51 protein-coding genes and 1 pseudogene (1 of these 52 running past the window's edge) are annotated in these 56618 nt (G+C 73.1%); 18 read left to right on the forward strand and 34 right to left on the reverse strand.

All coding sequences use genetic code 11. From position 1 onward, the window contains the following. The 16 genes from ACIRPP_RS25085 to ACIRPP_RS25160 all read right to left on the reverse strand — a co-directional run. A partial coding sequence (locus ACIRPP_RS25085) for a flavodoxin-dependent (E)-4-hydroxy-3-methylbut-2-enyl-diphosphate synthase (protein WP_403646860.1) occupies positions 1-515 on the reverse strand: 515 nt, incomplete at its 3' end. 4 nt (positions 516-519) lie between these two features. After that, positions 520-1542: an adenosyl-hopene transferase HpnH gene (gene hpnH, locus ACIRPP_RS25090; protein WP_403646863.1), complete on the reverse strand. Its 1023-nt coding sequence runs from the start codon at positions 1540-1542 to the stop codon at positions 520-522. A gap of 5 nt (positions 1543-1547) precedes the next feature. Beyond that, on the reverse strand, positions 1548-2189 hold the full coding sequence (locus ACIRPP_RS25095; RefSeq protein ID WP_403646866.1) for a 1-hydroxy-2-methyl-2-butenyl 4-diphosphate reductase: 642 nt from the start codon (positions 2187-2189) through the stop codon (positions 1548-1550). Beyond that, the gene (gene shc / locus ACIRPP_RS25100; protein ID WP_403646869.1) at positions 2189-4291 is read right to left on the reverse strand and encodes a squalene--hopene cyclase; all 2103 of its coding nucleotides are present in this window, start codon (positions 4289-4291) and stop codon (positions 2189-2191) included. Before shc ends, ACIRPP_RS25095 begins: the two co-directional genes overlap by 1 nt. Positions 4292-4410: 119 nt before the next feature. Then, on the reverse strand, positions 4411-5475 hold the full coding sequence (locus ACIRPP_RS25105; RefSeq protein WP_403647251.1) for a polyprenyl synthetase family protein: 1065 nt from the start codon (positions 5473-5475) through the stop codon (positions 4411-4413). Positions 5476-5546: 71 nt separating this feature from the next. Continuing rightward, positions 5547-6971, reverse strand: a complete 1425-nt coding sequence (gene hpnE, locus ACIRPP_RS25110) for a hydroxysqualene dehydroxylase HpnE (RefSeq protein WP_403646872.1) — start codon at positions 6969-6971, stop codon at positions 5547-5549. Further along, complete coding sequence (locus ACIRPP_RS25115) at positions 6968-7111, reverse strand: DUF6380 family protein (protein ID WP_403646875.1); 144 nt, start codon at positions 7109-7111, stop codon at positions 6968-6970. The genes hpnE and ACIRPP_RS25115 overlap by 4 nt, the downstream gene beginning before the upstream one ends. Then, positions 7108-8058, reverse strand: a complete 951-nt coding sequence (gene hpnD / locus ACIRPP_RS25120; RefSeq protein ID WP_403646878.1) for a presqualene diphosphate synthase HpnD — start codon at positions 8056-8058, stop codon at positions 7108-7110. Before hpnD ends, ACIRPP_RS25115 begins: the two co-directional genes overlap by 4 nt. Next, positions 8055-8957, reverse strand: coding sequence for a squalene synthase HpnC (gene hpnC, locus ACIRPP_RS25125; protein WP_403646881.1), 903 nt, complete (start codon positions 8955-8957; stop codon positions 8055-8057). The genes hpnD and hpnC overlap by 4 nt, the downstream gene beginning before the upstream one ends. Positions 8958-9320: 363 nt before the next feature. Next, positions 9321-10109 (reverse strand): ABC transporter ATP-binding protein, encoded by a 789-nt coding sequence (locus ACIRPP_RS25130; protein ID WP_403646884.1) that lies wholly within the window; start codon positions 10107-10109, stop codon positions 9321-9323. Next, positions 10102-11004 (reverse strand): ABC transporter permease, encoded by a 903-nt coding sequence (locus ACIRPP_RS25135; protein ID WP_403647254.1) that lies wholly within the window; start codon positions 11002-11004, stop codon positions 10102-10104. The genes ACIRPP_RS25130 and ACIRPP_RS25135 overlap by 8 nt, the downstream gene beginning before the upstream one ends. A 129-nt stretch (positions 11005-11133) precedes the next feature. Further along, entirely contained in the window at positions 11134-11988 is an 855-nt protein-coding gene (locus ACIRPP_RS25140) for a glycosyltransferase family 2 protein (RefSeq protein WP_403647257.1), read from the reverse strand. Between the two features lie 32 nt (positions 11989-12020). Then, positions 12021-12800 carry a CDP-alcohol phosphatidyltransferase family protein gene (locus ACIRPP_RS25145; protein ID WP_192229423.1) on the reverse strand — a complete coding sequence of 260 codons (780 nt, stop codon included), beginning with the start codon at positions 12798-12800 and terminating at the stop codon, positions 12021-12023. After that, on the reverse strand, positions 12778-13839 hold the full coding sequence (locus ACIRPP_RS25150; protein ID WP_403646888.1) for an iron-containing alcohol dehydrogenase family protein: 1062 nt from the start codon (positions 13837-13839) through the stop codon (positions 12778-12780). Before ACIRPP_RS25150 ends, ACIRPP_RS25145 begins: the two co-directional genes overlap by 23 nt. Further along, on the reverse strand, positions 13827-14579 hold the full coding sequence (locus tag ACIRPP_RS25155) for a sugar phosphate nucleotidyltransferase (protein WP_403646891.1): 753 nt from the start codon (positions 14577-14579) through the stop codon (positions 13827-13829). Before ACIRPP_RS25155 ends, ACIRPP_RS25150 begins: the two co-directional genes overlap by 13 nt. Further along, positions 14576-16429 (reverse strand): DUF5941 domain-containing protein, encoded by a 1854-nt coding sequence (locus tag ACIRPP_RS25160; protein ID WP_403646894.1) that lies wholly within the window; start codon positions 16427-16429, stop codon positions 14576-14578. Before ACIRPP_RS25160 ends, ACIRPP_RS25155 begins: the two co-directional genes overlap by 4 nt. 295 nt (positions 16430-16724) lie before the next feature. On the opposite strand from ACIRPP_RS25160, the gene galE reads away from it, so the two are divergent. The 3 genes from galE to idi all read left to right on the forward strand — a co-directional run bounded on the left by galE (position 16725) and on the right by idi (position 19679). Continuing rightward, positions 16725-17696: a UDP-glucose 4-epimerase GalE gene (gene galE, locus ACIRPP_RS25165; protein ID WP_403646897.1), complete on the forward strand. Its 972-nt coding sequence runs from the start codon at positions 16725-16727 to the stop codon at positions 17694-17696. 183 nt (positions 17697-17879) lie between these two features. After that, on the forward strand, positions 17880-18818 hold the full coding sequence (locus tag ACIRPP_RS25170) for a cation diffusion facilitator family transporter (RefSeq protein ID WP_403646900.1): 939 nt from the start codon (positions 17880-17882) through the stop codon (positions 18816-18818). Between the two features lie 267 nt (positions 18819-19085). Beyond that, positions 19086-19679, forward strand: a complete 594-nt coding sequence (idi, locus tag ACIRPP_RS25175; protein ID WP_164344572.1) for an isopentenyl-diphosphate Delta-isomerase — start codon at positions 19086-19088, stop codon at positions 19677-19679. A 96-nt stretch (positions 19680-19775) separates the two neighbouring features. On the opposite strand, the gene ACIRPP_RS25180 is transcribed toward idi, so the two are convergent. Beyond that, positions 19776-20279, reverse strand: a complete 504-nt coding sequence (locus ACIRPP_RS25180; RefSeq protein WP_164333785.1) for an ATP-binding protein — start codon at positions 20277-20279, stop codon at positions 19776-19778. A gap of 174 nt (positions 20280-20453) precedes the next feature. Beyond that, positions 20454-21128, reverse strand: coding sequence for an HdeD family acid-resistance protein (locus ACIRPP_RS25185; RefSeq protein WP_403646903.1), 675 nt, complete (start codon positions 21126-21128; stop codon positions 20454-20456). Between the two features lie 136 nt (positions 21129-21264). Here ACIRPP_RS25185 and ACIRPP_RS25190 point away from each other — a divergent pair, with 136 nt between their 5' ends. Next, complete coding sequence (locus ACIRPP_RS25190) at positions 21265-22020, forward strand: enoyl-CoA hydratase/isomerase family protein (RefSeq protein ID WP_403646906.1); 756 nt, start codon at positions 21265-21267, stop codon at positions 22018-22020. On the opposite strand, the gene ACIRPP_RS25195 is transcribed toward ACIRPP_RS25190, so the two are convergent. Beyond that, positions 22017-22652: a DJ-1/PfpI family protein gene (locus ACIRPP_RS25195; protein ID WP_403646909.1), complete on the reverse strand. Its 636-nt coding sequence runs from the start codon at positions 22650-22652 to the stop codon at positions 22017-22019. The genes ACIRPP_RS25190 and ACIRPP_RS25195 overlap by 4 nt on opposite strands. A gap of 177 nt (positions 22653-22829) precedes the next feature. Beyond that, complete coding sequence (locus ACIRPP_RS25200; RefSeq protein WP_403646911.1) at positions 22830-23786, reverse strand: GlxA family transcriptional regulator; 957 nt, start codon at positions 23784-23786, stop codon at positions 22830-22832. Between the two features lie 113 nt (positions 23787-23899). On the opposite strand from ACIRPP_RS25200, the gene ACIRPP_RS25205 reads away from it, so the two are divergent. The 3 genes from ACIRPP_RS25205 (at position 23900) to ACIRPP_RS25215 (ending at position 27456) form a co-directional block, all read left to right on the forward strand. Then, complete coding sequence (locus ACIRPP_RS25205; RefSeq protein WP_403646914.1) at positions 23900-24769, forward strand: hypothetical protein; 870 nt, start codon at positions 23900-23902, stop codon at positions 24767-24769. 53 nt (positions 24770-24822) lie between these two features. Then, positions 24823-24948: an LPFR motif small protein gene (locus ACIRPP_RS25210; protein WP_267889763.1), complete on the forward strand. Its 126-nt coding sequence runs from the start codon at positions 24823-24825 to the stop codon at positions 24946-24948. Between the two features lie 135 nt (positions 24949-25083). After that, complete coding sequence (locus ACIRPP_RS25215; RefSeq protein ID WP_403646917.1) at positions 25084-27456, forward strand: Tex family protein; 2373 nt, start codon at positions 25084-25086, stop codon at positions 27454-27456. A 67-nt stretch (positions 27457-27523) separates the two neighbouring features. On the opposite strand, the gene ACIRPP_RS25220 is transcribed toward ACIRPP_RS25215, so the two are convergent. Continuing rightward, positions 27524-29242 (reverse strand): BCCT family transporter, encoded by a 1719-nt coding sequence (locus ACIRPP_RS25220; RefSeq protein WP_403646920.1) that lies wholly within the window; start codon positions 29240-29242, stop codon positions 27524-27526. A 182-nt stretch (positions 29243-29424) separates the two neighbouring features. Here ACIRPP_RS25220 and ACIRPP_RS25225 point away from each other — a divergent pair, with 182 nt between their 5' ends. Further along, positions 29425-30165, forward strand: coding sequence for a MerR family transcriptional regulator (locus ACIRPP_RS25225; RefSeq protein WP_403646922.1), 741 nt, complete (start codon positions 29425-29427; stop codon positions 30163-30165). Between the two features lie 82 nt (positions 30166-30247). Here ACIRPP_RS25225 and ACIRPP_RS25230 read toward each other — a convergent pair whose 3' ends face one another. The 4 genes from ACIRPP_RS25230 to ACIRPP_RS25245 all read right to left on the reverse strand — a co-directional run bounded on the left by ACIRPP_RS25230 (position 30248) and on the right by ACIRPP_RS25245 (position 35353). Then, entirely contained in the window at positions 30248-32425 is a 2178-nt protein-coding gene (locus tag ACIRPP_RS25230; RefSeq protein ID WP_403646924.1) for a 3-hydroxyacyl-CoA dehydrogenase NAD-binding domain-containing protein, read from the reverse strand. Between the two features lie 47 nt (positions 32426-32472). Beyond that, entirely contained in the window at positions 32473-33687 is a 1215-nt protein-coding gene (locus ACIRPP_RS25235) for an acetyl-CoA C-acetyltransferase (protein ID WP_403646927.1), read from the reverse strand. Between the two features lie 11 nt (positions 33688-33698). After that, the gene (locus tag ACIRPP_RS25240; protein WP_403646929.1) at positions 33699-34844 is read right to left on the reverse strand and encodes a CaiB/BaiF CoA transferase family protein; all 1146 of its coding nucleotides are present in this window, start codon (positions 34842-34844) and stop codon (positions 33699-33701) included. A 128-nt stretch (positions 34845-34972) separates the two neighbouring features. Then, positions 34973-35353, reverse strand: a complete 381-nt coding sequence (locus ACIRPP_RS25245; RefSeq protein WP_403646931.1) for an MmcQ/YjbR family DNA-binding protein — start codon at positions 35351-35353, stop codon at positions 34973-34975. A 90-nt stretch (positions 35354-35443) separates the two neighbouring features. On the opposite strand from ACIRPP_RS25245, the gene ACIRPP_RS25250 reads away from it, so the two are divergent. Beyond that, positions 35444-36622, forward strand: a complete 1179-nt coding sequence (locus ACIRPP_RS25250) for a saccharopine dehydrogenase family protein (protein ID WP_403646934.1) — start codon at positions 35444-35446, stop codon at positions 36620-36622. A gap of 49 nt (positions 36623-36671) precedes the next feature. On the opposite strand, the gene ACIRPP_RS25255 is transcribed toward ACIRPP_RS25250, so the two are convergent. The 3 genes from ACIRPP_RS25255 to ACIRPP_RS25265 form a co-directional block, all read right to left on the reverse strand. Further along, positions 36672-37394 (reverse strand): DsbA family protein, encoded by a 723-nt coding sequence (locus ACIRPP_RS25255; protein ID WP_403646936.1) that lies wholly within the window; start codon positions 37392-37394, stop codon positions 36672-36674. A 110-nt stretch (positions 37395-37504) separates the two neighbouring features. Further along, the gene (locus ACIRPP_RS25260) at positions 37505-38206 is read right to left on the reverse strand and encodes an endonuclease V (RefSeq protein WP_403646939.1); all 702 of its coding nucleotides are present in this window, start codon (positions 38204-38206) and stop codon (positions 37505-37507) included. A 94-nt stretch (positions 38207-38300) separates the two neighbouring features. Beyond that, the gene (locus ACIRPP_RS25265; protein WP_403646942.1) at positions 38301-38624 is read right to left on the reverse strand and encodes a plasmid stabilization protein; all 324 of its coding nucleotides are present in this window, start codon (positions 38622-38624) and stop codon (positions 38301-38303) included. 264 nt (positions 38625-38888) lie between these two features. Between ACIRPP_RS25265 and ACIRPP_RS25270 the strand changes: the two genes are divergently transcribed. Next, positions 38889-39305, forward strand: coding sequence for an SsgA family sporulation/cell division regulator (locus tag ACIRPP_RS25270; protein ID WP_403646945.1), 417 nt, complete (start codon positions 38889-38891; stop codon positions 39303-39305). Positions 39306-39405: 100 nt separating this feature from the next. On the opposite strand, the gene ACIRPP_RS25275 is transcribed toward ACIRPP_RS25270, so the two are convergent. Continuing rightward, positions 39406-40080, reverse strand: coding sequence for a GPP34 family phosphoprotein (locus ACIRPP_RS25275; protein ID WP_403646948.1), 675 nt, complete (start codon positions 40078-40080; stop codon positions 39406-39408). 324 nt (positions 40081-40404) lie between these two features. Between ACIRPP_RS25275 and ACIRPP_RS25280 the strand changes: the two genes are divergently transcribed. The 5 genes from ACIRPP_RS25280 (at position 40405) to ACIRPP_RS25300 (ending at position 46928) form a co-directional block, all read left to right on the forward strand. Beyond that, complete coding sequence (locus ACIRPP_RS25280) at positions 40405-42030, forward strand: ABC-F family ATP-binding cassette domain-containing protein (protein WP_403646950.1); 1626 nt, start codon at positions 40405-40407, stop codon at positions 42028-42030. Positions 42031-42040: 10 nt separating this feature from the next. Next, a complete protein-coding gene (locus ACIRPP_RS25285) occupies positions 42041-44347 on the forward strand; it encodes an ATP-binding cassette domain-containing protein (protein ID WP_403646953.1) in 2307 nt (768 codons plus the stop codon). A 202-nt stretch (positions 44348-44549) separates the two neighbouring features. After that, entirely contained in the window at positions 44550-45326 is a 777-nt protein-coding gene (ddaH, locus tag ACIRPP_RS25290) for a dimethylargininase (RefSeq protein WP_403646956.1), read from the forward strand. A gap of 236 nt (positions 45327-45562) precedes the next feature. Then, a complete protein-coding gene (locus ACIRPP_RS25295) occupies positions 45563-46537 on the forward strand; it encodes an acyl-ACP desaturase (RefSeq protein ID WP_164337560.1) in 975 nt (324 codons plus the stop codon). Between the two features lie 139 nt (positions 46538-46676). Continuing rightward, positions 46677-46928, forward strand: coding sequence for a hypothetical protein (locus ACIRPP_RS25300; protein ID WP_403646958.1), 252 nt, complete (start codon positions 46677-46679; stop codon positions 46926-46928). Between the two features lie 55 nt (positions 46929-46983). Here ACIRPP_RS25300 and ACIRPP_RS25305 read toward each other — a convergent pair whose 3' ends face one another. Further along, positions 46984-47229, reverse strand: coding sequence for a WhiB family transcriptional regulator (locus ACIRPP_RS25305; protein ID WP_403646961.1), 246 nt, complete (start codon positions 47227-47229; stop codon positions 46984-46986). Positions 47230-47563: 334 nt separating this feature from the next. On the opposite strand from ACIRPP_RS25305, the pseudogene ACIRPP_RS25310 reads away from it, so the two are divergent. Continuing rightward, positions 47564-47773: pseudogene (locus ACIRPP_RS25310) on the forward strand (SDR family oxidoreductase); the annotation flags it as partial. Between the two features lie 38 nt (positions 47774-47811). Here the strand turns inward: ACIRPP_RS25310 and ACIRPP_RS25315 are convergent. The 3 genes from ACIRPP_RS25315 to ACIRPP_RS25325 all read right to left on the reverse strand — a co-directional run bounded on the left by ACIRPP_RS25315 (position 47812) and on the right by ACIRPP_RS25325 (position 50926). Then, the gene (locus ACIRPP_RS25315) at positions 47812-48609 is read right to left on the reverse strand and encodes a VOC family protein (RefSeq protein WP_403646964.1); all 798 of its coding nucleotides are present in this window, start codon (positions 48607-48609) and stop codon (positions 47812-47814) included. Positions 48610-48731: 122 nt separating this feature from the next. Then, positions 48732-49775, reverse strand: a complete 1044-nt coding sequence (locus ACIRPP_RS25320) for a LacI family DNA-binding transcriptional regulator (RefSeq protein ID WP_403646967.1) — start codon at positions 49773-49775, stop codon at positions 48732-48734. Positions 49776-49882: 107 nt separating this feature from the next. Further along, complete coding sequence (locus ACIRPP_RS25325) at positions 49883-50926, reverse strand: multicopper oxidase domain-containing protein (RefSeq protein ID WP_403646970.1); 1044 nt, start codon at positions 50924-50926, stop codon at positions 49883-49885. Between the two features lie 333 nt (positions 50927-51259). Here ACIRPP_RS25325 and ACIRPP_RS25330 point away from each other — a divergent pair, with 333 nt between their 5' ends. Both ACIRPP_RS25330 and ACIRPP_RS25335 read left to right on the forward strand, forming a co-directional pair. After that, positions 51260-53656, forward strand: a complete 2397-nt coding sequence (locus tag ACIRPP_RS25330; protein ID WP_403647260.1) for a ThuA domain-containing protein — start codon at positions 51260-51262, stop codon at positions 53654-53656. Continuing rightward, a complete protein-coding gene (locus tag ACIRPP_RS25335) occupies positions 53653-55866 on the forward strand; it encodes an OmpL47-type beta-barrel domain-containing protein (RefSeq protein WP_403646973.1) in 2214 nt (737 codons plus the stop codon). Before ACIRPP_RS25330 ends, ACIRPP_RS25335 begins: the two co-directional genes overlap by 4 nt. A 25-nt stretch (positions 55867-55891) precedes the next feature. On the opposite strand, the gene ligD is transcribed toward ACIRPP_RS25335, so the two are convergent. Then, positions 55892-56618, reverse strand: partial view of a non-homologous end-joining DNA ligase gene (gene ligD, locus ACIRPP_RS25340; RefSeq protein ID WP_403646976.1) — the 3' portion only. 296 nt of this gene lie beyond the right edge of the window; the window shows 727 of its 1023 coding nt (coding positions 297-1023); the start codon falls outside the window, past its right edge; its stop codon occupies positions 55892-55894.

The raw sequence follows: 56618 nt of genomic DNA on the forward strand, positions 1-56618 counted from the left end.
GCCGACTCCACCAGCGCCTCCGGCGTCGCCTTGCCGTACTTCTGCAGCAGCCGCCGGTCCAGCGACCCCGCGTTCACGCCGATACGGATCGGCGTGCCCCGCTCCCCCGCCGCCTTCGCGATCTCCTTGACCTGATCGTCGAACTTCTTGATGTTGCCCGGATTCACCCGCACCGCCGCGCACCCGGCCTCGATCGCCGCGAACACGTACTTCGGCTGGAAGTGGATGTCCGCGATCACCGGGATCTGCGACTTGCCCGCGATCACCGCCAGCGCGTCCGCGTCGTCCTGCGTCGGACACGCCACCCGCACGATCTGGCACCCCGACGCCGTCAGCTCCGCGATCTGCTGCAGCGTCGCCCCGATGTCCGACGTCCGCGTCGTCGTCATCGACTGCACCGACACCGGCGCGTCACCACCGACCGCCACCGACCCGACCTGGATCCTGCGGCTCCTGCGGCGCTCGGCCAGGGGACGCACCGGTGACCCCGGCATTCCCAGGGAAACTGCGGTCACGGCGTCACTCCCGGTTCGACGAGACGGTTTCGCGCAGGGCGCGCAGCGACTCCTTCAGGGAGCCCATGGTGGCGAGGACGGCGGTGGGCTCGTAGCCGCAGTGCGCCATGCAGTTGGCGCAGCGCGGGTCCTTGCCGCGGCCGTACTTGTCCCAGTCGGTGTCCTCGATCAGCTCCCGGTACGTCGGCACATAGCCGTCGCTCATGAGGTAGCAGGGGCGCTGCCAGCCGAACAGGGAGTAGTTGGGGATGGCCCAGGCGGTGCACGGGAAGTCGACCCTGCCCTCGAGGAAGTCGAGGAACAGCGGGGAGTGGTTCAGCCGCCAGCGCCTGCGGTTGCCGCCCGCGAACGCCTTCTTGAACAGCTCCCGGGTCTGCTCCACACCGAGGAAGTGCTCCTGGTCGGGCGCCTTCTCGTAGGCGTAGGCGGGCGAGATCATCATCTCGTCGACCTTGAGGTCGTCGTTGAGGTAGTTGAGCACCTCGACGACCGTCTGGGGGGTGTCGGTGTTGAAGAAGGTCGAGTTGGTGGTGACCCGGAAGCCGCGCCGCTTGGCCTCCTTGATGGCCGCCACGGCCTCGTCGAACACGCCCTCCTTCGCCACGGACTCGTCGTGCCGCTCCCGCAGCCCGTCGATGTGCACCGCGAACGCGAAGTAGGGGGACGGGGTGAACTTGTCCATCTTCTTGCGCAGCAGCATGGCGTTGGTGCACAGGAACACGTACTTCCGGCGGGACACCAACTGGCGCACGATCTCGTCGATCTGAGGGTGCATCAGCGGCTCGCCGCCGGCGATGGACACCATGGGGGCGCCGGACTCCAGCACCGCCCCCACCGCCTGGGCGACCGGCATGCGCTGCTTGAGCACCCCCGCCGGGTGCTGGATCTTGCCGCAGCCCTCACAGGCGAGGTTGCAGGCGTAGAGGGGCTCCAGCTCGACGATCAGCGGGAACTTGTCCCGCCGGCGGAGCTTCTGTTCGGCCAGGTATGTAGCGACCTTGATGGACTGGCGCAGCGGCATGGCCATCTGGCTCACCTCCGGGGGAGCAGCAGGGAACGGTGCCATTCGAGGTATGCGGGAAGCACGGAGCGAAGGACGCGGAAAGCCGATATTCCACCGCGCACCGTGCCGATCCGGACCAGTTCATGTTCAGGAGCGTCCACGACCACCCGGACGGCCGCAACCGGGCGCGCGCCCGCGCGGACGGCGCTCAGAAGCGTGGCCGCCGACTCCATGTCCGCCGCGATCGCCCCGGTCGCGAGCAGGTCGGCCCGCTCGGGGCCGCGGACGACGTGGTCGGAGCCGGTGAGCGGGCCGGTGTGGACGGTGCGACCGGGGACGGTCCGCAGCAGCTCTTTGACCAGCAGCTCCGTCCCCACGCAGGGGACGGAGCCGCGGGGGTCGCGGGTCTCCTCGGCGACGACGAGGTCGCCGGGGTGCATGCCGGGCGCGAGTCCGGCGCAGAACCCGGTGGCCAGCACGGCGGCGTCGCGCAGGGCCGGCCCGTCGAGCACCCGGGACACCGAGCGCTCGGCGGCGAGCGGCCCCATGCCGGTGCGCAGCACGGTGACCGGCCAGCCCGCCCCGCCGCTGCCGCGGCGGCGCAGGGCGAACTGCTCGATGCCGAGCGCACAGGCGATCAGCAGCGGGGCCGGAGCCGGCTGGGCGGTCATCAGCTCCCCTTCGCCTCGGCGAGCGGCGCCCGGGTGCCGGCCGGGGCGGTGCCGTCTCCGGACGCCCCGCCGGCGCTGCCGGCGGATGCCGTCGCGGCGGCGTGCCGGACCGGCTTCTTGGCGAAGGGGTCCCCGTTCACGTAACGGCCGAGCGCGGTGAGCGGGAAGACCTGGCGGTAGAGGTGGTAGTTGATGGAGAAGTCCCAGGGGAAGCCGGTGCCGGTGAAGTACGGCTCGTCCCAGGAGCCGTCCTCGCGCTGGGTGGCGGCCAGCCAGGCGACACCGCGTTCCACCGCGGCGGACTCCCGCTCCCCCGCCGCGAGCAGCGCCATCAGCGCCCACCCGGTCTGCGAGGCGGTGGAGGCTCCCCGGCCGCTCCAGCCGCGGGCGTCCCGGTAGGAGCGCAGATCCTCGCCCCAGCCGCCGTCGTCGTTCTGCACCGACTCCAGCCAGGCGACGGCGCGCCGGATCGCCGGGTGCGAGGCCGGGAGGCCCGCGGCGGTGAGGGCGGGCACGACAGAGCCCGTGCCGTAGAGGTAGTTGACTCCCCAGCGGCCGAACCAGGAGCCGTCGGGCTCCTGTTCGTCGAGCAGCCACCGGATGCCGCGCCGGGTGCGCGGGTCCTGGGCGAGGCCCTCCACGGCGAGCATCTCCACCACGTGGGCGGTGACGTCGGCGGACGGCGGGTCGATGACCTCGCCGAAGTCGCAGAACGGCAGCCGGTTGGGGAAGGGGCTGGTGTTGTCGACGTCGAAGGCGCCCCAGGCGCCGTTCTTCGACTGCATGCCGAGGTTCCAGCGCACGCCGCGGCCGATGGCGTTGTCCAGGCGCTCCGGGTCGTGGTGTCTGACCCGGCGCAGCGCCAGGACCACCTCGGCGGTGTCGTCGATGTCGGGATAGTTGTCGTTGTGGAACTCGAACGCCCAGCCGCCCGGCGGGAGATGGGGCCTGCGCACGGACCAGTCGCCGGGGCGCACGATCTGCTCGCCGAGCATCCAGTCGGCCGCCCGGACCAGTTGGGGGTGGTCGGCGGGCAGTCCGGCGTCGGCCAGCGCGATGGTGGCGAGGCAGGTGTCCCACACCGGGGACTGGCAGGCCTCGATCATCCGGGCGCCGTCCTCGCGCCACACCGCGAACCGGTCCAGGGACTCCAGGCCGGCCCGCATCACGGGGTGCCTGAGGTCGTAGCCGAGCAGGTGCAGGGCGATGACCGAGTAGACGGCCGGCGGCTGGATGCCGCCCCAGCAGCCGTCGTTCTCCTGCCGTTCGACGATCCAGCGGGCGGCGGTGTTCATGGCGGCCGCGCGCAGCCGGCGCGGAACGATCCTGCGCGCCGAGTGCAGGGCCCGGTCGAGCCGCTCGAAGGCACCGTCCCAGCTGGCCACCGGGGCGAGCGGCCGGGGAGGGTTGGGGCAGCCGGGGTCGGTGTGCAGTTCGTCGAGGGGGAAGGGGGCGGGCCGCACGGGGCGTTTGGCGGAGACGATCGTCAGCGGAACGATGGTCTGGCGGGCCCAGCAGCCGAAGTCGTAGATGTTGAGCGGGACCCAGGACGGGAACCAGATGAGCTCGGGCGGGAGTTCGGGCAGGTCCTCCCACTTCCACCAGCCGAACAGGGCCAGCCAGATCCGGGTGAAGACCCGGGAGGCGGCGATGCCGCCCTGGCGGCGGACCCAGTCGGACGCCTTCGCCATGTGCGGGGCGTCGGGAGCGTCGCCCGCCAGGCGCAGGGCGACGTAGGCCTCGATGGTGGTGGACAGGTCGCCGGGGCCGCCGTGGAAGGTGGCCCAGGTGCCGTCCTCGCGCTGCTCGCCGCGGATGAACAGGGCGGCGGCGCGGGTGGTGTCCTCCTCGAGGATGCCCAGGAACTGACGGAGCAGCAGGTCTTCGGCGTCCATCGTGACGTTGGTCTCGAGGTCGCCCTTCCACCATCCCTCGTCGTCCTGACGGGACAGCAGGAAGTCGGTGGCGCGCCGCATGGCGCGAGCGGCGACGTCGGGTACCCCGGCCGCCACGGGGGTGTGGATGTCGGTGTCGTGTTCGCTGGCCGCGGGGGCCCGGGGCGGCAGGGCCGCCCCGGCGCTTCCGTCGGTCGTCGCTGTCATGGCTTCCCCTTCGTGCAGTGCTGCATGTCGTGCGTCTGCTGTGGGTCCGCCGTCGGCCGGTGTCGTGCTCCCCGCACTTCCGGCCGCCGACTACGCGAGAGCTATTCGACCGATAGTGATCATCTCTTTCGTACGACGACGAAGTCCGCGAGCGCCGTGAACCGTTCCCGCACCTGCTCGGGCATGTCCACGTCGTCGAGGGCCTCGATGGCGATGGTGTGCTGACGGCGTGCCTCTTCGGCGGTCCACTCGCGTCCGCCCGCCTGTTCGATCAGGGCGGCGCGAGCCGCGAACTCCTCCTCGGAGAAGTTCGCGAAGTCACTGCTGACGGCGTCGGCGGCGAGGATCTCCCCGAGCCGCTCGGAGGCGGCGCCGCCGGCCGCGAGGGCGGCCACGACCGGGAGGGACTTCTTGCGCTGGCGCAGGTCGCTCCAGGTCTGCTTGCCGGTGGAGCCGGGGTCGCCCCAGATGCCCAGGAGGTCGTCCACGGCCTGGAAGGCGAGCCCCAGGTGGTGGCCGTACTTCTCCAGGGTGTCGGCGGTGCGGTCGTCCGCGCCGCCGAGCACCGCGCCGATGGAGCTGGCGCAGGCGAGCAGGGCGCCGGTCTTGTTGCCCTCCATCTCCAGGCACTCCTCGACGCTGACCCGGTCGCGGTGCTCGTAGGAGATGTCCTGCGCCTGGCCGTCGATGAGGGCGCGGGTGGCGGTGGTCAGGCGGCGCGCGGCGCGGCCCGCCTCGGCGGTGCCCAGCTCCAGCAGCATCTCGTTGGCCAGGGCGAACAGGGCGTCACCGACCAGGATGGCCTGGGCGGGGCCGTGCACCTTCCAGACGGTGTCGCGGTGCCGGCGCTGCTCGTCGCCGTCCATCAGGTCGTCGTGCAGCAGGGAGAAGTTGTGGACCAGTTCGACGGCGACCGCGCCGGGCACGCCGGTGCGCGGTGCCGCGCCGGTGACCTCGGCGGACAGCACCGCGAGCGCGGGGCGCACCGCCTTGCCGCCGTCGCCGTCCGCGGGCCTGCCCTGCGCGTCGGTCCAGCCGAAGTGGTAGGCGGCCACCGCGTCCATGGGAGGGGCCAGACGGTCGACGGCCGCGCGCAGCACCGGCATGGCCAGGGTCCGGCCGCGCTCCAGGAGCGCGGACACGTCCACCGCGGTCCTACGAGCGGCCTTCGGGGCCGGGGGCACAGTGGGCACAGTCTCTCCTCTTGTTGCGGTACCGGGGGTGCGGCGTCCTGCCGCGCCGCTCTGCCGGAACATCAGGCCGCCTCCTCGAGCACGAAGAGGTGACCGGGGCGGGGCCGGCCGAGAGTGCCCAGCACGGCGTCCGCCGCGCCGACTCCGCTGCGGACCGCGCCCTCCATGGTCGCGGGCCACCCGGTGGCGGTCCAGGCGCCCGCCAGGTACAGCCCGGGCGCCTCGGTGCGGGCGCCGGGCCTGAGCCGTGCGACGCCGGGGGCGGGCACGAACGTGGCGTGGCGTTCCCGGGTGACGAAGAAGTCCCGCACGACGGCGTCTCGGGTGCGCGGCAGGAGCTTCTCCAGCTCGGGCAGGTACCGTTCGCGCAGCACGGCCACCGGCTCGTCGATCTCGTCCTGCGCCACCGACTGGGACACCGCGAGGTACTGGCCCTCGCTCAGGCCGGAGGCCGCGGTGCGGTCGAAGACCCACTGCACGGGCGTGCCGAGGGCGGCGAGGAAGGGCCGGGCGAGGACCTTGCGGTCGTAGACGACGTGCACGTTGAGGATCGGCGCGGTGTCGATGCCGAGCAGCCGCTCGGGGGCGTCGAGCGCGCCGGCGGGCAGCAGGGCGTGGGCCTCGCGCTGGGGGACGGCGAGGACGACGGCGTCCGCCTCGACGGTCCCGCCGGAGGTGTGGACGCTCCACCGGCCGTCGCCGCGGGCGTCGAGGGAGGTGACGCGGGTGCGGACCTCGGTGCGCACGCCGGCGGCGTCGAGGGCGCGGCGGGCGAGCCCGTCGTGCAGGTCGCCGAGGGGGACGTGGGCCCAGCCGATGTCGGCGGCGCCCGGGTCGGAGAGCAGGCCGGTCTTGAAGACCATCGCGGCCAGGGCCAGGGAGGAGTCGCCCGCGACGGCGTTGAGGGTGGCGATCCCGACCAGGTCCCAGAGGGCCTCGACGGCGCGCGGCGACTGGCCGTGGGCGGCCAGCCAGCTGCCGAAGTCCTGGGTGTCGAGGGCGGGGTCGGTGAGGTCGAGCGCTTGGAGCGCGAGCGCGGCGCGGCCGACCTTCGCACGGTCGGCGAGCGAGAGATGCGGGTAGGTGGCGAGGCTGCGCCCGAGGTGCAGGGGCACGGGCAGCGGGTCGCGGCGGAGCCGGCCCAGGCGGCGTCCCTCGGGGCGGTCCAGGTCGACGACGGGGACGTCGAGGCGGTCCTGCAGCGGGGCCAGCGCCGCGCCGCCGATCCGGTCGAGGAGCCAGCGGTAGGCGGTGCAGCAGCGCAGGTAGACGTGCTGGCCGTTGTCGACGGTCAGCTCGCCGCGCCGGAAGGAGAAGGCGAGTCCGCCGAGGCGGGGACGGCCCTCCAGCAGGGTGACGCGGACGCCCGCGTCGGCGAGTGCGAGGGCGGCGGTGGTGCCGGCGAGCCCGCCGCCGACCACCACGGCGTGCCGCGCGGCGCCCGGGTCCGGTGCGTGCGCCCCGTCGGGCCTGGTGACGCGGTTCATCGTCCGCCCTCCCCCGCACGGCCGGGGTCCCGGTTCAGCGGTGCGCGGCCGGCCGTCTCAGGGAGGGACGCGGCGTCGCGGCGGAGGGTTGCCCGCCGCTTGTGGCGGCGGCGGTCGTCGGGGAGCGGGGTGTCCGTCACGCGCGCCTCCTGACGGCCCGACGGGTGAGGGGGCGGGTGTCCAGGCCGGACAGTCCGCGCACCGCGACGTACGCCTTCTCGCGGCCCGGCAGGGAGACGCGGCCCCGCAGGACGGCGTCCGGGTCGCGTTCGATGCGGTCCAGGAGGCGGCGGTAGATGCCGGCCATGGCGGCCACGCAGGCCCCGCTGCGCCGGTCGAGCAGGGGCAGCAGGCGGTAGCCCTCGGCGAACAGGGCGCGGGCCCGGCGCACCTCGAAGTGCACCAGACCGGTGAAGTCGGAGCCCTCGGGCGGAGTCGGCGCGGCGAACCCGGCCGAGCAGCCGAACTTGGCGAGGTCGTCGGCGGGCAGGTAGGTGCGGCCGCCGACGGCGTCCTCGCGGACGTCGCGCAGGATGTTGGTGAGCTGGAGGGCGAGGCCGAGCGTATCGGCGTACTCGGGGGCGCGTTCGGCGCCGCGCGCGCCCGGTTCGGTACCGAACACGCCGAGGGAGAGCCGGCCGATGGCACCGGCGACGCAGCGGCAGTAGACCTTCAGGTCGTCCCAGGTCTCGTAGGTCGCCCCGCGGACGTCCATCTGGACGCCGTCGATGAGCTCGTCGAGCCCGCCGAGGGGGATGGGGAACCGGTCGGCGGCGTGGGCGAGCGCGACGGCGACCGGGTCGGTGTCGTCCTCGTCGACCGCGCCCTCGCGGATCCGGGTGAGCAGCTCCCGGGTGTCCTCCAGCCGGGCGGCCTTCACCTCGCGGTCCAGCGCGCCGTCGCCGATGTCGTCGACCCGCCGGGAGAACGCGTACAGCGCCGACATCGCGCGCCGCTTCGGCGTCGGCAGCAGCCGGATGCCGTAGGCGAAGTTGCGTGCCTGATGTCCGGTGACGGCCTCGCAGTAGCGGTAGGCGGCGAGTACCGGTGGGGACGCGTACGCTTCCGACTCCACGGTCCGGATCACCCCTTTCCTCGCAGAGTGACGCCCACCTCGCGCAGCAGTCGCATCCTGCCGGGCTTGGGCGGGCCGGGAAGTACGTCGTATTCGGCGGCGGCGATCGCGTCGACGGCCGCCCGTCCGCCCGCCACGAATCCGGCGAGCAGCAGCTTGAGCCGTCCGTGGACGCTGCCCACCAGGGGGTCGCCCTCGTCCAGCAGGTCGCGGGCGCGCTGCGCCTGGTGGGCGACCAGGGCGCGCACCGACGCGCCGGCGGTGGCCGCGGCGAGGTCCGCCTCCTGGACGTGGAAACGTTTCATGTCGGTGGCGGGGAGGTAGACGCGGTCGCGGCCGAGGTCCTCGGCGACGTCCTGGAGGTGTTCGACGATCTGCAGGGCCGTGCACACGGCGTCGGAGCGGCGGACGCGTTCGGGGGTCGCGGTGCCGGTGACGGCGAGCACCAGCCGGCCGACCGGGTTGGCCGAGAGCGCGCAGTAGGCGAGCAGGTCGTCATAGGTCTCGTACCGCCGGACGACCTGGTCCTGGCGGTTGGCGGCGATCAGGGCGAGGAAGGGGTCGGGCGTCAGCGCGCGGCGGCGGACGGTGGGGCGCAGGCGGCGCAGCAGCGGGTGGCGCGGCTCGCCGTCGAAGACCCGGCGCAGGTCGGCCTCGAAGGCGTCCAGCAGGGCGGTGCGGTCCTCGGCGCGTCCGGCGGGGACGCCGAGCAGCCGGGCGTCGGCGCCGCCGGGGGCCAGGTCGCCGTCGCCGATGTCGTCGACGAGGCGGGCGTAGCCGTAGACGGCCATCAGGTCCTCGCGCCAGTCCCGGGGCAGGAAGAAGGGCGCCACGGGGAAGTTCTCCGCGGCGGCCTTGTCGAGGGTGGCGCGTTCCGGCTCGGTGGTACGCGCCCTGCCGGTCCGGTTCATCGTGGGCTGCCCTGGGCGGGGACGGCACATGCGGCGTTCACTCGGGGAGTTTCCGTAGCCATTGCCGTCACATCTCCCGTTCTACACTGTTGACCCAATACACACTATTTCGGACACGCCGCCCGGACTTCCTCCGGACGGCTCCGCCGGATGGGTGTCGCGCATTATGGCCCTGATTGCCGCCTTTGGGGACCGGTACAGCTTACGTTGTACAACGCGGTAGGGAATGCCGGGGTGTCCCGACCATCTCCACAGCACACCCAATGGCGTCAAGATTCCCCTATGGGGCAGGAGTTGACGTTTCCTTTGCAGACGCCGACTGCGCCGGGACAGTTGCGCCGCGGGCCCCGGGACGCCCCGGGCTCACTTCCCGGTGAACTTCTCGTACTCCTTGAGCACCTCGTCGGTCGGACCGTCCATGCGCAGCTCACCCCGCTCCAGCCACAGGACGCGGCCGCAGGTGTCCCGGATGGACTTGTTGTTGTGGCTGACCAGGAAGACCGTGCCGGCCTGCTCGCGCAGCTCGCGGATGCGCGCCTCGGAGCGCTTCTGGAACTTCCGGTCGCCGGTGGCCAGCGCCTCGTCGATCATGAGGACGTCGTGGTCCTTGGCGGCGGCGATGGAGAACCGCAGGCGGGCGGCCATGCCGGAGGAGTAGGTGCGCATCGGCAGGGTGATGAAGTCGCCCTTCTCGTTGATCCCGGAGAAGTCGACGATGTCCTGGTAGCGCTCCCGGATCTGTTCGCGGGTCATGCCCATCGCGAGCCCGCCCAGTATGACGTTGCGTTCGCCCGTGAGGTCGTTCATCAGGGCCGCGTTGACGCCCAGCAGGGAGGGCTGGCCGTCGGTGTAGACCTTGCCCTCCTCGGCGGGGAGCAGGCCGGCGATGGCCCGCAGCAGGGTCGACTTGCCGGAGCCGTTGGAGCCGATCAGGCCGATGGCCTCGCCCCGGTAGGCGACGAAGGAGACCCCCCGCACGGCGTGCACCTTGCGCACCCCGCGGGCCGAGTCGTCCTTGCCGCGCCGCAGGATGCGGCTCAGCGCGGCCGTGGCGCTGCCGCGGCCGCCGCGGGCGGCGTTGACGCGGTAGACGACGTGCAGGCCGTCCGCGATGACGGTGGGCACGCGTCCCTGCGTCGGGTCGTCAGCCACGGCCGTACCTCTCCTCCGCCTTCCAGAAGTAGACGAAGCCGATCCCGCCGGCCAGCAGCGCCCAGCCGAGCCCGAAGGCCCACACGTGCGGGGGCAGGTAGGAGGAACCGTAGTCGTCGATCATGGCGAAGCGGACCAGGTCCATGTAGACGGCCGCCGGGTTCCACTGCAGCACGTCGCTCACCCAGCCGGGCACGTTCTTGTCGGCGAGCATCGCGGGGATGCTGAACATCACGCCCGAGGCGTACATCCAGGTGCGCAGCACGAACGGCATCAGCTGGGCGAGGTCCGGGGTGCGGCTGCCCAGCCGGGCGAAGATCAGCGCCAGGCCGGTGTTGAAGACGAACTGCAGCAGCAGCGCAGGCGCCACCAGCAGCCACGACCAGGACGGCATGGAGCCGAACGCCATGACCACCACGACGAGCACGATCATCGAGAACAGCAGTTGCTGGAGCTGCTGCAGCGCGAACGACACCGGCAGGGAGGCCCGCGGGAAGTGCAGCGCCCGCACCAGCCCCAGGTTCCCGGAGATGGCCCGCACCCCTGCCAGCACCGACGTCTGGGTGAACGTGAACACGAACACCCCCGTCACCAGGAACGGCACGTACACCTCGCTCGGGATGCCCCGGCGGGCACCGAGCAGCAGGCCGAAGATGAAGAAGTACACCGCCGCGTTCAGCAGCGGCGTCGCCACCTGCCACAGCTGGCCCAGCTTGGCCTGGCTGTACTGCGCGGTGACCTTCGCCTGGGAGAACGCCAGGATGAAGTGCCGCCGCCCCCACAGCTGACGCACGTACTCCGGAAGGGACGGCCGGGCGCCGCTGACCGACAGCCCGTACTTGGCGGCCAGCTCCGCCGCCGTGAGGCCTTCGTCGGGCGACACGGACGCGCCCACCGCGACCGTGTCGTCGTGCGTTGTCTCACTCACCAGTGGAAAGCTTTCGTCTTCGAGATGCGCGGCCCGTGGGCCTGGCATGCGCCGGGGAGCCGGGACACGGCTCCGATGTTCCCGCACACGAGCTTGTCAGATGACCGGGGGCCGGCCCAGCCGGGTCAGCCGCCACACCGTACGCCACTTGATGGGTCTGCGGGGCCCGCACGGGGTGGCCCAGCCCTCCCGGAAACCGCCGAACCACGCCCGCAGCGCCGCGCGCGAGGGGCGGCGCACCAGGGTGAGCAGCACCCACGCTCCCAGGTACACCGGGACCAGGGGCACGGGCAGGTTCCTGCGGGCCAGCCAGACCCGGTTGCGGGCGACCATGCGGTGGTAGACCGCGTGCCGGGACGGCGCGGTGGTCGGGTGGTACAGGACCATGTCGGACCGGTAGTCGATCATCCAGCCGGCGTCGAGGGCCCGCCAGGCCAGGTCCGTCTCCTCGTGCGCGTAGAAGAAGGCGTCGGGCAGGCCGCCGACCTCGGCGAAGACCTGGGTGCGCACGGCGTTGGCGCCGCCCAGGAACGTGGTCACGCGGGAGGAGCGCATCGGGTCGGAGGCGCGCAGCCGCGGCACGTGGCGGCGCTGGGTGACGCCGGTCTCCGGGTCCGCGATGCGGAAGCTGATGATGCCGAGCGCGGGGTCGGCGGCGAACGCCTCGCGGCACAGTTCGGCGGTGTCCTCGCCGGCCAGGAGGCCGTCGTCGTCGAGGAACAGCAGGATGTCGACGTCCCGGCCGCCCGGCCCGAACGCCTCGATGCCGATGTTGCGGCCGCCGGGGATGCCGAGGTTCTCCGGCAGTTCCACGGTACGCACGGTGTCGGAGAACTCCGCGACGTCGGGCACCGGAGAGCCGTTGCCGACCACGACGACCTGGACCGGGTCGCCCTGCTGGCGGGCGACGGAGTCGAGCAGGGCGCGCAGCTCGTCGGGGCGGTTGCCCATCGTGATGATGACCGCCCCGACCTTCAAGGCACTCACCGCAGCCTGCTGGAGGCCAGCACGGACACCAGGTGCAAAAGGGTCTGCAGCAGGGCGATCCCGGCCAGGACGGCGGTGCCGAGGCGGGTGAAGAACAGGTCGCCGTGGACCGCGTCCGCGATCGCCAGGACCAGGATCAGCAGGGACGCCTCGATGCCGAGGATCAGCCGGTGGAACTTCAGGGCGGCGGCGGCCCGGCGGGCCAGGGCCATGCCGGAGGAGCGGGGCTCGGCGGCGGACTCCTTGACCGGCGGCAGCCCGGCCTGGTGGCGGGCGACGCCGACCAGGTCGGTCTCGGCCTTGACCAGGATCGCGCCGAGGGCGGCCAGGGTGCCGAGGAAGGCCCACAGCCAGTCGATGCGCCCGGGACCCCACAGGTCGGCGGCGCGCAGGCCGAGCCCGACCAGGACGGCCGCGTCGCACAGGTAGGCGCCGACCCGGTCCAGGTAGACGCCGCCGAGCGAGTACTGCTTCTTCCAGCGGGCGACCTCGCCGTCGACGCAGTCCAGCAGCAGGTACAGCTGGACCATGACGACGCCGAGGACGGCCCCCGCGATCCCCGGCACCAGCAGGGCCGGGGCCGCGAGGACACCGAAGACGGTCATCAGGTACGTGAGCTGGTTGGGCGTGACCCTGGTGTTCACCAGGTAGCGGTCCACCCGCAGGGACACCTCGCGCATGTAGAGGCGTCCCATCCAGTGCTCACCGCTGCGCCGGTCCTTGACCCCGGGGGGGTGCACGACCGGACGGAGTTCAGCTACCGATGGCCTTGACATAGTCGGTGTAGATGTCCTTGATCTGGTCGGTCTTCAGGTCGAGATGCTCGAGGATCGTGTAGCGGCCGGGCCGGGTCTCCGGGGCGAACTCGACGGCCCGGACGAACTCCTCCGCCGTGAAGCCGATCTCCTCGGGCAGCACCGGCAGCCCGTGCCGGCGCAGCACCCCGGCCATGTGCACCGACTGCTCGTGCGCCCCGCGCAGCCACATCGCGAAGGCGGCGCCCAGGCCGCACTGCTCGCCGTGGGCGGCGGCGCGCTTGGGGAAGAGCAGGTCGAAGGCGTGGTTGATCTCGTGGCACGCCCCGGAGGACGGCCGTGAGTCGCCCGACACCGACATGGCGATGCCGCTGAGGACCAGCGCCTCGGCGAGCACCTGGAGGAAGTCGTTGTCCCCTATGCCGCCCGGGTGGCGCAGCACGGACTCGCCGGCCTGGCGGGCCATGGCCGCGGCGAGTCCGTCGATCCGCTCGCCCTTGACCCGGCACGCCAGTTCCCAGTCGGCGATGGCGGAGACGTTGGAGACGGCGTCCCCGATGCCCGCGCGCACGAAGCGCACCGGGGCCTGGCGGATGACGTCGAGGTCGATGACGACGGCGATCGGGTTGGGCACCCCGTAGGAGCCGCGGCCCGCGTCGTTGTCGAGGGTGGCGACGGGTGAGCACAGGCCGTCGTGCGCGAGGTTCGTCGGCACGGCGACCAGCGGCAGGCCGACGCGGGCCGCCGCGAACTTGGCGCAGTCGATGATCTTGCCGCCGCCGAGCCCGACGACGGCGTCGTAGTGGCCGGCCTTTATGGCGCCGGCCAGCCGGACCGCGTCGTCGAGGGTGCCGCCCCCGACCTCGTACCAGGAGGCGCCGGGCAGCGAGGGGGCGATCCGGTCGCGCAGCCGGGCGCCGGAGCCGTTGCTGACGGCGACGGCGAGGCGGCCGGACTGCGAGATGCGTTCGTCGGCGAGCACGCAGCCCAGGTCGTCGAGGGCGCCGGGGCGGATGTCGACGACTAGGGGCGAGGGGATGAGCCGGGTCAGTACAGGCACGCGATCTCCCGTCCACGGGCGAGATCGTCGTGGTTGTCGATCTCCACCCACTTGACGTCGCCGATCGGGGCCACGTCGATGCGGAAGCCGCGGTTGACGAGTTCCTGGTAGCCGTGCTCGTAGAACTGCTGCGGGTCGGCCTCCCAGACCGTCCGCAGGGCGTCCACGAGCTGCGGGGCGGCGTCGCCCTCGATAAGGGTGACGCCGATGTACTCGCCGGTGGCCTCGGCGGGGTCCATCAGCTTGGTGATCTTCGTCATGCCCTTGACGGGGTCGACGACGACCTTCATCTCCTCGTCGGCCAGCGGCTTGACGTCATCCAGCGCGAGGATGATCCGCCTGCCCTCGCCGCGGGCGGCGAGCAGGGTCTTTTCGACGGAGACGGGGTGCACGGTGTCGCCGTTGGCGAGGATCACGCCGTCCCTGAGGGCGTCACGGCCGCACCACAGGGAGTAGGCGTTGTTCCACTCCTCGGCCTTGTCGTTGTCGATGAGGGTGATCTTCAGGCCGTACTTGGCCTCCAGGGCCGCGCGGCGCTCGTAGACGGCCTCCTTGCGGTAGCCGACGATCACGGCCGCTTCGGTGAGGCCGACCTCGGCGAAGTTGGCGAGGGTGAGGTCGAGCACCGTTGGTTCGCCCTCTATACCCGCGGGCCCCACCGGCACCAGCGCCTTGGGAAGGCTGTCGGTGTAGGGGCGCAGACGCCGTCCGGCGCCGGCCGCCAGCACGAGGCCGATCATGCGGGTTCTCCTTCATCGTGTACGGCGGGTGCGCCGCCCTGGTGGGCGGTCACCCAGAAGCGGATGCTCTCGGCGAGCACCAGCAGGGCCACGGCCACGGCGAGCACCGTGAGCGCGACCGTGAACTGAGAGGCGGTGAGCAGCGCCGCGAGGACGGCGACCGCCAGTACACGGCCTTCCTGCCCCCCGATCGCCCGCACCAGCCAGTGCGGGGGCGCGCCCGCGTTGCCGCGGATGCGGTAGACCGTGTCGTAGTGATGGTAGGCGACCGCGGCCACCAGTCCGTAGGCCGCGGGAAGGGCCCCCTTCGCGTCCGCGTGGGCCGCGAGGGCGAGGACGGTGCCGTATTCGGCGGCCCGGAAGAAGGGCGGGACGAGCCAGTCGAGGGCGCCCTTGAGGGGCAGGGCGACGGCCGCGGCGGAGGTGAGGACGTACGCCACGGCCGCGGCGGCCGGCAGCACGCTGCCGTACGGGGCGAGGGCGGCGGCGGCCACCACCAGCGCGGCGCCGGGGAGCGCGACGAGGGCGCGCGAGCCCAGCGGGCCCCGGGCGGGCAGCTTGCGGAGCCGGCCGGCGAGGGCGTCCGCGAGCGGTCCGGAGTCGGCGAGGTCGGCGAGGGCGCGGGCGGCCCGGTCGGTCCTGCGGGCCTTGCGGGTGAGGGAGCGCAGGACGCGGCCGGCCGTGGTGTAGAGCGCGGCGAAGGAGCAGCCGACGAGCAGGGCGTAGAAGGTGATGCGGGGGGTGGTGACGGCCGTCAGGAGGGCGATCATCGCCCAGCGCTCGCCGATCGGGAGGACGATCATGCGGCGCAGCCAGACCGTCCAGCCGACGCTGTCGAGCCGGCCGGAGAGGGCGGCGGTGGGGCTGGTGTTGGCGGTGGCGTCGTGGTTGGCCTCGTTGAAGGAGAAGTCCACGACGTGCCGGCAGGTCTGCAGGACCATCGCGCCGAGGGCGAGCGCCCAGACGTCGTCGCCGCCGCGGGCGGCGCCGAGGGCGAGGCCCGCGTAGTAGGCGTACTCCTTGGCCCGGTCGAAGGTCGCGTCGAGCCAGGCACCGAGGGTGGAGTACTGCAGGGAGTAGCGGGCGAGCTGGCCGTCGGTGCAGTCCAGCACGAAGGAGGCGAGGAGCAGGACGCCGGCGGCGACGAAGCCGGCGCGGGTTCCGGTGGCGGCGCAGCCGGCCGCTATGAGCGCGGTGAGCAGGGAGGCGGTGGTGACCTGGTTGGGGGTCAGGCCGCGCCGGGCGCACCAGCGGGCGATGTAGCGGGAGTACGGGCTGATGCAGAAGGTGGTGAAGAAGCCGTCGCGCGCCTTGACGGCGGACTTCAGGCGGATCGCCTCGTCGTCGACGGCTGCCACCGCCTGCCGGGCCTCGTTGCGGGCCTGCGGGCCGTCGGGGACGGTGGCGACCAGGCTGCCGAGGTCGGGCCTGTGGAGGTCGGCGCCGTCGGCGGCGAGGGCGGTGGCGAGGCGGTCGGCGAGACCGACGGCGACGGCGGTGGCCCCGGCGGCCGGGGCTTCGCCGTCGGCCCCGGCGGGGGCGTCACAGGCGGAGTTCTCGCGGGCCAGGGCCCGGGTGAGGGCCTGCCGTCCGGCGGGCCGGGCGGTGACGGCCCCGGGGATCGCGGCGAGCGGGAAGCGGGGGTCGGTCAGGCCCAGGCGCAGGGCGTGCTCGTGTCCGACGAACCGGGCGTCGACCACGGCGACCCGCCGGTCGGCGGGCACCTCCGCCAGCAGGGTCTCCGCCTCGGCGGGGCCGGACGCGATCCGCACGTCGAACCCGAGGGAGCGCAGCTCGCCCTCGAGTGACGAACCGGGGACCGGCTGACCGGTGAGGATGGCGGTCGACAACCGAACTCACTCCCTGAGGGGGCCGACGCGTCCACGCCGGTCATGTGCATGGTGGGCGCCCGTCACGGGGCCTCCGGGCGGCATGTCGGCAGAGGCTATCCGATCCCCGGAAGCCCGCGTTCACCGACCGTTCGGCGGTCGGATCCACCTGGTTGGGGCGGCGTCCCTGCCGCGATCATCATCGGGGATGCGGCCCCCGGCCCACAAACCGCGCCCGCAGAACGGGCATTGAGGTCGATAGGGGACACCCCGGCCGCACCGTCCGGTCCCCCGGGTCGTCATAGGGTGGTCGACCATGACATGGCTGATCACCGGCGGAGCCGGCTACATCGGGGCACACGTGGCGCGGGCCATGGCCGACGCCGGGGAGGACGTCGTCGCGCTGGACGACCTCTCGGCCGGGGTGCCGGCCCGGCTGCCGGCCGGGATCCCGCTGGTCGAGGGGTCCGCCCTGGACGGCGCCCTGGTCCGGAAGGTACTGGCGGAGCACGCGGTGACCGGGGTGGTGCACCTCGCCGCGCGCAAGCAGGTCGCCGAGTCGGTGGCGCGGCCCACCCGGTACTACCGGGAGAACGTGGGCGGTCTGGCCACGCTGCTGGAGGCGGTCGCGGACGCGGGTGTGGGCCGCTTCGTGTTCTCCTCGTCGGCCGCGGTCTACGGCGACCCGGGTGTGGACCTCATCACGGAGGACGCGCCCTGTGCCCCGGTGAACCCCTACGGGGAGACGAAGCTGGCCGGCGAGTGGCTGGTGCGCGCGGCGGGCCGGGCGCACGGCATGGCGACGGCGTGCCTGCGCTACTTCAACGTGGCCGGGGCGGCGGCGCCGGAACTGGCCGACACCGGTGTCTTCAACATCGTGCCGATGGTCTTCGACCGGCTCACCCGGGGCGAGGCCCCCCGCATCTTCGGTGACGACTATCCGACGCCGGACGGCACCTGCGTGCGTGACTACATTCACGTGGCCGACCTGGCCGAGGCGCATCTGGCGGCGGCCCGGCAGCTGTCCGAGGGCGGGGCGGTGGGCGACCTGACGGTGAACGTGGGCCGGGGCGAAGGCGTCTCAGTGCGTGAGCTGATCACGGTCATCGGCGAGGTCACCGGTGACCGGAGGGCTCCGCTGGTCGAGCCGCGCCGCCCGGGTGACGCCCCGCGCGCGGTGGCGTCGGCGGCGCTGGCGGCGGAGCGCCTGGGCTGGACGGCCCGGCGCGGGGTGCGCGAGATGGTGGAGTCGGCCTGGCAGGGCTGGCAGCTGCACCACGGCCGCTGACCGGCCGGGGCGCCCCCCGTACCGGGCCTGCCGGGGGGCCGCCCGACGGGCACCGGCCCGCCCGTGACCTGCGGAACGTTTGCGCAGGTCACGGCACATGACAACGGTGTTCAGTGCCGCGTTGCAGATACCCCCTCCCCGTAGTTGACTGTGGTCCGGACGGGCCACGGAAGGACGGTTTTCATGGGGGCTGGGCACGATCACGGGCACGCGCACGGCGCGTCGGCCGGCGGTACCGCGAGCGCCGCGTACCGCGGCAGACTGCGGGCCGCGCTGGCGATCACGCTCGGGGTCATGGTCGTCCAGATCGTCGGCGGTCTGCTCGCCGACTCGCTCGCCCTGGTCGCGGACGCGGCCCACATGGCGACGGACGCGGTGGGCCTCGGTGTGGCGCTGCTCGCGATCCACTTCGCGAACCGCCCGCCGAGCGAGCGCCGCACCTTCGGCCTGGCCCGTGCGGAGATACTCGCCGCCCTGGCCAACTGTCTGCTGCTGCTCGTCGTCGGCGGCTACGTCCTCTACGAGGCGGTGGAACGGTTCGTCACCCCGGCGGACACCAAGGGCGGTGTGGCCCTGGTGTTCGGCGCGATCGGCCTGGCCGCCAATCTGGTGTCGCTGATGCTGCTGATGCGCGGGCAGAAGGAGAGCCTGAACGTGCGGGGCGCCTTCCTGGAGGTGGCGGCGGACGCGCTCGGCTCGGTCGCGGTGATCCTGGCCGCCGTGGTGATCCTCACCACGGGCTGGACGGCCGCCGACCCGATCGCCTCCCTGGTGATCGCACTGATGATCGTGCCCCGCACGGTGAGGCTGCTGCGGGAGACGCTGGACGTGCTGCTGGAGGCCGCCCCCAAGGACGTGGACATGGCGGAGGTGCGGGCACACATCCTGGCCACGGACGGCGTCGAGGACGTCCACGACCTGCACGCCTGGACCATCACGTCCGGCATGCCGGTCCTCTCGGCCCACGTGGTCGTCAGGCCCGAGGTCCTGAACGCGCTCGGGCACGAGAAGATGCTGCACGAGCTGCAGAGCTGCCTCGGCGATCACTTCGACGTGGAGCACTGCACCTTCCAGCTGGAGCCGCGCGGCCACGCGGAGCACGAGGCGCGGCTCTGCCACTGAGCCGGGGGCACGCGGACACGGAGCCGGACGGGGCACGCGGACACTGAGCCGGGCGGGGCGCGCGGGACGCCGCCCGGCGCGGGTGTGCTCCTGCGCACCCCCCGCCCCCGGCGGTTCCCCGCGTGCCGGTGCGGGCACGATCACCCCCGGGGCCTCCTCTTCCGGCCCGACCGGGTACCGGCCGGGACATGCGGGGTGCGCGTGAAGTGCCGGGGCACCGGTTCGGTACGGCAGACTTGGGGCGCGAAGACCGAGTGAAGGATGGGTATGCCGATCACACCTGCCACCGCGACGCACAGCCCGTCGGACGGCACCAATGAGGCGATTCTGCTGGAGCTGGTCGACGAGAACGGCGAGACGATCGGCACCGCGGAGAAGCTCTCCGCCCATCAGCCGCCGGGCCGGCTGCACCGGGCGTTCTCGGTGTTCCTGTTCGACGAGCGCGGCCGGCTGCTGCTGCAGCAGCGGGCGCTGGGCAAGTACCACTCCCCGGGTGTGTGGTCCAACAGCTGCTGCGGCCACCCGTACCCGGGTGAGGCGCCGTTCGCGGCGGCGGCCCGGCGGACGTTCGAGGAGCTGGGGGTGTCCCCGACGCTGCTCGCGGAGGCGGGCACGGTCCGCTACAACCACCCCGACCCCGCGTCGGGCCTGGTGGAGCAGGAGTTCAACCACCTCTTCGTCGGCATGGTGCAGTCGTCGCTGCGCACCGACCCGGAGGAGGTGGCGTCGACGGCGTTCGTCACTCCCGAGGAGCTGACGGAGCGGCACGGCCGGGACACGTTCTCGGCGTGGTTCATGACGGTGCTGGACGCGGCGCGCCCGGCGGTGCGCGAGCTGACGGGGTCGTCGGCGGGCTGGTGACGGGGCCCGCCCGCACGCGTCGCCGACCGGCGCGGACGGGCCGGCCGGGGGTGGTCCCGGCCGGCCCGTCGGCCGTGCGGGGACCCGGCGGCCCGGTCAGGCCCGGGCGGTCCTGAGCGGCAGGGCGGCCCAGATCACCTTGCCGCCGTTCGCGGTGTGCTCGACGTCGCAGACGCCGCCCGCCTCGCGGGTGATCTCGCGCACGAGCAGCAGGCCCCGGCCACCGGTGCGGGCGTGGTCCGTCTCCAGGGCGGTCGGGCGGTAGGGGTGGTTGTCCTCGACGGCCACCCGCACCCATTCGGCGCCGACGGCGACCTCGACGGCGAGCATCGGGGACAGCAGGGCCGCGTGCCGTACCGCGTTGGTGACCAGCTCCGAGACGATCAGCAGCAGGCCGTACGCCACGTCGTCGGCGACCGGGACGCCCTGGCGCAGCAGCAGGTCCCGGACGGCGCGGCGCGCCTGCGGGACGGAGGCGTCGACGGCGGGTGCGGTGAACCGCCACACCCCCTCGTACGGCAGCGGATCGACGGTCCCGGTGTCGGCGGGACCCTCCGCGCCCTGCGGGCGTGGGCCAGACCCGCGCCCTTGGTCGTCCATCGCCCGGTCGCCACCCTCGCGCTCGATTGTCACCACACGTCGAGTGTTGGTAACGCGGCACTCCGCACCGAAGTCCTGAACAGAAGTCAGCGCATATCGAGCGCTTCTGACCGTGTCCGCACGAACCGATCGATGAAGTGACCGTTCCTGCCTGCCTTGTGCCGTCTTGCCAAACTATTCGGGTTGTACGGGTTTGGTGGGGGACGCCTCCGGTCCGGACGGGCGCTCCCCCGCCGCGGCTCCGCCGGGGCCCGCGGGCCCGTCCTCGGCGTCGCCGAGCCGGTCGGAGACCATGCCGACGATGCGGCGTCCGCCGTACCCGGTGGCGATCAGCCCGAGCCCGTCGAAGAGCAGGGCGAGGGAGAAGAACGTGCCGATGACGTACTGGCTGCTGCTCGGCCAGGAGGCCAGCACCAGGATGCCCAGCAGCAGGCCGAAGGCGCCCTGGACGAGGGTCCAGCCGAACTGCGGACCGCGCACCACCAGGCTGCCCACCAGCCGGAACACCCCGCCGGTGAGGAAGAGCAGCGCGGCGAACATGGTCAGCGCCTCGGCCGCGGCCTCGGGGGTCTTCAGGATCACCGCCCCGGCGGCGATGTTCAGCGCGGCGACGACCACGCCGAGCCAGAAGAAGTTGGAGTGCCGGGCCTGGACGGCGTGCAGCAGGCCGATCACGCCGCCCACCAGCAGCAGCCAGCCGAACAGCAGCATCGAGGTGAGCGTGGCGACGCCGGTGTACACGAGCCCGACCAGGCCCGCGACGACCAGGATCACGCCGAGGACCGCGAGCCAGCCGAAGCCCCGGCTGAGCTTGGCCGCCTCGTCGTGCGGCGTGGTGGACTTGACCATGATTGCCTCCTTGGCCCCCTCTTCCCTCCTGGTCCCCTTCGCCCGAGGGTCGTAACCCGCGCATACTCCGGTCGGCCGGGCCGCTCACCAGGGGTGCCGTGCGAAACGCCGGCCTGGGCCGGTTAGCATCCCGCGCATGGAGCCCCAGCTACTGCACGGCGTCACCGACTCGGTCGCCACCGTCGTCATCAGCCACCCGGCCAAGCGCAACGCCATGACGGCGGCGATGTGGGCGGCCCTGCCGCCGCTGCTCGGCTCCCTGGCCGACGACCCCGCGGTACGGGTCCTGGTGCTCACCGGCGCGGGGGGCACCTTCTGCGCGGGGGCGGACATCTCCTCGCTGCAGGGGTCGACGCGCGAGGCGCAGCGGCTCGCCGTGGATGCCGAGGAGGCCCTGGCCGCCTTCCCCAAGCCGACCCTGGCCGCGGTGCGCGGCCACTGCGTGGGCGGCGGCTGCCAGCTGGCGGCGGCCTGCGACCTGCGGTTCGCCGAGGAGGGGGCCGCCTTCGGGGTGACCCCGGCGAAGCTGGGCATCGTCTACCCGGCGTCCTCCACCCGGCGGCTGGTGTCGCTGGTGGGTCCGGCGACCGCGAAGTACCTGCTGTTCTCGGGCGAGCTGATCGACGCCGGGCGGGCGCTGCGCACCGGGCTGGCCGACGAGGTGCTGCCGGACGGCGAACTGGACGCGCGCGTGGCGGAGTTCGCCCGGGTGCTGGCGTCCCGTTCGCAGCTGACGCAGGCGGCCGCGAAGGAGTTCGCGGACGGCCGCACCGACCGGGACGCCCACTGGGCGGCGCAGGCGGACGGGAGCACGGACACCCCGGAGGGCGTCGCCGCATTCCTGGAACGCCGCCCGCCGCGGTTCACCTGGACGACGGCCGACGCGTCCTAGGTGAGCAGGAAGCGGCTCCGGGCGCGCAGCGGCTCGACGAGGTGTGCGGGCGCCTTCGCGGGGGATCCCGCGTCGTAGGGCGGCTGCGGGTCGTACTCGACCATCAGCTGCACGGCACGGGCGTGGTCGTCGCCCGCGATCCGGCCGAGCAGTGTGAGCCCCATGTCGATGCCGGAGGAGACCCCGGCGGCGGTGACGTACTTCCCGTCGGTGACGACGCGCTCCCCCGTCGACTCGGCACCGAACCGCGTGAGCTGGTCCAGGGCCAGCCAGTGGGACGTGGCGCGGCGGCCCCGCAGCAGGCCGGCCGCCGCCAGCAGCAGGGAGCCGGAGCACACGGACGTGGTCCAGGTGCTGGTGGCGTCGGCGGTGCGCAGCCAGTCCAGCAGGGTCGCGTCGGTCATGCGGGCGCTCTGGCCGGGCCCGCCCGGTGTGACGACGATGTCCGGGCGGGGCACCTCGTCCAGGGTGCGGTCGGCGGTCAGGGCGAGCCGGCCGGACTCGTCGCGCACGGGCCCGGTCCGCTCGGCGACGAACACCGTCTCGGCGCCGGGGGCCCGGCTGAGGATCTCGTAGGGGCCGACGGCGTCGAGGGCCGTGAAGCGGTCGAAGAGGACGATGGCGATCTGCATGCGGGACCTTTCGGGAAGGGCGGTGCCCGAGGGGGCGGTGCCGGGTGGGTGGAACGGGCGGGGGGTTCGTGGCGGGGCGGCGCCCGTTGTCGTGCGGGGGCGGGTGTCCGTGGCGGGGCGGGGCCCGTTGTCGTGCGGGGGCGGGTGTCCGTGGCGGGCGGTGCCCGGGCGTCGCGGTCAGCGGGCCCCGGCAGGGCGGAAGCGGCGGCGGTACTCGGCCGGGGCCGTGCCGAGCGCCTTGAGGAAGGCGCGCCGCATCGCCTCGGGCGTGCCGTAGCCGCTGGCGCGCGAGACCTCCTCGACACCGTCCGCGGTGTCCTCCAGCAGGCGCCGGGCGTGTTCGAGGCGTACCCGGTCGACGTAGCGGCCCGGTGTCGAGCCCGTCTCCTCCCGGAAGGCGCGGGCGAAGTGGCGGGGCGACAGACGGGCGCGGGCCGCCAGGGACTCGACGGAGAGGTCGTCGCCCGGATGCTCGGTGATCCACCGCTGGACCTCCCGCAGCGGCTCCCGCCGGGCGGTCTGGGCGGCCAGCTGGGCGCTGAACTGGGCCTGGTTGCCCGGGCGGCGCAGGAACACCACCAGGTGGCGGGCGATGGTGAGCGCCGTGTCGCGGTCCAGGTCCTCCTCGACGAGCGCGAGGGCGAGGTCGATGCCCGCGGTGACGCCGGCGGAGGTCGCGAGGTGTCCGTCGCGGACGAAGATGGGATCGGGGTCCACCTCGACGCCGGGGTGATCGCGGGCGAGTCTGTCGCACAGGGACCAGTGGGTGGTGGCCCGGCGGCCCTCCAGCAGGCCGGCGTCCGCCAGCAGCAGGGCGCCGGAGCACACGGAGACGAGGCGCTCGGCGCGCGGTCCGTGCCGGCGCAGCCAGTCGAGCAGGGCCGGGTCGGGGCGGTGCCGGGTGCCGGGCCCGCCGGGCACCAGCAGGGTGTGCGGGGCGGGGGCGTCGTCGAGGGCGTGGTCCGCCGCGAGGGTGAGACCGCTGGAGGTGCGGACCGGTGCGCCGTCCGGGGAAGCGGTGAGCAGGCGGTAGCTGCCGGGGCGCTGCCGCTCGGCACCGGCGAAGACCTCCACCGGGCCGGTGACGTCGAGGCTCTGCACGTCGTCGAACAGGACGACCAGGACGGTTCGCATGCGGTCGATTCTTCGCGGGACCCGGGATGGCCGCAATGACGAGTACCCCACCTTTCCTGCCATCCGCCGGACCGGACGGGACGGCCGTACCGACCAGTCGGTAACGTTCGGGCATGACGACCTCGCCCCTGCCGGAGCGCGCCGGACGGCGCTGCCACAACCTGCTCAACGCCCTGCACTCGACGCACTACTTCTCCCCCGACCTGGAGCGGGAGCTGGCCGCCGTCGGGGTCGAGGACTCCCGGGCCGCCTACTTCGCGGTGCGCGCCGCGGCCATGGGCCCGGTGTCGGCGGCGGTGGTCACCGCCACCTTCTTCAACTTCCGACCCGAGCTGGTCGCCCGGCACGTACCCGCCGTCTGGGAGACCGCCGCCCCGGCCGTCGTCCTCGCGGCGCGCACGCGCGCGGTCGACGCGACGCTGCGGCGGCTGCTGGGCGAGGAGGTGACGGCCGCCGGGGAGGTGGCCGAGGCGGCGGAACTGGCGCTGCGTGCCGCGGAGGCGTGCACGCCCGTCGCGCGGCCGCTGTACGCGGCGCACGCCCAGCTGCCGGTGCCCGAGGAACCGCACCTGGCGCTCTGGCACGCGGCGACCCTGCTGCGCGAGCACCGCGGCGACGGTCACCTCGCCGCTCTCCTCACGGCGGAGCTGGACCCGATGGAGGCCCTGGTCAGCCACACCGCGACCGGTAAGGGCATGGCGCCGCAGTGGGCGCTCGGCACCCGCGGCTGGCAGCGCGACGACTGGGACGCCGCGGCCCGGCGGCTGCGGGCGCGCGGCCTGCTGGACGGCGCGGGGGAGCTGACCGACGCGGGAGTGGCGCTGCGCCGCGAACTGGAGGCCGAGACCGACCGGCTGGACCGGGCGCCCTACGAACACCTCGGCGCCGAGGGCGTGGAACGCCTCACCGAACTGGCCTCGGGCCTGACCGGCCGGGCCCTGGCGGCCGGCGCGTTCCCGGCAGGCATGGTCGGCAAGGGCTGAGGGTACCCGCACGCCTCCCGGCACGCCCGTCGGGAGCACGAAAGGGGAATCCAGTGTTCCGAGCCATCGCAGACGTACTGCGCCAGATCGGCGGCGCCATCGCCACCGTCGTGACGCTGCCGTTCCGCGCTCTCGCCCGTCTCTTCGGCGGCGCGTCGAGCAGCACGCGGCGAGCCTGAGCCGGGGTCCCCGGGCGTGGGGCGGACACGCCGCTCCGCGCCGCCCGGGGACTCGGGGCTCCCTGCTCCCCCGCCTGTCCGTGCGGCCTGTCAGAATTGCCGCGCAAGCCGGAACGGATAAGGCGGTACGGGATCGTGACGACACCCCCCACAGGGTCCATCGAAGGCAGGATCGCCGAGGAGCTCGGCGTACGGGAGCGGCAGGTCAGAGCAGCGGTGGAGCTGCTCGACGGCGGTTCGACGGTGCCCTTCATCGCCCGCTACCGCAAGGAGGCCACCGAGATGCTCGACGACGCGCAGCTGCGCGCCGTCGAGGAGCGGCTGCGCTATCTGAGGGAACTGGAGGACCGGCGCACGGCGATCCTGGAGTCGGTGCGCGAGCAGGGCAAGCTGACCGAGGAGCTTCAGGCCCGCATCCGGGGCGCCGAGACCAAGGCGCGCCTGGAGGACGTCTATCTGCCGTACAAGCCCAAGCGGCGTACCAAGGCCCAGATCGCCCGGGAGGCCGGCCTGGAGCCGCTGGCGGAGGGGCTGCTCGGCGACCCGGGCGTCGAACCGCTCGCCGCGGCCGCCGCGTTCGTCGACGCCGACAAGGGCGTCGCGGACCCGCAGGCCGCCCTGGACGGGGCGCGGGCGATCCTCACCGAGCGGTTCTCGGAGGACGCCGACCTGATCGGCGAGCTGCGCGAACGCATGTGGGTGCGCGGGCGGCTGGCCGCCAGGGTGCGGGAGGGCAAGGAGGAGGCGGGCGCCAAGTTCGCCGACTACTTCGACTTCGCCGAGCCGTTCACCGACCTGCCCTCGCACCGGATCCTGGCGATGCTGCGCGGCGAGAAGGAGGAGGTCCTCGACCTCGTCCTGGAGCCCGAGGAGCCCACGGACGGTCCGTCCTCCTACGAGGGCGTCGTGGCGCACCGGTTCGGCATCGCCGACCGGGGGCGCCCGGGCGACAAGTGGCTGCTGGACACGGTCCGCTGGGCCTGGCGCACCCGCATCCTGGTGCACCTCGGCATCGACATCCGGCTCCGGCTGCGCACGGCCGCCGAGGACGAGGCGGTGCGCGTCTTCGCGGCCAACCTGCGCGACCTGCTGCTGGCCGCCCCGGCGGGCACGCGGGCGACTATCGGCCTGGACCCGGGATTCCGCACGGGTGTGAAGGTCGCCGTGGTCGACGCGACCGGCAAGGTCGTCGCCACCGATGTGATCCACCCGCACGTCCCGGCGAACCGGTGGGACGAGGCGATCGCCAGGCTGGCGCGGCTGTCGAAGGAGCACGCGGTCGAGCTGATCGCGATCGGCAACGGCACCGCCTCCCGCGAGACGGACAAGCTGGCCGGCGAACTCATCAGCAGGCACCCCGAGTTGAAGCTGACGAAGGTGATGGTGTCGGAGGCCGGGGCGTCGGTGTACTCCGCCTCCGCCTTCGCCTCGCAGGAACTGCCGGACATGGACGTGTCGTTGCGCGGCGCGGTGTCGATCGCGCGGCGGCTCCAGGACCCGCTGGCCGAGCTGGTGAAGATCGACCCGAAGTCGATCGGCGTCGGCCAGTACCAGCACGACCTGTCCGAGGTGAAGCTGTCGCGTTCGCTGGACGCGGTCGTCGAGGACTGCGTGAACGGCGTGGGGGTGGACGTCAACACGGCGTCGGCCCCGCTGCTCGCCCGGGTCTCCGGCATCACGTCCGGGCTCGCCGAGAACATCGTGGCCCACCGGGACGGAAACGGCCCGTTCCGTTCACGCGGTGAGCTGAAGAAGGTGCCGCGGCTGGGCCCCAAGGCCTACGAGCAGTGCGCGGGCTTCCTGCGGATCCGCGGCGGCGACGACCCGCTGGACGCCTCCAGCGTGCACCCCGAGGCCTACCCGGTGGTGCGGCGCATGGTGCGGTCCACCGGCCAGGAGGTGTCCTCCCTGGTGGGCAACACGGGGGTGCTGCGCTCGCTGCGCGCCGAGGACTTCGTGGACGAGACGTTCGGTCTGCCGACCGTCGGCGACATCCTGAAGGAGCTGGAGAAGCCGGGGCGCGACCCGCGTCCGGCGTTCCGGACGGCGGCGTTCAAGGAGGGCGTGGAGAAGATCTCCGACCTGTCCTCCGGGATGGTGCTGGAGGGCGTGGTGACCAATGTGGCCGCGTTCGGCGCCTTCGTGGACGTCGGGGTCCACCAGGACGGCCTGGTGCACGTCTCCGCGATGTCGAAGACGTTCGTCAAGGACCCGCGGGACGTGGTCAAGCCGGGCGACATCGTCAAGGTGAAGGTCCTCGACGTGGACATCCCGCGCAAGCGGATCTCGCTCACGCTGCGCCTCGACGACGAGGCGGCTCCCCAGGGGCAGCAGGGCGGTGGTGAGCGCCGGCAGCGCGGCGGGCGTCCGCCGCAGCAGCGCCAGGGCCGCCGTGGCGGCGGTGGCGGCGGTGGCGGCGGCCGTCAGGCGGCACCGCCCGCGAACAGCGCGATGGCCGACGCCCTGCGCCGCGCCGGTCTGGTCGACCCGAAGAAGGGCGGCCGCTGACCCCGCCGGACATGCTTCAGGGGACGGCATCCGTGCCGTCCCCTGAAGTCAGCGGTGTGTGCGGGGGTCAGTGCTTGCCGATGGGGTCCCCCTCCACATCGGTGCCGCGACCGGGCCCGATGCGCAGTTCGAACTCCCCGTCGTACTTCCGGTGGCCCTCGATGACGGCCAGGTCGACCGCCTCGGAGCCCATCTCGCCGCGCACGATGAGCGGGTCGCGGCGCAGGTCCCGCATGAGCGCCACGCACATGAAGATCATCACGATGACGAACGGTGCCGCCGCGAGGATCGTGAGGTTCTGCAGGCCGGTCAGCGCGTCGCCCTGGCCGCTGCCCACCAGCAGCATGATCGCGGCGACCGCGCCGGTGACCACACCCCAGAACACGACGACCAGGCGGCTCGGTTCGAGGGAGCCCTTCTGCGAGAGGGTGCCCATGACCACCGAGGCGGCGTCCGCGCCCGACACGAAGAAGATGCCGACGAGGATCATCACCAGCAGGCTGGCGGCCGTGGCGATGGGGAACTCGTTGAGGACGGCGAACAGCTGACCCTCGGGAGTGGCCTCCTCGCCGAGGCGGCCCTGCTCCTGGAGCTTCATCGCCGAACCGCCGAAGACGGCGAACCAGATCAGACTGACCGTGCTCGGCACCAGGATCACGCCGCCGACGAACTGCCGGATCGTACGGCCCCGGCTGATGCGGGCGATGAACATGCCGACGAAGGGCGTCCAGGAGATCCACCACGCCCAGTAGAAGACGGTCCAGCTGCCCAGCCAGCCCGCCACGCCCTCGCCGCCGCTCGCCTCGGTGCGGCCGGCCAGCTGCGGCAGCTCACCCAGGTACGAGAAGACGGACGTCGGGATCAGGTCGAGCACGATGATCGTGGGTCCGGCCGCGAACACGAACAGGGCGAGGACCAGGGCCAGCACCATGTTGGTGTTGGACAGCCACTGGATGCCCTTCTCCACTCCCGAGACGGCGGAGGCGACGAACGCGAGCGTCAGCACGGCGATGATGCTGACGAGCAGCCCGGTGCTGACCTTCTCCATCCAGCCGAGCTCCTGCACGCCCGAACCGATCTGCAGCGCGCCGAGGCCCAGGGAGGCCGCCGAGCCGAAGATCGTGGCGATGATGGCGAGCATGTCGATGACCCGGCCGCCGATGCCGTTCGAGGCCTTCTCCCCGATCAGCGGCGTGAACACGGCGCTGATGGTCTGCCGGCGGCGCCGGCGGAAGGTGCTGTAGGCGATGGCGAGACCGACCACGGCGTAGATCGCCCAGGGGTGGAGCGTCCAGTGGAACAGCGTGGTCGCCATGGCGACTTCCATGCGCTGCCCGGAGTCGGCCGGGTCGGTGCCCGGCGGGGGGTCCACGTAGTGCGCCAGCGGTTCGCTGACGCCGTAGAACATCAGGCCGATGCCCATGCCGGCGCTGAACATCATGGCGACCCAGGAGACGGTGCGGAACTCGGGCTCCTCGCCCTCCGCGCCGAGGTGGATCTTGCCGTACCGGCTGGCGGCGAGCCACAGGGCGAACACCACGAAACCGGAGGCGGCGAGCATGAAGGCCCAGCCGCCGTTGTGCATCAGCCCGCTGAGCGCGCTGGCGGAGACGTCCTCGAGCGAGTCGGTCCAGACGGCTCCCCAGAGGACGAACGCGAGGGTGAGCACCGCCGTGACCCCGAACACGACCCGGTCGGTCTGTGGTCGCCCCCGGCCCGGCAGTCCCGCTTCCGAGCCCGGCAGCGGACCCGCCGTCTCCTTGTCCTTGCCTTGGTCCTGCGTCACAGGCGGCACCTTTCATCGAGCCGATGCAGCAGCGTATGCCCTTCCCGACATGCCCCTACCACGCCAGACGCGATATTCACCTCCTCCACAGCACGCTTCGGTCTCACTCCGGGCACGGTCGTCACCCGGCCGTGGTGCGGGTGAGGTGCCCGGGGACGCGTGGGGCGGCGATACTGCTGCCCATGACGACCGACACCGAGGGGTCCCACAGGCGTACCGGAGCGGCTCCGGGCCAGGACGGGGAGGAACCGGCGCTGACGGTCGGCGAACTGGCGGCGCGGGCGGGCGTCACCGTGCGCACGGTCCGCTTCTACGGCACCCGGGGCCTGCTGCCGCCGCCCGCGCTCGGGCCCCGGCGGGTCGGCCGGTACGGCGGGGAGCACCTGGCGCGGCTGGCGCTCATCGAGGAGCTGCAGCGCCAGGGCATGACCCTGGCGGCCATCGAGCGGTATCTGAGCCGGCTGCCCGCGGACCTGACCGTGCGGGAGCTGGCCCTGCAGCGGGCGGTGGTGGCCTCCTGGGCGCCGGACACGGTGGAGACGGTCCCCCGCGCGGAGCTCGAACGCCGGGCGGGGCGCGAGCTGTCCGAGGAGGACCTGCGCCGGCTCGCGGCGGTCGGCGTGGCCGAACCGGACGGCGACGCCTTCCGGGTGGACACCGGGCTGCTGCGGCTGGGGGTCGAGCTGCTGGACGTGCCGCTGGCGCAGGAGACGGTCCGGGCGGCCCGCGCCGTGCTGGTGGAGCACTCCCGCGCCGCCGCCCGCGCGTTGTCCCAGTTGCTGCGCGACGCGGTGGCGGAGCGGGACGCGCGGGACGTGCGGTCCCTGTCCGCGCACATGCATCCGCTCGTGGTGCAGGCCCTGCTCACCTCCTTCCAGCGGTCCCTGCGCGAGGAACTGCGGGAGTGGCTCGACGAGCAGTGACACCCGCGCGGGCGGCGGCGCCGGCCGCCCGCCCGTACGGCCCCGCTCCGGCGGACACCGGGGCGGGGCCGTGATCCGTGGCTCAGCGGGCGTCGGTGAACACCTCGCCCCGCTCGGCCTTCTCCACCAGCAGCGCGGGCGGCGTGAAGCGCTCCCCGTAGCGGTCGGCGAGTTCACGGGCACGGGCCACGAAGCCGGGCAGGCCCCCCTCGTAGCCGTTGATGTACTGCAGCACGCCGCCGGTCCAGCCCGGGAAGCCGATGCCCAGTATGGAACCGATGTTGGCGTCCGCGACGGAGGTCAGCACGCCCTCCTCCAGGAGCCGCACGGTGTCCAGCGCCTCGGCGAAGAGCATGCGTTCCTGCATGTCGCGGAACGGGATCTCGTGTCCGGGGCGGGTGAAGTGCTCGCGCAGGCCCGGCCACAGGGCTCCGCGCCGGCCGTCCTCCCCGTACTCGTAGAAGCCGGCGCCGCCGCTGCGCCCGGTGCGGGCGAACTCGTCGACCATGCGGTCGATGACGGCCTCGGCGGGGTGCGGGGTCCAGGTGCCGCCCGCCTCCTCGACGGCCCGCCGGGACTCCTGCCGGATCCTGCGCGGCAGGGTGAGGGTCAGCTCGTCCACCAGGGACAGCACCTTGGCGGGGTAGCCGGCCTGCGCGGCGGCCTGCTCGACGGAGGCGGGTTCGACGCCCTCGCCGACCATGGCGACGCCCTCGTTGATGAAGTGGCCGATGACGCGGGAGGTGAAGAAGCCGCGGGAGTCGTTGACCACGATCGGCGTCTTGCGGATCTGGCGGACCAGGTCGAAGGCGCGGGCCAGCGCCTCCTCACCGGTGCGCTCGCCCTTGATGATCTCGACCAGTGGCATCTTGTCGACCGGCGAGAAGAAGTGCAGGCCGATGAAGTCGTCCTGGCGCTCGACTCCTTCGGCGAGGGCGGTGATGGGCAGGGTGGAGGTGTTGGAGCAGAGCAGGGCGTCGGGGGCGACGACGTCCTGGATCTCCTGGAACACCTTGTGCTTGAGCCCGGTGTCCTCGAAGACCGCCTCGATGACCGCGTCACAGCCGGCCAGGTCGGCCGCCTCGGCGGTGGGGGTGATGCGGGCGAGCAGCGCGTCCGCCTTCTCCCGGGTGGTGCGGCCCTTGGCGACGGCCTTCTCGCACAGCTGCTCCGAGTAGCCCTTGCCCTTGACGGCCGCCTCCGGGGAGACGTCCTTGAGTACCACGTCGATGCCCGCGCGGGCGCAGGAGTAGGCGATGCCGGCGCCCATCATGCCGGCGCCGAGGACGGCGACCCGCCGCACCTGGCGGGGCTCGATGCCGCGGGGGCGGTTGGCACCGGAGTTGACGGCCTGCAGGTCGAAGAAGAACGCCTGGATCATGTTCTTCGAGATCTGTCCGGCGGCCAGTTCGACGAGGTAGCGGGTCTCGATGACCTGGGCGGTCTCGAAGTCGACCTGGGCGCTCTCGACGGCCGCGGCGAGGATGTTGTGCGGGGCCGGGTAGGGGGCGCCGTTGGTCTGCTTGCGCAGAGTGGCGGGGAACGCGGGCAGGTTGGCGGCGAACTTCGGGTTCGACGGGGTGCCGCCGGGGATGCGGTGGCCGGGCCGGTCCCAGGGCTGGGCGGATTCGGGGTGGGCGTCGATGAAGGCCCGGGCCTTGGCGAGGAGTTCCTCGGGGGTCTCGGCGACGTCGTCGACCAGGCCGTTCTCCAGGGCGCGCCGGGGGCTGTACTGGGTGCCCTGGAGCAGCACCTTGAGCAGGGCGTCGGCGATGCCCAGCAGGCGCACGGTGCGGACGATGCCGCCGCCTCCGGGGAGCAGGCCGAGGGTGACCTCGGGGCAGCCGATCTTGGAGCCGGGGGTGTCGAGGGCGATGCGGTGGTGGCAGGCCAGGGCGAGCTCGTAACCGCCGCCGAGGGCCGCCCCGTTGATCGCCGCCACGACGGGCTTGCCGAGGGTCTCGATGCGGCGCAGTTGGCGCTTGATGGCCATGGAGCCGTCGAACATCTCCTGCGCCGTCTCGGGGGTGACCCGGATCAGGTCGCGCAGGTCGCCGCCGGCGAAGAAGGTCTTCTTGGCGGAGGTGAAGATGATGCCGCGGATGGAGTCCTTCTCGGCCTCCAGCCGGTCGGTGATCACGGCGAGGGAGTCGCGGAACGCCTGGTTCATGGTGTTCGCGGACTGGCCGGGGTCGTCGAGGACGAGGGTGACGACACCGCTGCGGTCCTGTTCCCAGCGGATGGTGGTGCTCTGGGTCATGAGGGGGTCTCCGGGTCTGCGTAGGAAGTCGCGTGCGGTCGCTGGGCTCAGAGGCGTTCGACGACGGTGGCGATGCCCATGCCGCCGCCGACGCACAGGGTGGCCAGGCCGTAGCGCTTGTCCTGGCGCTCCAGTTCGTCGATGAGGGTGCCGAGGATCATCGCGCCGGTGGCGCCGAGCGGGTGACCCAGTGCGATGGCGCCGCCGTTGACGTTGACCTTGTCCAGGGACAGGCCCATGTCCTTGACGAAGCGCAGCACGACCGCGGCGAACGCCTCGTTGATCTCGACGAGGTCGATGTCGTCGATGGTCAGCCCGGCCTTGGCGAGCGCCTTGCGGGTGGCGGGCGCGGGCCCGGTGAGCATGATGGTGGGCTCGGAGCCGGACACGGCGGCGGAGACGATCCGCGCGCGCGGGGTGAGCCCGGCCCGCTCCCCGGCCTCCTTGGAGCCGATGGCGACGAGGGCGGCGCCGTCGACGATGCCGGAGGAGTTGCCCGCGTGGTGGACGTGGTCGATCCGCTCCACCCAGTGGTACTTCTGCAGCGCCACCGCGTCGAAGCCGCCGAGTTCGCCGATGTCCGCGAAGGACGGCTTCAGCTTGGCGAGGGAGTCGGCGGTGGTGCCGGGGCGCAGGTGTTCGTCGTGGTCGAGGACGACGAGGCCGGCACGGTCCTTCACGGGGACGACGGACCGCTCGAAGCGGTTCTCCTTCCAGGCGGCGGCCGCGCGCTCCTGGGAGAGGGCCGCGTACTCGTCGACGTCGCGCCGGGAGAAGCCCTCGATGGTGGCGATCAGGTCGGCGCCGATGCCCTGGGGGACGAAGTTGACGGCGAGGTTGGTCATCGGGTCGTTGAACCAGGCGCCGCCGTCGGAGGCCATGGGCACCCGGGACATCGATTCGACGCCGCCCGCGAGGACCAGGTCCTCCCAGCCGGAGCGCACCTTGGCGGCGGCCAGGTTGACGGCCTCCAGGCCGGAGGCGCAGAAGCGGTTCTCCTGCACGCCCGCGACCGTGTCGGGCAGGCCGGCGGCGATGGCGGCGATCCGGGCGATGTCCGAGCCCTGGTCGCCGACCGGGCCGACGACGCCGAGGACGATGTCGTCGATCCCGGCGGGGTCCAGACCGGGGAAGCGGTCGCGGATCTCGTGGATGAGCCCGACGACCAGGTCGATGGGCTTGGTGCCGTGCAGGGCGCCGCTTGCCTTGCCGCGGCCGCGCGGGGTGCGGATCGCGTCGTAGACGTACGCTTCGGTGCTCACGAGGAGGCCTTTCACTGAGGGTTCGAGGGCGGGGTCAGCAGTCGGGGCACGTCCCAGTCGCGGGCCACGCCGTCGGTGTCGGCGCCCGGCCGGGCGGGCCCGGTGCGGACGGTGGTCGGGGTGGCGGAGAACCGCGGTGCGGGTGCGGGCTGGGTCCGGCCGCCGTGGTCGGTGAAGGTGCCGCGGGCGGCCAGGTGCGGGTGGTCCGGTGCCTCGGCGAGCGAGAGGACGGGGGCGACGCAGGCGTCCGAGCCCTCGAAGACGGCCGTCCACTCCTCGCGGGTTCGGGTCCGGAAGCGGTCGGCGACCTGTGTCCTGAGCGCCGGCCAGCGGCTGACGTCGGTGCGGGCCCCGGGCTGCTCCGCCAGGCCGAGCAGGCGCAGGAACTCGGCGTAGAACTGCGGTTCCAGCGCGCCCACGGCCATGTACCGGCCGTCGGCCGTCTCGTAGGTGCCGTAGTACGGGCAGCCGCCGTCGAGGAGGTTGGCGCCGCGCCGGTCCTGCCAGGCGCCGGCGGCCAGCATGCCGTGGATCATCGAGGACAGGTGGGCGGTGCCGTCCACGATGGCGGCGTCGACGACCTGGCCGGTGCCGGTGGCCCGCGCGTGGTGCAGGGCGGCGAGGACGCCGAGGGCCAGGTAGAGGGAGCCGCCCGCGTAGTCGCCGAGCAGGTTGGCCGGGGCGGGCGGGGGACGGTCGGGGTCGCCGATCATGCCGAGGGTGCCGGTGAGGGCGATGTAGGCGATGTCGTGGCCCGCGCGGTCGGCGAGGGGGCCGTGCTGGCCCCAGCCGGTCATCCGGCCGTAGACCAGCCGCGGATTGCGGGCGTGGCAGTCGGCGGGTCCGACGCCGAGGCGCTCGGCGACTCCGGGGCGGTAGCCCTCGATGAGGACGTCGGCGCGGGCGGCCAGGTCGAGGACGCGGCCGGGGCCGTCGGGAGCCTTCAGGTCGACGATCACGGAGCGCTTGTTGCGGTTGGTGACGTCGTGCTCCGGATCGATGCCGAGCGCGGGGCCGCCGGGGCGGTCCACGCGGACCACGTCGGCGCCCAGGTCGGCGAGGAGCATGGCGGCGAAGGGTCCGGGGCCGATGCCGGCCAGCTCGACCACGCGCACGCCGCTGAGCGGGCCGTGCCCCGGCGTCGTCGCCTCCGTCATCGAGCCCCCAGCAGTCCGTGACACGACCGATGTAACACCCGTGATGGTAAGAACACGTTCCACCCCGCACAAGGGTGGGCGAGCAAGCGCTTAGACACTCTACGCCGGGGGGTGTGCCCGCGTGCCGCTCAGGCGTCGTCCAGCCGCGCCGCCAGGCGCTTCGGCGCGACCGTGCGGTAGCTCTCCTCCACCCAGTCGCAGAGCACCTCCGCGGACGGGGCGCCCTGCGGCTCCAACGGCACCCGGACCCAGCCGGACCGGCCCAGGCCATACCCGGCGGGCTCGGCGCCGGGGCAGGTCAGGGCGTGGGCGTGCGCCGTCTCGTCCGTCAGCTTCACCGTCACCCCGAAGGGATAGCTGCCGTCGTTCATCCCGAGGAAGACGAACACCTTCTTGTTGACCTTGGCGACGCTCTCCCCCCAGGGGTGCTCCTCGGTGGCCTCCGGCAGGCCGAGGGCGTACGCGCGCACTTTTTCCCACTTCTTCAGGTCGTTCCTGGGCACGGCCATCGGCTTCCTCCGGGCTCGTCGTCGGGCTCCGCGTCTCACACGCTAGCCTCGGCCACCGACAGCGGCGCGGCTGCACGACCAAGGGGTGTCATGAGCAGGCTGGACAGGACCGACCGTCCGTACGACATCGTGCTCTTCGGAGCCACCGGCTTCGTCGGGCGGCTCACCGCGGAGTACCTCGCCGCCCACGCCCCCGAAGGGCTGCGCTGGGCCGTCGCCGGCCGCAGCACACAGAAGCTGGAACGCCTGCGGGACACGCTGCCGGGCGCCGCCGGGATCGGCGTGCTGCGGGCGGACGTGTCGGAGCCGGCGACCCTGCGCGCCCTCGCCGAGCAGGCCCGCGTGGTGGCGACCACGGTCGGTCCCTACGTGCACTACGGCGAGGAACTCGTCGCCGCCTGCGCCGACCTGGGCACGGACTACCTCGATCTGACCGGTGAGCCGGAGTTCGTGGACCTCATGTACGTGCGGTACGACACCCGCGCGAGGGAGACCGGGGCGCGGCTCGTGCACGCGTGCGGCTTCGACTCCGTGCCGCACGACCTGGGGGCCTACTACACCGTGCGCCGCCTGCCCCGCGGGGTGCCGCTGACCGTGGACGGCTACGTACGGGCCGACGCGGCCTTCTCCGGCGGCACCTTCGCCTCGGCCCTCAACCAGATGGCACGGCACCGGCAACTGCGCGCGGCGGCACGGGACCGGCGGCGCCACGAACCGCGGCTGGTGGACCGCCGGGTGTCCGCCCCCGCCGGCGGGCCCCGCTACGCCCCCGAGGTGGACGCGTGGGCGCTGCCGCTGCCCACCATCGACGCGCAGATCGTCCGCCGGTCGGCCAAGGCCCTCGACGTGTACGGGCCCGACTTCCGCTACCGGCACTACGCGGCGGTGCGGCACCTGCCCGTCGCGCTGGGCGGGGCCGCGGCGGTCGGCGCGCTGGCCGCGGCGGCCCAGGTGGGCCCGGTGCGGCGGCTGCTGTCCGGCCGGCTGAAGCCGGGCGACGGGCCGAGCGCGCAGAAGCGGGCCCGCAGCTGGTTCACCGTCCGCTTCGTGGGTGAGGGCGGCGGACAGCGGGTCTACACCGAGGTCTCGGGCGGCGACCCGGGCTACGACGAGACGGCGAAGATGCTCGCCGAGGGCGCGCTCTGTCTGGCCCTCGACGACCTGCCGCCCGTCTCGGGGCAGGTCACGACGGCGGTGGCCATGGGCGACGCGCTGATCGAGCGCCTGGACGCGGCGGGCATCCGCTTCCGCGTCGCCGCCACGCGCTGAACGGGCCGGGGCGGGCGGCTCCGGCCCGCCCCGCCCCCGCGCGGAAGGATCAGAGCACGCTGTCCTGCCAGCCCGCCGGGTCCCTGCCGATCTGCCGCAGCAGTTCACCGAAGACCTCTTCGTCGTACAGGACACCGCGCAGGGAGACCCGCTTGTCGTCGATGAACGCCGTCGGGGTGCCCGGGCCGTTGGGCTCGTGCGCTCCCCCGGCCCGTTCGTAGGCCCGTTCCGACGCGGTGACGAAGGAGCGGTGCTTCATGGACGTGACCGCGGCGTCGAACGTGGGACCGCGCAGGCCCGGAACCTTCTCCGCCAGTTCCAGCAGGCGGGCGTCGGTGTACTCCTCGGCGCCCTCCTCGGGCTGCTCGGCGTAGAGCACCGCGTGGTACTCCACGAAGCGGCTCTCGTCGAGCGCGGCCCGCAGCGCGTTGACCGCCTTCTTCGAGCCGTCGCCGCCGTGGCTGTCGTCCAGGAAGGAAGCGAAGACGTACTCGGCCCGCACCCGGCGTTCCAGGACCGCCTCGCTCAGGGCGGGCCCCCCGCCGGCCACCTCGAACTCCCGGCAGCCCGGACACCGCGGATCCTCGTAGACGCGGACGACCGTCGGCGCGCGGGGGTCGCCGACCTGGATGGTGGTGCCGTCGCCGCCGAGCCTCTCCGGCACCTGCCCGGCGCTCGCGTACGGCTTGTCCGAGCCCGTCTGCGAACCCGTGGAACGGTCCGGCCGTTCACCGCAGCCCGCCAGCACCAGCACCGCGGCGGCGCATGCCACAGCCGCCCGCATTCCCCCACGCACCATGCGTCGTCCCCTCCCCGGTAGCACCGCGACCCTAGATCCTCCCGCCGGGCCGCCGCGCACCCGGGTCGTCGCCGGCCGGAGCGCTACGCCCCGGAGGACTCGCGTGCTCCGGCCAGCGCCCGCCGGCACAGTGCGTCGGCCCGGCGGGTGGTCTCCGGGAGGCGGTGGGCGGGGGTCAGCGCGAGGATGTGGGCGCAGGCGTTGCCGAGGTCCACGCGGTGGCCGACCGAGACATAGACCGGTTTGACGCCGTCCCGCGTGCGCAGGGCCCGGCCGACCTCCTCGGCGCCGTCGAGCAGCGGGGCCGAGCTGCCCCGTGCGGTGCCCGGGACGCTGTGGGTGAAGGTGAACGGGTTCTTCGCGACGCCGATGGTGGGCAATCCGGTCAGCACGCCGAGGTGGCTGGCGAGGCCGAAGCGGCGGGGGTGGGCGAGCCCGTAGCCGTCGCAGACGACGAGGCCGGGCGGGCACGGCAGGGCGTCGAGGGCGGCGAGGACCGCGGGGATCTCACGGAAGGCCAGCAGGCCCGGGACGTACGGGAAGGAGATCCGGCCGACGGCCGTGGCCTCGGCCACGACGTCGAGGGTGCCGGCGTCCAGGACGACGGCCGCCGCGGCGACCATGTCGCGGGCGTCGTCGTAGGCCACGTCGACCCCGGTGACCCGGCCGGTGCCGGGCGGCGGGCCCGGCTCGTCGCGCACCACCCGCGCGCGCAGCCGGTCCTGGACCGCCCGCGCCTCGTCCTCGGTCGTCGGCCAGTGGGGCGGGAGGTGAACCGTCGTCATGGTGGGCGTCAGCCTAGAGGGTGTCGGTCGGACACCACCGGGGAGGCCGCACCCGGCCGGGGCGCCGGGTGCGTCCGTCGCCCCGGCCCGCGGCTCACTTGCCGAGGGCCCGCTGCAGCTGGCTCTTGTTCATGCTGGAGCGGCCGTCCACGTTGCGGCGCTTGGCCTCCTCGTACAGCTGGTCGTAGGTGGGCCCCTGGGAGCCCTTTCCGGACCGCCGGCCGCCCCGCTCCCCGGACGACATGTCCTGGGTCGAGGTGCGGCTGGCGGTCTTGGACTCGCCGGAGCGGGCGCGTTCCTTGTTCACGGTCCGCGCGGCGATCTCCTTGGCGCGGCCGGCGCTCTCGCCCCGGTCCTTCGCGCTCTCCTTGATGTGCTCGTACTGACGCTCCCGCTTGGGGCTGGAACCGCGTGGCATGTCCGCTCCCTCCGTGTCGTGTTCGGGCCACGGGTACCCCGCCCCGCCGGACTCAGCGCCCCGACCGCGTTTCGTGCCGCGGGGCCCGCGCGGGCGGGTGTTCCGGGGCCCGCCGGGCGAGAGGCCCGTCACTCGGGTGCATGAAGGCGGTGACAGAGGTCACTCGCAACGGGTGTGCACGGATTGGCTGATTCCGTCGTCTCTTCCAGTAGCCGGCCCGATCCGCCCCGGAAGCCCGCCCAGCCGTCACGAGGGAGCAAGGCGTTGTCCACCGTCATCGAGCAACCCGTCGAGGCCCGTCTCGTCGCCGCCGCGCCGCGGATGCCGAACATCCCCGCCACGCTGCACTACGACCGGAGCGATCCGTTCGCCGTCCGGATGACCTTCCCGGCCCCCGCCACCCTCGAAGGCGTCGAGGTGTGCTGGACGTTCGCCCGTGAGCTGCTCGCCGCGGGTCTCCAGGGTCCCGAGGGCCACGGGGACGTCCGGGTGCGGCCCTACGGGTACGACCGCACCGTGCTGGAGTTCCACGCCCCGGAGGGCACCGCCGTGGTGCACGTGCGCTCGGGTGAGGTGCGCCGGTTCCTTCAGGCCACGAGCGAACTCGTGCCGAGCGGCCGGGAGCACCTGCAGCTCGACCTGGACCACGGCCTCGCGGAACTGATGCGCGACGCCTGCTGAGCGGCACCGCCCGGCGGGGCATGGCCGCAGGGTGGAGCCAGGGCCGCCGCCCGGGACGGCGGCGGTCCGGGCGGCGTGACGCGCCGCCGTGCCGTGCGCCTCAGGCGCCCGGCGCGAGTGAGGGTGCCGGGGCAGCAGGCACCGCCGTGCGCAGTCCGCGCACGATCTCCCGGAGCACCGGGACGGCGGGCCGCGGGGCCGGAGCGGCCAGCAGTTCCTCCACGCGCCGCTCGTGTCCGGCCCGGTCGTTCCCGGGGCGCAGGGTGCGCAGTCCGGCCACGGCGCCCAGGAGCGCGACGTCGGCCTCCGTTCGCGGGGTTCCGGCCACCGGCCGGGTCCCGTCGAGGAGGTCCCGGGCCTCCTCCTGCACGGCGGCGGCCCGGGCGACGCCGTCCAGGGCGTACTCGACCGAGGGGAACACCCCGAGCACCCGGCGCCGCCGGGCGGACAGCAGGCCCTCGGCGACCAGCTGCTCGCGCACCGCGTCGAAGGTGTGGCGGGCCCGCAGCGTGACCCAGGCGTGCCAGCGGTGCGGGCAGGACTCGCTGACCAGCTCCAGGAGCCCGTCGAGGACGGCGTCCCCGGTGCGGGAGTCCAGGTCGACGGGGGTGGCGATGCCGTCGTCGTCGGTCAGCAGGCCGAGCCGGGCGAGTTCGGTGAGGGCGCCGGCGCGGACCAGGGGCGGCAGGCGGGCCGGTTCGGCGACCACCCGCCGGTCGGTGTCCCAGGCCAGCAGGAACAGCCGGGCCGGCAGCGTGAGCGGGCCGTTGGGCACGGGGGCCTCCTCGGGGCGGATAGGTGGGGGAGCGCACCGGGCGTAATTCCGTTGACGGCGGTCCGCGGCCGCTCCTAACGTGTGGCACGGATCTGTTGCCGTCGAGGGGAGAGGGACGTTGCTCGTCTGAGGTTCTGGGACACCGCGTCACACCCGTGCGGGTGTGCGCTGCGTGCGACCTCGGCGTTCGAGCCGTCCCCGCGGAACAGGGTCTGTCCTCTGTGCCCTTCCTTCCTCCCCGGGTGTCCGGTGGTCCGGTCGTCGCCCCGCGGTGTCTCGATACGCGTGTGCCCCTGACCGGATCGAGCAACCGCGGAGACCCGTATGTCTTCTTCCCTCACTGTCACCTCACTGTCCTTCACCTGGCCCGACGGCACCCCCGTCTTCGACGGTCTGGACGTCGCCTTCGGCCCCGGCCGCACCGGGCTCGTCGGCGTCAACGGGTCCGGCAAGTCCACCCTGTTGAGACTGATCGCCGGGGAGCTGACCCCGGCCGACGGCACAATCCGGATCGCGGGCGAGGTGGGCCATCTGCCGCAGAACGTCACCCTCGACACCGCGCTCCGGGTGGACGAGGCCCTCGGCATCGCCGCGCGACGGGCGGCGCTGCACGCGATCGAGGCCGGCGACACGGCCGAGGAGCACTTCGAGACCGTCGGCGACGACTGGGACGTGGAGGAGCGCGCCCTGGCGACCCTGGGTGAGCTGGGCCTGGGCCACATCGGCCTGGACCGCACCGTCGGCGAGGTCTCCGGCGGCGAGTCGGTGCTGCTGCGCCTGGCCGCGCTGCTGCTGCGCCGGCCGGACGTGCTGCTGCTCGACGAGCCCACGAACAACCTGGACCTGTACGCCCGCGCACGGCTGTACGAGGCCGTCCGGAACTGGTCCGGCGTCATGGTCCTGGTCAGCCACGACCGCGAACTGCTGGAACACGTCGACCAGATCGCCGACCTGCGGTCCGGCCGGATCACCTGGTACGGCGGCAACCACTCCGCCTACCAGGAGGCTCTGGCCGTCGAGCAGGAGGCGGCCGAGCGGACGGTGCGCAACGCCGAGTCGGACGTGCGCAAGCAGAAACGCGAACTGGCCGACGCCCAGGTCAAACTAACCCGCCGCAAGCGGTACGGGCAGAAGATGTGGGACTCCAAGCGCGAGCCGAAGATCGTCATGGGCGCCCGCAAGCGCGCGGCGCAGGAGTCGGCGGGCAAGCACCGGATCCTGCACGAGGAGCGCCTCGCCGAGGCCAGGGAGCGCCTCGACGCGGCGGCGGAGGCGGTGCGGGACGACGACGAGATCCGCGTCGACCTGCCGTACACGGCCGTGCCGCCGGGGCGCACCGTGCTGACCCTGCGGGACCTGGAGCTCGCCCACGGCTCCCGGGTGAAGGGGGAGGTGCAGCTGCGCGGCCCGGAGCGGGTGGCGCTGATCGGCCGCAACGGGGCGGGCAAGACGACGCTGCTGCGCACGATCGCCGGGGAGCTGGAGCCGGTGGCGGGCGAGACGGCGGCACACGTCCCCCTGCGGTTCCTGCCGCAGCGTCTCGACGTCCTCGACGACGGGCTGACGGTCGCGCAGAACGTGGCGCGCTTCGCGCCGGAGGCCACCGACAACCGGATCCGGGCGCGGCTCGCCCGCTTCCTGTTCCGGGGCGGCCGGGCCGACCGGAAAGCGGCCACGCTGTCGGGCGGGGAGCGGTTCCGTGCCGCGCTGGCCGCGCTGATGCTGGCGGAGCCGGCGCCGCAGCTGCTGATGCTGGACGAGCCGACCAACAACCTGGACCTGGCCAGTGTCCGGCAGCTGACCACCGCGCTGGAGTCGTACGAGGGGGCGCTGATCGTGGCCAGTCACGACCTGCGGTTCCTTGAGTCGGCCGGCATCACGCGGTGGATGCTCATGGAGGGAGGAGAACTGCGGGAAATCACGCCGGAAGCTGTCGGGTATTCCGCCTAGCGTCCCGTGCATGAGCCTGAACAGCACATGCGACGGTTCCACCGGGCCCCGGACGGGCGGGGGCTTCCTCACGCTCACCGGGGCCCGGGAGAACAACCTCAAGGACGTGTCCCTCCGGATCCCCAAGGGCCGGCTGACCGTGTTCACCGGCGTCTCGGGATCGGGCAAGTCGTCGGTCGTCTTCGACACCATCGCGGTGGAGTCCCAGCGGCAGCTGAACGAGACGTACCCGTCGTTCGTCCGCAACCGTCTGCCGAAGTACGAGCGGCCGCACGCGGACGCCCTGGAGGACCTGACCCCCGCGATCGTCGTCGACCAGCGGCCGGTCGGCGGCCACTCCCGGTCGACGGTCGGCACCATGACGGACGTGTACGCGGTGATCCGGGTGCTGTTCTCCCGGCACGGCACACCGAGCGCCGGCCCGGCCACGGCGTACTCCTTCAACGATCCGGCGGGGATGTGTCCCCGGTGCGACGGGCTGGGCCGCACGGTGCGGCCCGACTGGGAGCGCATCGTCGACCGGGACCGCTCCCTGGCCGGGGGCGCGATCCGCTTCCCGCCGTTCGCCCCGGGGACCTGGCAGGGACAGGCGTACACCAACAGCGACGAGCTGGACCCGCACAAGCCGGTGCGCGAGTTCACGGCGGCCGAGCGGGACTTCCTGATGCGCGGACGGCCCGGCAGCAAGGTCACCGTGAACGGCACGGGCGGCACCTGGACCACCGAGTACGAGGGGCTCGCCGACCGGTTCGAACGCCTCTACCTCAAGCGGGACCTGGCGGCGATGAGCGCGCGGACCCGCGACACGGTCCGGCGGTTCCTGGCCGAGGGCAGCTGCCCGGCCTGCGGGGGCGCGCGGCTCAACGAGGCGGCGCTGGCGACCCGCGTGCAGGGGCTGTCCATCGCCGACTGCGCCCGCATGCAGGTCACCGACCTGATCACGGTGCTGCGCGGGATCGACGACCCGGTCGCCGCGCCGGTCGCGCGGGCCGCCGTCGCTGCTCTGGAGCGGATCGCCACGATCGGCCTCGGCTACCTCAGCCTGGACCGGGAGACGTCCAGCCTCTCCGGCGGCGAGGGCCAGCGGCTGAAGACGGTGCGGCACCTGGGATCCAGCCTGACCGGCCTGACCTACATCTTCGACGAGCCGACGGTCGGGCTGCATCCGCGCGACGTGCACCGCCTGGGCGAGCTGCTGCTGCGGCTGCGCGACAAGGGCAACACCGTGCTGGTCGTCGAGCACGACCCCGACGTGATCGCGCTGGCCGACCACGTCGTCGACATGGGGCCGGGCGCGGGGGCCGGGGGAGGCCGGGTGGTGTTCGAGGGGACGCCGAAGGCCCTGGCCGCCTCGGACACCGTCACCGGACGGTGCCTGGGGCAGCGTCCGGCGGTGAAGGAGGCCGTGCGGGAGCCGTCCGGCGCGCTGTGGGTCGAGAACGCCGGCCGGCACAACCTCCGCTCCGTCACCGTGCGCTTCCCCGCCGGGGTGCTGACCGCGGTCACCGGTGTCGCCGGGTCCGGCAAGAGCAGCCTGGTCGCCGAGCTGGCCGCGGCGCACGACGACGCCGTGGTGGTCGACCAGTCCTCGATCGGCATCTCGGCCCGGTCGACCCCGGCGACCTACCTGCAGATCATGGACACGGTGCGGCGGATCTTCGCCCGGGAGACGGGCCGGGAGGCGGGGCTGTTCAGCTTCAACTCGGCCGGGGCCTGCCCGGCCTGCGAGGGCCGGGGGGTCATCCAGACCGACCTGGCGTTCATGGACCCGGTGACCACGACCTGCCACGCCTGTGAGGGCCGGCGGTTCCGGGACGAGGTCCTCGCGCTCACCGTCGCCGGCCGCTCGGTCGCCGACGTGCTGGACATGACGGCCGACGAGGCGCTGGGCTTCTTCGACGACCCGGCCGTGACCCGCCGCCTGCGCGCCCTGCGCGACGTCGGACTCCCCTACCTCACGCTCGGCCAGCCGCTGTCCACGCTGTCCGGCGGGGAGCGCCAGCGGATCAAGCTGGCCACCCGGCTGCACCGCACCGGGGTCGTCTACCTCCTGGACGAGCCGACCACCGGGCTGCACATGGCGGACGTGGACGGTCTCGTCGCCCTCCTGGACCGGCTGGTCGACCGGGGCAACTCCGTCGTCGTGGTGGAGCACAACCTCGCCGTCGTCGCGCGCGCCGACTGGGTCGTGGACCTGGGTCCGGACGGGGGCCGGGACGGCGGCCGGGTGGTCTTCGAGGGGACGCCGGCACAACTCCTGCGCGCGAGCGGCACGTTCACCGGGGACCATCTGCGGCGGGCCGTCCGGGGGAGCTGACGCGCGGGCCCCCGGGTGCGCGGCGCGCGAGGGGCCGGGCCCCGCGCACCGGGTTACCGGTGGTACATCTCATCGCCGCCAGGGGTGGTCCTGTCCCGATTCGCCCTGCATGATGGTCCGCCGACGGCCGAGGGACTCCGCCCCTGCGCGGAGGTCCCCCGGCCCGCGGTCCCCTGCCCCGTCCGATTCGAAAGGCCCGCTCGTGTCCAGCAAGAAGGCCCTCGTCCGCCGCCCCGGTCCCCGGCTCGCCGAAGGGCTGGTCACGCACATCGAACGGGAGGCCGTGGACACCGGCCTCGCGGTGGAGCAGTGGGAGGCGTACACCGAGGCACTGCGCGCGCACGGCTGGGAGACGGTCGAGGTGGACCCGGCCGACGACTGCCCGGACGCCGTGTTCGTCGAGGACACCGTGGTGATGTTCCGCAACGTGGCGCTGATCGCCCGCCCCGGCGCCGAGTCGCGGCGCGCCGAGACCCCCGGGATCGAGGAGGCCGTCGCCGGGCTGGGCTGCTCCGTGAACTGGGTCTGGGAGCCGGGCACCCTGGACGGCGGCGACGTGCTGAAGATCGGCGACACGGTGTACGTGGGCCGCGGCGGGCGGACGAACGCGGCCGGGGTGCAGCAGCTGCGGGCCGCCTTCGAGCCGCTGGGTGCGCGCGTGGTGGCCGTGCCGGTGAGCCGGGCGCTGCACCTGAAGTCGGCGGTCACCGCGCTGCCGGACGGCACGGTCGTCGGACACGTCCCGACCGTCGACACGCCTTCGCTGTTCCCCCGCTTCCTGCCGGTGCCGGAGCCGTCCGGGGCACACGTCGTACTCCTCGGCGGCGACCGGCTGCTGATGGCGGCGAGCGCCCCGAAGACCGCCGAGTTGTACGCGGACCTCGGCTACGAGCCGGTCCTGGTGGACATCGGCGAGTTCGAGAAGCTGGAGGGCTGCGTGACGTGCCTGTCGGTCCGGCTGCGGGAGCTGTACGCCTGAGCAGGCGCCGCGAAGGGGCCGAAGGGGCCGCATGGCCCGCCCGGCCGGGGGAACCCGGCGCGGGGCCGCCGTGGCGCCGGGGGACCGCGCGGAGGCCGTGCCCCGCTTCTGATCAGGAGGCTTTACGGCACCCTTAACCTACGGTTTCGTAACCTACGGATTCGTAGCCTACGATGCCGTAGGTTCCGGCACCGCTCGCCGGACCCGGTCCCTTCCCCGTCCCCCATGGAGTTCCCGTGACGCTTACTTCTCCCCACCTCGCCAGTTCGACCGGCTGGACGGACGCTCGGCTGCTGTACGCCCTGGAGGAAGTGGTCGAGAAGGAACTCAACCGGCATCTGAAGGTCGCCAAGGACTGGATGCCGCACGAGTACGTCCCGTTCAGCGACGCCCGGAACTTCCCCGGCTTCTTCGAGGACGGCGAAGCCTGGGACAAGGAGCAGTCCAAGGTCACCGACGTCGGCCGCATCGCCCTGGTGGTGAACCTGCTGACCGAGGACAACCTCCCCAGCTACCACCACGAGATCGCCACCCTGTTCGGCCGGGACGGCGCCTGGGGCACCTGGGTGCACCGCTGGACGGCGGAGGAGGGCCGCCACGGCATCGTCATGCGCGACTACCTGCTCGCCTCCCGGGCGGTGGACCCGGACCAGCTGGAGCAGTTCCGCATGGCCCACATGAGCGAGGGCTTCGAGTCGGACAACCGGCACTCGATGCTGCACTCGGTCGCCTACGTGTCCTTCCAGGAACTGGCCACCCGCATCTCCCACCGCAACACCGGCCACCAGTCGGGGGACCCGGTCTGCGACCGCATGCTGGCGCGCATCGCGACCGACGAGAACCTCCACATGGTCTTCTACCGCAACCTGCTCGCGGCCGCCTTCGAGATCGCCCCCGACCTGACCATGATGGCGGTGCGGGACGTGGTCGTGAACTTCCGCATGCCCGGTCACGGCATCCCCGGCTTCGAGCGGGCCGCCGCGCAGATGGCGATCGGCGAGGTCTACAACCTGCGCATCCACCACGACGACGTCCTGCAGCCGGTGCTGCGCTTCCTGAAGGTCATGGAGATCGACGGTCTCGGCCCGGAGGGCCTGAAGGCCCAGGAGGAGCTGGGCCTGTTCATGAACGGCCTGGACGACGAGGCCCGCAAGTTCGACGAGAAGCTCGCCGCCCGCAAGGCCCGCATGGCGGCCCGCGCCGCGGGCTGACCACCGCCCGCAGCGGCTGGGAGCCTGGCTCGGCAGCGAGCACACGGCCGGCCGGCCGTGATCGACAGGATCGGCGCGCCCGTCGTGCCGGCGCCCACGCGGGGTTGTCGCTTGTCGACCCGGCTCCCAGCCTGACGGCATGCTGGGAAACGGGCACTTCTGGGCCTTCCTGGCCGTGGTCGCTGTGCTGATCGCCGTGCCGGGCCCGAGCGTGGTGTTCGTGGTCGCCGCTGTCGCTCTGGTGTCCGACTCGGTCCGGGGGCTCCCCTCCGGGACGGCGAGCGGCTGGTTCCGCGGGTCGCCCCGCCGTCTGTCCGCGATCGGTGCGGCGTCCGGGACGGTGATGGTAGGCCCCGGCGTCCGTCCGGCCCTCGCCAGGAACGACGTGTGACCACGCAGGGGATACACGAGACGGTGCGGGTGTCCCCGGTGACCGAGACCGGCTCCTAGCGGGACGTGCGGCGCAGCGCCAGCCGTTCCTTCTCCGACAGCCCGCCCCACACCCCGAAGCGCATGTCGTGCGTCAGGGCGTACTCGAGGCAGGTGTCCCGGATGGGACACATCCCGCAGATCCGCTTGGCGTCGCGAACCGAGCTGCCGGGTTCGGGGAAGAAGAAGTCTCCCCCGGTCTGTGCGCACAGCGCCTCCTCCTGCCAGGTGAGGTCGGGCGCCGGGAATGTTTCGGTGTGCATGGCCAGAAGCGTTCCGCACGGCGCGAAACGTCCGCTCAACGCCGGATCAACGCCCCCGGACGCGGGGCACCTGTGCGGCCGGCTCCAGTGGGGTGACGCCGGCCGGGCCGTCGGGTGCGGGCCGTTCCGTCGCGGGGGCCGGACCGGACACAATCCGCCGGGTGCTGCCCGTCGGACCCGCCCGGGGCGGGTGGTCCGGGTCGATCGTGGCCTCGGCGCGCCCGGGAAGCACGGCGGCGCGCGGGGCGGTTCCCGCGGGTCCGGGCGGACCGGCGGGCGGCGGACCTTCTCCCCGGCCGCCCGGGTGGCGTGCCCGGGGCCACGGCCGCATCGCCGGATCGACACCGACCGGGTCCGGGAGCTGGACGCCCTGTCCGCCGACCCGGAGGCCACTTGCGGGGCCGCCGAGTCCCCCATCCCCCTGCGCCGCTACGGCGCCCAGGAGGAGTCCGGCCGCACCGCGGCGTTCCTGTTGTCGCCCGCGGCGTCCTGCCTGTCGGGCGTGATGCTGCCGGTGGAGGGCGGAGTACGGCACGGGTTCTGACCCGCGGGGTGGCAGACCGGCGGGAGCTTCCCGCGAGGTCACTGTTCCCCCGGGTCCCCCCGGAGCACGGCGAACACCGCCCCGTACGGGTCCTCCAGGCGGGCCAGGCGGCCGACTCCGGGGATCGAGGTGGCCGGCATCCGTACACGGCCGCCCAGGGTGACGGCCCGGCCGGCCACCGCGTCCGGGTCGTCGGCGCCGAAGTAGGGCAGCCAGTGGGGGCCGGCACCGGACTCCGCGTCCGTGGGGTCGTCGGCCAGCGGGACCAGACCGCCGAAGGTGCCGTCCTCGCCCGTGCCCGCCGGGTTGACGGACGTGTACACCCCGCCCGGGAAGGCCGTGCCCGAGGTCTCCCAGCCGAGCACCCGGCGGAAGAAGGCGGCGGCGCGGGCGACGTCCGGGGTGTGCAGTTCGGCCCAGAGCAGCGAGCCCACGTCCCCGGCCCGGTCGAGGCCGGCGCGCCGCTCGGGCTGCCAGATGCCGAAGGGCGCCCCGGCGGTGTCGGTGAGAACGGCGGACCGCCCCTGGCTCATCACCTGCTCGGGCGGGGAGGCGACACCGCCGCCCGCCGTCCGGGCCGCCTCGGCCGTGGCGTCCGCGTCGGGCGTCTGGAAGTAGACCGTCCACGCGGGCGGCCCCTGGTCGGGACCCACCCGCGTCACGCCCGCGACGATCTCCCCGGCCAGCTCGAAGAAGCCGTAGCCACCGCCCTCGGGGCCCGCGGAGCGGAACTGCCAGCCGAACAGCGGTCCGTAGAAGGACGCGGCGCCCTCGGTGTCGGGGGTGGCGACCTCGGTCCAGTCGGGGGCGCCGTCGACGAAGCGGGTGGTGAGCATGCGGTCTCCTCGGAGCGTTCTCGTCACCGACCCCGCCGAGTCTTCCACCGCCCACTGACACCCGCCGCCGCGACGCGGGCGGGCCGCACCGCGGGCCCCCGTCCGGCCGCACGGCCCCCGGATCAGGCCGACGCCCGCCGGACCAGGGTCGTCGGGAGGATCACGCTGGAGGGGGAACCGCCCACGCCCTCCTGCGCGGCCGGGCCGCGGTCCAGGCCGCGCAGGAGCAGCCGGGCCATGAGCCGGCCCATCTCCTCGATGTCCTGGCGGACCGTGGTGAGCGGCGGGTCGGTCTGTTCGGCGACCGGGAGCATGTCGTCGAAACCGACCACGGCCACGTCGTCCGGCACCCGGCGCCCCTGCTCGCGCAGCGCGCGCAGGGCGCCCGCGGCGGTGAGGTCGTTGGCCGCGAACACGGCGTCCAGGTCGGGGCGGCGGCCGAGCAGTTCCCGCATCGCGCGTTCCCCGCCGCCCGCCGTGAAGTCGCCCTCCGCGACGAGGAGCGGGTCGGCGTCGGCCATGACGTCGCGGTAGCCGGCCAGCCGGTCCGCCGCCGAGGTCTGGTCCAGGGCGCCGGTGATGTGCGCGACGCGTTCGCGGCCGAGGCCGAGCAGGTGGCGCACGGCGTCCCGGGCCCCGCCGCGGTTGTCGCTGTCGACGTACACCACGTCCTCTCCGCGTCCGCCGGTCCAGCCGGGCCGGCCGCCGAACACGGTGGGGACGCCCGCGCGCTGGATGAGTTCCGGCAGCGGGTCGGCCAGGTGGAGGGAGAAAACGAGCGCCCCGTCGACGTGTCCGCCGGCCAGGTAGCGGCCCACCCGGGCGTGGTCGTGGCGGCCCTCGGTGAGCAGCAGGACGAGCTGGTTGTCGTGCGCCGTCAGTTCCTTGCTGATGCCGCGCAGCTGCCGGGCGAAGAAGGGGTCGGCGAAGACCCGGGCCTCGGGCTCGGCGACGATGACGGCGATGGCGTCGTGGCGTTTGGTGACCAGGCTGCGGGCGGCCTGGTTGGGCACGTAGCCGAGTTCGTCCACCGCCTGCCGGACGCGTTCGGCCAGCGGCTCCCTGACCCCGTCGCCGCCGTTGACCACCCGGGACACGGTGGCCCGCGAGACCCCGGCCCGCGCGGCCACGGCCTCCAGCGTGGGGCGCGGCACAGTCTCCGTCACGTCTGGGGCTCCTCACCTGCGGCTGCGGGACAGGATAGCCCCGGTGCGCGGGCGGACGAGAGCGCTCCCGTACGGCGGACGGCAAGGCGGGCCGGGCGGGCCGCGTGTCAGTGGTGGTGTCCCTCCGGTTCCGCGGGTCCGGGCCGCCCGGCCCGCGCGGGGTCGGCGGAGCTCTGGCCGGCGCCCGGCTTGGTGCCCGTGCCGTGGTGGTGGTCGTCCGGGTCGTAGCCCGGGATGGTGCCGTCCGGCTTCTTCACCAGGAACAGGCCGACCATGCCCATGTCGGAGTGGCTCTGGACGTGGCAGTGGTACATCCAGGCGCCCGCCCCGACGCCCTCCCCGGCGATGATCTGGAAGCCGAAGGAGTCGGCCGGCCCGCAGATCTTGTTGTCGATGACCCGGCTGGGATCGTCGGGGCCGGTGAGGATGCCGGTGCGGTTGTCGGCCCAGCGGTGCCCGTGCATGTGGAACGTGTGGTAGAACTCGCCGTGCGTGATCATGACGATCTCCACCCGGTCGCCCACGGTGGCCTCGAAGTTTGGGCCGGTGTGCGCGGGCCGGTTGTTGATGGTCATGTCGTTGAACACGATGGTGTGCGTCCGGTCCGGCAGGACGTCGCCCTTGCGGCGCACGATCACCGCGCCGTACAGCCCGTTGCGGATGCCGCCCGTGCCGTGTTCGGTGCCGACGACGTGGTCGTGGTAGTGCCAGTAGCCGGCGCTGCCGGAGCGCCAGGTGCCGTCGGAGCGCCGTCCGGGCCGGTGGGTGCGCCAGGTGTAGGTGCGGGTGCCGCCGGGAGGGACGTCGCTCTTGTTCTGCTTGGTGCCGTCGCTGGAGATCTCGTAGTCCAGGCCGTGGACGTGCAGGCTGACGGGGACGTCCATGGTGTTCTCGAACTCGATGTGCAGGGTGTCGCCCTCGTCGAGTTCGATCAGCGGGCCGGGCACGGACGCCTTGCCCTTCTCCAGGCCGTAGCCCATCTGCCCGCCCGCCAGGCGTTCGGCGTACAGCTTCATGCGCCGCACCTCGCCCCCGGCGGGCGCGGTCCGCACCGGCGCGGGCGCACTCACGGCCTCGGGGGCCAGCGACAACGATGTCGCGACGGCCGCTCCGCCCAGCAGTACTCGTCGGTTGAAGCCGCGTCTGTCCATGCCGAACTCCCCTGGATGCGGACGTGCTTGGGCCCGTGGCTGTCATGAACCTGGAAAACCGTACCGACCGGCCCGCCGTTTATCCACACTCAGGACAAAGTTCGTTTCATTGCGGCCATAGGTATTGGCGAGTGACGCAAAGAGGTCTAGCTTCCTTGACGCCGTTGCTGCGACCGAGGAGGGGTGGGTGACCACATGCGGTTCCCCTCGCACCAACAACCCGACGCCTCAAGCGGGTTGAAGACCAGACGCCCGGGAACGACACGGGCCGCCAGGACGGGACGACGGGCCTGGGCGGCCACCGTCACCGCAGGGATCGTGGCCGCCGGGCTGATGTCGGCCCCGGCGGCGAGCGCCCGCCCGGACACGGATCCACCGCTGACAACGATGTCCATCACCTCGCCGCCCGGCGGCGCCGACGTACGGGTGCTGCTCTTCTACGGCTCCGCCGCGGGCGGCGAGGAGTCGCCGGTGGTGAACGCCGGGATCGCCGCGATCGAGCGGATCGGGCAGACCGGTCCCGCCGAGCAACGCTTCGACGTCACCGCCACGGACAACGCGGCCGTCTTCACCAACGACAAGAGGCTGAGCCGCTTCAACGCCGTCGTGTTCCTGACCGGGGGCGGCGACGTCCTCGACCCGGACCAGGAAGCGGGCCTGGAGGCGTACATGGAGGCCGGCGGCGGCTTCGTCGGCCTCCACGACGCGGCGCGCGCCGAACCGTACTCGGACTGGTTCACCGGCCTGATCGGGGCCCGCCCCGCCGCGTCCCCGGACACGGTGCAGCGGGCGACCGTCGAGGTGGGCGACCGCCGGCACCCGGCGACGAAGAGCCTGCCGCTGCAGTGGAAGCGGCCGGACAAGTGGCTGAACTGGGCGAAGAACCCCTCGGGCGACGTGCACACCGTCGCCCGGGTGCGGGAGTCCACGTACCGGCCCGGCGCGGGCGCCAACGGCGCGGACCACCCGGTCAGCTGGTGCCGTGACTACGACGGCGGCCGGTCCTTCTACACCGGCATGGGCGGCACCGTGTCGTCCTACGACGAGACCGACTTCCGCGACCACCTGCGCGGCGCCCTGCTGTGGACGACCCGGCTGGTGCAGGCCGACTGCAAGGCCACGATCAACGGGAACTACGAGGCGAAGCGGCTCACCCGGCCCAACCAGCCGGGGAAGAACGACCAGATCGGTGAACCCCACGGCCTGGTCACCGCCCCCGACGGCCGCGTCCTGTACATCGGCCGCGGCGGCGCCGACTCCTCCCAGCCGGTCGTCACCGACTGGAACGACCCGGACGTCGGCAAGGGCAAGGGCGAGATCCACATCTACGACCCGAGGACCGGGGAGGTCACCCTCGCCGGGGCGCTCGACGTGTTCGGCAACAAGGGCGGCGGCGACGAGCTGCGCAAGAACGAGGAGGGCCTGCTCGGCATCGAGCTCGACCCGGGCTTCGAGCGGAACGGGTGGGTGTACCTGCACTACACGCCGCACTCGGAGATCGACCGCGACACCCGCACGGCCGAGCGGCGCGTCTCCCGGTTCACGCTGGACCGGACGACCCACAGGCTGGTCCCGGGTAGCGAGAAGGTGCTGCTGAAGTGGCCGGTGCAGATCCACAGCTGCTGCCACGCGGGCGGCGGCATGGCCTGGGACTCCGACGGCAACCTGTACATCGCCACCGGGGACAACAACTCCAGCGGATTCAGCGGCGGTTACTCGGGCAACAACCCCGAGCCCAACTACAAGGGCCTCTCCTTCGCGGACGCGCGCCGCACCGCCGGCAACACCAACAACCTCAACGGCAAGATCCTGCGCATCCACCCGGAGCCGGACGGCACGTACACGCTGCCCGAGGGCAACCTGTTCACCGGTGAGGAGACCGCCGAGGGCGGCGGCAAGACCCGCGGCGAGATCTACGTGATGGGCGTGCGCAACCCGGCGCGCATCTCCGTCGACCCGGCGACCGACGTCCTCTACGCCGGCTGGGTCGGCCCGGACGCCGGACAGCCGTCGACGACCTGGGGACCGGCCAAGTACGACACCTTCGCCGCCATCACGAAGGCGGGCAACCACGGCTGGCCGTACTGCATGGGCAACAAGCAGCCCTACCGGGACCGCAACCTGCCCGACCCGTCCGAGCCGCTGGGCTGGTACGACTGCGACCGCCCGAAGAACGAGTCGCCGAACAACGACGGCCTGGTCAACCTGCCGCCGGTGACGTCCAACACCATCTGGTACTCACCGCAGGGCGGCGCCCCGGACTTCCCGCGCGACGCGAACGGCGTCCCGTCGTACAAGGCGGACGAGGCCACCTACGGCCTGCCGTGGCTGAAGGGCGGGGGCCAGGCGGCGATGAACGGGCCGGTGTACCGCTTCGACGACCGCAGCGACAGCGCCGTCAAGTGGCCGGCGTACTGGGACGGCAAGTGGTTCGTCGGCGACTTCTACGACGCCGACCAGCCGCGCCACGCGGTGCTCCTGGACCCGAGGACGGTGGGGAGCGGCGGGCTTCCGGTGCACGCGGAGTCGCTGAAGAAGATCGTGCCGGTCGGCAACGACGGCATCAAGAACCTCATGGACTGGAAGTTCGGTCCGGACGGCGCCCTGTACGTCCTCGACTACGGCCGCGGCTTCTTCACCTCCGACGCCAAGTCGGCGCTGTGGCGGGTCACCTACACCGGCGGCGGGCCCACCCCGGCCGCCGGTGATCTCGCGAGGAGGACCGGATGACACCGGTGACACGACAACGGCGCCTGTGGGCGGCTCTGTTGGCCGCCCTGCTGATGGCGCTGGGCCTGCAGACCGCCTCGGTGGCCGACGGCCGCGACACGGGCGGGGCGCGGGCCGCGGAGCAGGTCCTCACCTGGACCGCGGGCAACGACATCGACAAGTACCTGTCGGCGCCGACGACGGCGGTGGCGGGCAAGGCGACGATCGTCTTCGAGAACAGCGAGGCCACCGGCAACACCACCGGCATGCCGCACACCCTGACGTTCGTCACGTCGGACCCGGAGTTCAACAACGACGTCCAGCTGAACATCCTGGCGAACCCGGGTGACGCCCAGGGCGGCCGGCACACCGCCGAGGTCACCCTGACCCCGGGCCGCTACTTCTACCACTGCACGATCCCGGGCCACGGCGAGATGCAGGGCATCCTGGTGGTGACCGAGGGCGGCGGCGAGGACACCACGGCGCCCGAGGCGTCGGCCGAGGTCACCGGCACGCAGAACGCCGAGGGGCAGTACGTGGGTTCGGCGAGCGTCGTCCTGACGGCCACGGACGAGGGGTCGGGCGTCGAACGCGTCGAGTACGCGGTCGGCGACGACGAGACCTGGCACCCGTACACCGCGCCGGTCGTGATCGACCAGGTCGGCGACCACACGCTGCGCTACCGGGCCCTGGACAAGGCGGGCAACGTCTCCGAGGTCAGGAGCGTCGGCTTCACCGTCGTCGCCCCGCCGACGGACGACACCACGCCGCCCGAGACGTCCGCGACCGTGGACGGCGAACGCAACGACGACGGCACCTATGTCGACATGGCGACCGTGACGGTCACCGCCTCGGACACCGGTTCCGGCGTCAACACCGTCGAGTACGCGATCGGCGACGGCGCCTGGCAGGCGTACACCGGGCCGGTCATGGTGCACCGGGTCGGCACCCACACCGTCCGCTTCCGCGCCACCGACCGGGCGGGCAACGTCTCCGCCGTCAAGAGCGTGGAGTTCACGGTCGTCGCCGCTCCCCCGCAGGACACCGCACCACCCGTGACCGGGGTGAACGTCGAGGGCACCCGGAACTCCGACGGCGCCTACGTCGGCACCGCCCGGGTCACCGTCACCGCCACCGACGAGGGCGGTTCCGGCGTCGCCGGGATCGAGTACTCGCTCGACGGCGGACCGTACCTCGCCTACTCCGGGCCGGTGCTGGTGGACCGGGCGGGCCGGCACACCGTGGCGTACCGGGCGACCGACGAGGCGGGCAACACCTCCGAGGCGCTCACCGTGGCCTTCACGGTGGTGGCGGGCGGCGGCGTGCCGGCGCCCGACTGCCCGGAGTACGACGAGCGGCGGACGGTGTTCGTCGGCACGGTGGACTCCGGCGTGACCAACCGGGTCACGGACAGCCGGTGCCGGATCGGTGAGCTGATCGAGGACGAGAAGGAGTGGACCTCGCAGGCGCTGTTCCTCAAGCACGTGCGGACCGTCATGGACCGCCTGGAGAAGGAGGGGGTCGTCGACCGGCGGGAGTACCGGGCCGTGAACCGGGCCGCCCGTGAGTCCGGGATCGGGACGCCCGGCCAGACCGACGGCTACCGCCCGATCCTCGACGGCACCGAGGGATCCTTCGGCACGTGGCAGCATGTGGGCGGCGGTTCGTTCGCGCTCAACGAGGACGGGTCCATCACCTCGGGCACCACCCGGGGCGGGCTCGGCATGCTGTGGTTCCCCGAGCGGAAGTACGGCGACTTCTCGCTGAAGCTCCAGTGGCGTGACGACGCGCCGGGCACGGCGAACGCCAACTCCGGTGTGTTCGTGCGGTTCCCGCAGATCCACGACCACCCGGAGGAGCCGCGCCCGGAGTGGGCGGCCATCAAGTTCGGGCACGAGATCCAGGTGTTCGACTCCCCCACCGGCGACATGTACAAGACGGGCTCGGTCTACGGCTTCGACCGGGTGGGCCTGGCCGGTGCGGGCGTGACGCAGAAGGGCGCCTGGAACGACTACGAGATCCGGGTGGAGGGCCAGCACTACTCGGTCTTCCGCAACGGTGTGCTGATCAACGAGTTCGACAACACCGGTGGTCAGGACTTCGTCCCGGCGCGCTCGGACGACCCGGGCACGGACGGCCGCCGGTTCGCCTCCGGCTACATCGGGCTCCAGGTGCACGGCACCACCGACGTGGTCTCCTACCGCGACATCCGGATCAAGGACCTGTCCTGATCCGGCGGTCCGGCCGGGCCGGGCGTCAGGAGGCCGTGGGTTTCGGCTTCCTGGCCCGGCTCGGCTGGACCCGGCTCGGCTCCCCGGGCATCTTCGGGTACTCGGGCGGGTAGGGCAGATCGCCCAGTCCGTGGTCGTGCTCGTCCCGGCGGGCGAGTTCGAGCAGCGGTTCCAGCGAGAAGGCGTGATCGTCCATGTCCGCGTGCACGTCGCCGAGTTCGGCGAAGCGCGCGGGCATGGTCACGAGGTCGAAGTCCTGCGGGTGCGCCGGGCCGACCTCCTCCCAGCGCAGCGGCGCCGAGACAGGGGCGTGCGGGCGGGGCCGTACGGAGTAGGCGGAGGCGATGGTGCGGTCGCGGGCCGTCTGGTTGTAGTCGACGAAGATGCGCTCGCCGCGCTCCTCCTTCCACCACTTGATGGTGACCTGCTCCGGCATCCGGCGTTCCATCTCCCGGCCGACGGCGATGGCGGCGCGGCGGACCTGGGTGAAGGTCCAGCGCGGTTCGATGGGCACGAAGACGTGCAGGCCCCGGCCGCCGGAGGTCTTGGGCCAGCCGCGCAGGCCGTACTCGTCGAGCACGGCGCGCAGTTCGTGGGCGGCGCGGACGGCGTCGTCGTAGTCGGTGCCGGGCTGCGGGTCGAGGTCGATGCGCAGTTCGTCGGGGTGGTCGACGTCGTCCCGGCGCACCGGCCAGGGGTGGAAGGTGAGCGTGCCGTACTGGGCCGCCCACACCACGGCGCCCTCCTCGGTG

The organism is Streptomyces sp. NPDC101219 (assembly GCF_044767675.1).
Classification (GTDB): domain Bacteria; phylum Actinomycetota; class Actinomycetes; order Streptomycetales; family Streptomycetaceae; genus Streptomyces.

Bases quoted from the DNA above. Each gene is read 5' to 3' on its own strand.
- ACIRPP_RS25300 (WP_403646958.1), top strand. From the start codon at position 46,677: ATGCTGGGAAACGGGCACTTCTGGGCCTTCCTGGCCGTGGTCGCTGTG.
- ACIRPP_RS25185 (WP_403646903.1), bottom strand. From the start codon at position 21,128: ATGGTCAAGTCCACCACGCCGCACGACGAGGCGGCCAAGCTCAGCCGG.
- ACIRPP_RS25180 (WP_164333785.1), bottom strand. From the start codon at position 20,279: ATGGACGACCAAGGGCGCGGGTCTGGCCCACGCCCGCAGGGCGCGGAG.
- ACIRPP_RS25330 (WP_403647260.1), top strand. From the start codon at position 51,260: ATGTCGGCCCCGGCGGCGAGCGCCCGCCCGGACACGGATCCACCGCTG.
- ACIRPP_RS25145 (WP_192229423.1), bottom strand. From the start codon at position 12,800: ATGTCAAGGCCATCGGTAGCTGAACTCCGTCCGGTCGTGCACCCCCCC.
- ACIRPP_RS25155 (WP_403646891.1), bottom strand. From the start codon at position 14,579: ATGATCGGCCTCGTGCTGGCGGCCGGCGCCGGACGGCGTCTGCGCCCC.
- ACIRPP_RS25190 (WP_403646906.1), top strand. From the start codon at position 21,265: ATGGAGCCCCAGCTACTGCACGGCGTCACCGACTCGGTCGCCACCGTC.
- ACIRPP_RS25285 (WP_403646953.1), top strand. From the start codon at position 42,041: ATGAGCCTGAACAGCACATGCGACGGTTCCACCGGGCCCCGGACGGGC.
- hpnE (WP_403646872.1), bottom strand. From the start codon at position 6,971: ATGAACCGCGTCACCAGGCCCGACGGGGCGCACGCACCGGACCCGGGC.
- ACIRPP_RS25260 (WP_403646939.1), bottom strand. From the start codon at position 38,206: ATGACGACGGTTCACCTCCCGCCCCACTGGCCGACGACCGAGGACGAG.
- idi (WP_164344572.1), top strand. From the start codon at position 19,086: ATGCCGATCACACCTGCCACCGCGACGCACAGCCCGTCGGACGGCACC.
- ACIRPP_RS25170 (WP_403646900.1), top strand. From the start codon at position 17,880: ATGGGGGCTGGGCACGATCACGGGCACGCGCACGGCGCGTCGGCCGGC.
- ACIRPP_RS25335 (WP_403646973.1), top strand. From the start codon at position 53,653: ATGACACCGGTGACACGACAACGGCGCCTGTGGGCGGCTCTGTTGGCC.
- ACIRPP_RS25325 (WP_403646970.1), bottom strand. From the start codon at position 50,926: ATGGACAGACGCGGCTTCAACCGACGAGTACTGCTGGGCGGAGCGGCC.
- ACIRPP_RS25095 (WP_403646866.1), bottom strand. From the start codon at position 2,189: ATGACCGCCCAGCCGGCTCCGGCCCCGCTGCTGATCGCCTGTGCGCTC.
- ACIRPP_RS25250 (WP_403646934.1), top strand. From the start codon at position 35,444: ATGAGCAGGCTGGACAGGACCGACCGTCCGTACGACATCGTGCTCTTC.
- hpnC (WP_403646881.1), bottom strand. From the start codon at position 8,957: ATGAACCGGACCGGCAGGGCGCGTACCACCGAGCCGGAACGCGCCACC.
- ACIRPP_RS25195 (WP_403646909.1), bottom strand. From the start codon at position 22,652: ATGCAGATCGCCATCGTCCTCTTCGACCGCTTCACGGCCCTCGACGCC.
- ACIRPP_RS25200 (WP_403646911.1), bottom strand. From the start codon at position 23,786: ATGCGAACCGTCCTGGTCGTCCTGTTCGACGACGTGCAGAGCCTCGAC.
- ACIRPP_RS25140 (WP_403647257.1), bottom strand. From the start codon at position 11,988: ATGGGCAACCGCCCCGACGAGCTGCGCGCCCTGCTCGACTCCGTCGCC.
- shc (WP_403646869.1), bottom strand. From the start codon at position 4,291: ATGACAGCGACGACCGACGGAAGCGCCGGGGCGGCCCTGCCGCCCCGG.
- ACIRPP_RS25315 (WP_403646964.1), bottom strand. From the start codon at position 48,609: ATGCTCACCACCCGCTTCGTCGACGGCGCCCCCGACTGGACCGAGGTC.
- ACIRPP_RS25240 (WP_403646929.1), bottom strand. From the start codon at position 34,844: ATGACGGAGGCGACGACGCCGGGGCACGGCCCGCTCAGCGGCGTGCGC.
- ACIRPP_RS25205 (WP_403646914.1), top strand. From the start codon at position 23,900: ATGACGACCTCGCCCCTGCCGGAGCGCGCCGGACGGCGCTGCCACAAC.
- ACIRPP_RS25280 (WP_403646950.1), top strand. From the start codon at position 40,405: ATGTCTTCTTCCCTCACTGTCACCTCACTGTCCTTCACCTGGCCCGAC.
- hpnH (WP_403646863.1), bottom strand. From the start codon at position 1,542: ATGGCCATGCCGCTGCGCCAGTCCATCAAGGTCGCTACATACCTGGCC.
- ACIRPP_RS25305 (WP_403646961.1), bottom strand. From the start codon at position 47,229: ATGCACACCGAAACATTCCCGGCGCCCGACCTCACCTGGCAGGAGGAG.
- ACIRPP_RS25225 (WP_403646922.1), top strand. From the start codon at position 29,425: ATGACGACCGACACCGAGGGGTCCCACAGGCGTACCGGAGCGGCTCCG.
- galE (WP_403646897.1), top strand. From the start codon at position 16,725: ATGACATGGCTGATCACCGGCGGAGCCGGCTACATCGGGGCACACGTG.
- ACIRPP_RS25230 (WP_403646924.1), bottom strand. From the start codon at position 32,425: ATGACCCAGAGCACCACCATCCGCTGGGAACAGGACCGCAGCGGTGTC.
- ACIRPP_RS25265 (WP_403646942.1), bottom strand. From the start codon at position 38,624: ATGCCACGCGGTTCCAGCCCCAAGCGGGAGCGTCAGTACGAGCACATC.
- ACIRPP_RS25245 (WP_403646931.1), bottom strand. From the start codon at position 35,353: ATGGCCGTGCCCAGGAACGACCTGAAGAAGTGGGAAAAAGTGCGCGCG.